The sequence below is a fragment of the Bacillus sp. JNUCC-22 genome, assembly GCF_018861275.1.
GTDB lineage: Bacteria > Bacillota > Bacilli > Bacillales > Bacillaceae > Bacillus > Bacillus velezensis.
In genome coordinates this window covers 3,872,360-3,929,226 of the sequence record NZ_CP076408.1, presented here as the reverse complement: position 1 = coordinate 3,929,226, position 56,867 = coordinate 3,872,360, and the positions used below count along the sequence as shown (strand labels likewise).

Genomic DNA, 56,867 nt, shown 5'->3' with positions numbered 1-56,867 from the left:
CGCACAGTGATGACGTGGCTGCCGGCTTGTACCAGTTTGCGAAAGAACAGAAATGGGACGCGGAGATCATCGGCGAGGGAAATCTGAGCGTCAGCCGGGCATTGAATATTCCATCCCTGGAACTTCATTTGGAACGGGTCGGAAAGGAAGCATTTTTATTGTTTTTTCACGAAGAAACAGCTAAAAAACAAATTATGCATCAATTTCAGCGGAAAAAGTCTTGAGCTGAAATGGGTTTCATGCTTTATAAATAGATTGAGAAAAAAAGGGAGGCGGACATATGCGAATTGAACATGCAGCGATATGGGTGAAAGATTTGGAACGGATGAAAGAGTTTTATGAGAAATACTTCGGCGCCAAGGCCAATGACCTTTATCATAATGAGAAAAAAGATTTCAAATCGTATTTTCTGACATTTGACTCCGGATGCAGGCTGGAACTTATGAAAAAAGGCGGCATTGATGAAGCTCCGGCACAGAATATGACCGGATGGGCGCATCTCGCATTTTCTACAGGCAGCAAGGAGCGGGTGAATGAATTGACGGAAACGTTTAAAAATGATGGATTTCAGGTTGTAAGCGGCCCGCGCGTGACGGGTGACGGATATTATGAGAGCGTGATAGAGGATGGGGAAGGCAATTTGATAGAAATCACAGTGTAACAGTGCGGAGTGATTCCGCACTGTTTTTTTGATTAAATTTGCTGTGCATTTGTTTTCGGGCCGAAGAGGATTAACAAAACGGAACACAGAAGCCAGCAGCCGCCGATGAACAAAAAGACGCTGATGTAGCCGAGCTTAACGGCAATAAATCCGACGAGCAGGGAGCCGAATATATTGGAAAAACGGCCGAGCCCGTACGCCAGCCCGCTCCCGGCCGAGCGATATTCCGTAGGATACGGTTCCGATGTGTAGGCGTATAGATTTGAGGTGAAGATCCGTTCCGTGACGTTAACGACAAAGCCAAACACAATAATCATGACGGGAATAAACGTCATGCCGTATAACAGTCCGGCAATGGCAGTCAGAAAGGCGCTTGCGGCCAGAATCCATTTTCTTTGGAACGTCTCGGATATCATGGAACCGAGCAATGCGCCAAGCGGCGCGCCGACAGAGTGAAGCACATTGTACCACAGCGTTTTTTCCATGGTGATGCCGTTGCTTTTCAGCAGGCTGGGCACCCATGAAGCAAAGCCGTAAAAGCCAAAGGTTTCAAGAATCCATACCGCTGACAGGATGATGGTGATCTTTAAATTCCTGCCCTGAAACAGCCCTAAGTAGCCTGCGTGCTTCACTGTATGTACTTCTGCCGCCTCTTTTGGCACGGGAAGCGGGCCTTTTTCTTTCTCTATACGTGCTTCAAGACGGTTCATAATGACGTTTGCCTGATCATATGCGCCCCGATTTTCGTGCCAGCGCGGCGATTCCTCAAGCCGGCGGATAAAAAAGAAATAAATGAGACCGGCCGCCCCCCATATGAATACGAGCCGCCACCCCCATGAGCCTAAAGGAATGACAAAAGCGGAAACAACGTTTGTGACGGGAACCCCGATTAGTCCGATCATGGCGCAAAGGGAGATGTATTTTCCCCGTACGGAGGATGGAAAAAATTCCGCCAAATAGCTGTTCGTCACAATCATGGCGGCCGCGACGCCGAGACCGGTCAAGAAGCGGAAAATCATTAAGGACGGAATGTCCCATGCCAGCGCATTCAGAAAAGATGAGATCGAAAAGACAAGGACAAAACAATTCAGCGCTTTTTTCCTGCCGATCCGATCGGACAGCCTTCCGCCGATGGACGCGCCTAAAAACATGCCCAGGAATGATGCGGCCGTGATGTCGGCAATGGTGGACAGCTTCACGCCCCAATGCTCAATCAGCGCCGGAGCCACGTTGCTGAGCGTAAACAGATCAGCGAGATCAAAAAAATAGATGATTCCGAGAGCGGTTAATACTTGATAATGCACACGCGAAATGGGGAGACGGTCTAATCGGTTCGCTACATTTGAGAATGCCTGATGTTTCATAAAAAACCCCCTGACTTTGCAATTGTAATCAGAAAATACTGTGAATTTATCTGACGACTACATTATAAAGGTCTTTTTTTGGCAAAAACAGAGTGTAAATAACCAGAGCCAAAGGAAACGGCATAGCGCTTTCTTCTTAAAACATATAACATTTCCTATATCTGTTTCTGTTTATATTGTAAAATGTTGAAGGAAAGGAAGTTGATGCATAAATATGAATACGTTTGTACGGCCCACAGAGGGAAAAAATAGTGTATCGAGATATATTCTTTCTCTGTTGGTCATTGTGGGTTTGTTCTTTTTCGGAAGCATACTGACCGTGTTTTATATGTTTCTCACGTCCGCTTTCAATCCTTCACTGACGATAAATTGGGATGAGGGGGCATTAAGTGACCCGCTGGCGGATATTTATTTACAGCATATCGTCTATTTCATAGCGATTCCGGGCATTTGGATAGCAGTTCGTTTCATTATGAAACGGCGGTTTTTATCCATCATCACACCGAATCAGTCGCTGAACTGGAAGAGGATTTTCTTTGGATTCGGCACATATGTTGTGCTGATGTTTGTCGCGGGGCTGATTGATTTTACAATTCATCCGGATCGTTTCATGCTTCAGGAATTCCATGCTTCACGTTTTCTGCTGCTGTTAGCGGCGGCCGTCTTGTTGGTGCCGATTCAAACCTCTGCGGAGGAATTTCTCTTTCGCGGTTTTCTGCTTCAGTTCGCCGGAAAATTGACGGCAAACGCGGTGGTTCTGACAGTCATTATCGGCGGATTATTCGGCGCACTTCATTTCGGAAATCCGGAAATGGAAAATGGAGCTCTCTGGGCGGGAATCGGATATGTCACCATTGGCATGATCTGGACCTTTATCACGATTAAAACGGGCAGTCTGGAGATGTCTCTTGGCGGTCACGCTGCCAATAATATGTTTTTATTTATCTTTCTCACAGAGGATCATTCGGTGTACGGCGGCATTCCGTCGATATTTACAACAGCAGCCGGCGGCTATGAAATATATGATTGCATATCGACTCTGGTGATCAATATCATCTTCGCATGGCTCGCATTCCGTTTTGTGAAAAAAGAAAAGCAGCAGGCCGCCTAGGCTCTGCTGCTGATTTGTAAGGTGTTCATCGCTTCATCAATATCCGTCGTCGGCCTCCGGCAGGCGAAATTCTCGCAAATGTAGACCGTTGTCTTCCCGTCGATCATTTGATAACCCGCGGCAAAGTCAGAAATGCCGGCAAGCTCATCCGGATGTTCTGCGGCGAGAATCGTATAGGCGGGAGTGAAATGCTCCTGAAGCGCCTCAATGAAACGTTTTCTGTCCGGGTCATCTTTCCTTCCGAAAACAACGATTTCCTTTTGGGGCATTGTATGTGCCAGTACGCTTTGCATGAAGAAAGCGTTGCTGCTCGGATAGGCCTCTATTTCCCGTTTGAACACGGAAAACATCGCTTCGGCTTTTTCAATCAGTGATATATCACCCGTCAGGCGGCCGAGACGAAGCAGCTGTACGGCAGCCGCGCTGTTTCCGGAAGGCACGGCCCCGTCATAAACCTCTTTTTCCCTGACAAGGAGGGTCTCGGCATCATTCCCCGTAAAGAAGAAACCTCCGTGCCGTTCATCCCAGAACAGCTCCAGCATGCTTGTACATAACGTTTTCGCTTTCTGCAGATAAGACGGATTAAAACCCGCTTCATACAGTTCAAGGTAAGCCCAGATGAGAAAAGCGTAATCATCGATAAACCCTTTATTTTTCACTTCGCCCTCGCGATAGCGGACCATGACGCGCCCGTCCGGCATGAGGTGCCGTTCGAGAAAGCGGATCGCTGTTTCCGCCATGCTGAGAAAGTCAGGCTCGTGAAATACCTTTGCGGCTTTTGCCAGCCCGGCAATCATGAGCGCGTTCCATGAGGTCAGCACTTTGTCATCTGTATGCGGATAGCTTCTGTTTTCACGGGCCTCCAGCAATTTAGTTCTTGCCTCTTCAAGGCGTTCGGCCAGCTCATGTCCTGTGAGGCCGGTCTCTTCGAGGATGGCCTCACGCCGCGTGAAAATGAGGTGCGGGATGTTTTCGCCTTCAAAATTGCCTTGATCTGTGATGTTATACACCTTGCAGTAAAGCGGGCCGAGTTCATCACCGAGAAGGTTCATGATTTCTTTTTTGGACCATATGTAATATTTCCCCTCACGGCCTTCGGTATCAGCGTCTAAAGCTGAGAAAAAGCTGCCGTCTTCATGCATCATTTCCCGCTGAATAAACGTGACGATCTGCATCGCAATCTGTTTGTAGCGCTCATTACCCGTGACTTGGTAGGCTTCCGTATATGCGGTCAGGAGAAGGGCGTTGTCATACAGCATTTTCTCAAAATGCGGCACGAGCCATTCATTATCAGTCGAGTAGCGGGCAAAGCCGAACCCGATATGGTCAAAAATTCCGCCGTTCGCCATGCCGTCGAGTGTCTTGGTTACGCCGGCCAAAGCCTGTTCCTTGCCCGTATAGCTGTAGTAGCGAAGCAGAAACATGAGCATATGCGGCATCGGAAATTTCGGAGCTTGGCCGAACCCGCCGTACACCGTGTCAAACCCGCCGGCCAGCTGGCGATACGTGTCATGAACCGCCTGTTCGCCAAGCATGCCCTCAGCCGGGTGAACCTTGACTTCAAGATGAGCGGCGGCGTTTTCGGCGATATCCTCGACATGCTGCCGGTCATTCGCAAACGTTTCGGACAGATGTTCAAGCACATCGATAAAACCCGGACGGTTAAATTTGCTCGTCTTCGGAAAATACGTCCCCGCATAAAACGGCTTCTGATCTGGTGTGACGAACACGTTCAGCGGCCACCCGCCCTGCCCCGTCATCAGCTGGCAGATTCTCATATACACGGAATCCACATCAGGCCGCTCCTCACGATCAACCTTGATGGCTATGAATTTATCGTTTAACATACCGGCGATCTCTTCGTCCTCAAAGGATTCGTGGGCCATTACATGGCACCAATGACATGTTCGCTAAGCTACCCGTACCCAATAGATAAGAGAACAGGCTTATTCTCTCGTTTCGCTTTTTCAAATGCTTCGTCACACCACGGATACCAATCCACGGGATTGTAAGCATGTTGGAGTAAGTACGGTGACTTCTCAGTGATTAATCTATTGGGTACTTTTTTGTTTGGCATGGGATCACCTTCTTTCTTGTTTTTTAAAAAAGACAATTATATGTTTTACCTTATCATATTTTTTATGAATAAATTTCTTTTTGGTTTAGAAATCGTATAAGTTAGTAACGAATTGGATATTTTATTACTAAATTAAATCGTCTTTCAAATAGTTAATATTTTAACTTGACGATTCTATAGGAGGAATTAAAACATTGTTATGGGATTATAATCCAATTGAATGGGGCAAAGAAGTACGTACGGAGAATGCTAGACTATTCAAAGGCGAATGTAAACTAGTAAAGATTGAAGGGGAGGATATTCGCGATATTTTTTGGCATTCAGATACAGGTGATCCTATATTTATTACAAGATTAAAGCAAAATGCTCTTTCGACAACAACAAGAAGGCGATTCTGGGAAGTAACTGTACATAACCCTTTCGGAAATGACGTTTATGTTGAAATATATGGACTTGACGAAATGAAAGGTATCTGGGTTGATGTTGATACCATTAATGACCACCCTGATCCTTTTATTCAATTATCAGGAAGGGCTGAACGACCGGGAACACTTGCGAAACGAGAATTTTGGAAGACTTTAGATAAACATGTAGAGCCTGTGAGCCACACTAATCCAATTGATTTGAGTCATTATAGCACAACAGACTTAATAACATTAAATCCATCTGGTTCTAATAGAAGATTAAAGGATATATATTGGATTACTCAATTTGACAAGGATTGTGTTCTTTTGGGATACAAAAAGCGAAATATTTCAGATGGATCTTTTGAAATTAAGTTGCATAATGCGACTAATAATAAGACCCAAGTGAGTGTTTATGGTATAGAGGAAGAATACATTGGAAAAATTGAAGGAGCAGAAAAATAACATGAAAAAAGAGGATTTTTGGAGAAGAAAAATACATCTAATTGAAGCGATTAATAGTCCAGTCAGACTTAAACCATTGGAACTTTCAAAAAAAATCATTATAAAACCAGCTTCTGAACCGACAGGTTACAATAGAAGAATAAGTAATGTTATGTGGACACAGAGACATAAAAGTAAACCAGGTGATACTGATGATGTATTTGTTTACTTAGCGAATAAAGTAATTAAAGATGGAGTTTGGGAAATTAATTTATATAATTCATCTTTAGAAGAAGTAACTATTGATGTGTATGGGGAACAAGAAGAAAACATAGGTACAGTTGAAGTATTCGTTAAATAATATTGAACTGTAAAAAGGGAAGGAGGATACTTCCCTTTTTAATCATTCTTTTATTTTATGTTAGTATAGCATAGCGTTTTAAACTTTTTTAACAACCTGTTTGTATTTCTTGTTTGTGCCTGATATAGCTTTAAACGGTTGAATCGTATTAATAAATTTAACCCAAACCTCATATTCCCATTCATAACGATCATCAAAATCTTTGCCGATATCAATGAGTGTTTTATATATACTCTTAATTAAAAATTGACGGGCTATCTTGTTTTTAACTTTTGCGTATTGTAGGTAGAGTCGCAAAACCCTCGTGAGATATTTATCTTTATTATCTATACTAGATATTGCACCAAAAAACCAAGGTAAAAAATCTACAAACACGATAGAACCACCAATTTCGGTGACCAGTGGTTCCAATCTGGTTAATAGCAAGGCTCCCTCAGTAGATTTTTCCATTCTTTTTGAGTATACACCGATATCTTTACTTAGGTTAATATAATCTGAAATAAATACACTACAAAAATATAATTGAGTCCCACAATGACCTTCATAGGTTTCATTTCTTTTGACAATCGATAATGTTTCTTGATGTTCTCTTATAAGGTCTAGACTTCCGTATTTTAAGTTCGAGCCAACAATTTCTAAAATTTTTTTGAATTCTATGCTTGGATTAGATAACTCATCATATTGGTATCGCTCATTAAACTCTATTTCGTCCAATTCCTTAATAAACATAATGTCTTGTTTTTCTTCTTCTAATTCTAAATAATTCAATATTTTGAAAATTACAGGGGAATAAAGATTTTGAAAACTCTCTTTCTTTTGTTTAATTTCTTCTCTTTTTTGAGAGTAACGATGAGAAAAAAATTGTCCTAAATAAGCGGCGGTGAGTGTTCCAACAACTGTAAAAACAGTTCCCCATTGAATACCCCAATCAAGACCAATAAGCCAGGTCATATTGTAATACACCCATTTCCTATTTTATGAATTGAGAGCTGTTAATTTGTTTTCGGTTAAATGCTTTTCTGGAGATAAAAGATTTAAGTTTTTTACTTTATGTTCTACAACAAACAAAGGAAGTTGAAAAATAGATGCTATTTGATTAAGTGACCAATTTTGTAAATTTGACTTTTCGTGAGTTAGAGCATGATCGGGCAGCAGTAGTTCAGTTGCGAAGATGTTGGCTTGGTATTCTAGTTTTTCTCCTAGAACTAGAGAACAATTTTCCATCGTAAATGTATTTAAATTCTTATGGAGAAAATAGTGACCTAGTTCATGAGCAATAATAATCTTGGTGAACTTCTGGCATTTTTGATTTACCTGTATTAAATAATGATGCTGTTTTTTGTAATACTGAAGAAAGCCTTTGATGCTCCCTAAATTACTTTTTAAGATAGTAATGTTGAGATTATCGCATATCTCGTAGACATCATTTGTTCCGTGTTCCTGAATCACTCTTTCTGCTTTATGTTTGATGTTTTTAGAAGTATAGATAAGAATCACTCTTTCTTTTTCATTGCGTCAACGTATTTCATTCCATTGATTAATGCTTGTTTAATTAAGCGAGCAGTTTCCTCATCAATATCCTCGTCTTTCATAAAAAGGAGAGTTTCTTCATTTTTTAATTCCTCAATAGCCTCATTTAATGTTTCATCGAGCTTGGACATATTCTTTGGTTTCCGTCCTAATAGATAATCCGTTGATACATCGTATAAATCACTTAGCTTTGAAAGAGTTACTGTATCAGGGTCTCTGTAATCTCTCTCATAATTAGAAATTGTTTTCTCAGTTGAATTAACTGCTTGAGCAACTTCTTTTTGGGAGAGTCCAGCCTTTTTGCGGGCTTGTTTTAATCTTTCGCCTAATGTCATTTAAAATCATCCATTCCACAAAGAGTTGAGTTACTAATATATTATCAGCAATTGCTGGGTTTTGATTAATTAAGAACAAAAAGTGTCCTTATTAATGATAACTCTCCGTTTTGTGCTGTTTATTACATTCTCCATTTTTGGAAAACAGAACAAATTTTCCATATCTTCTTAAAAAATCTCCAAAATGTTCATTTTTTTATTTACATCTCCTTAGTGGAGAGTTATAATGAAGTTAACCAATAAGGAGTGAGGGGGGCTTTAGTGAAAGAATTTTATACCGTAAAAGATATCGAAAAAATTTTAGGAGTAAGCAGAGCAAAAGCTTATAAAATCATCCGTAGTCTGAACCAAGAGTTGAGTGAGGAAGGTTATAAGACTTTAAAAGGACGGGTTAACAAAATCAAGTTTGATTCTAGGTATATTTATAAAGGGGAAAGAAATGAGGTGATTTGAATCAGAAGGATTGATACTCATTTGTTTATGAAAGAAGCAGTACTGTTGGCCAGACGGATGGAGGGCCATTGGTCGGTGAGAATGAAACTGGCGCTAAATCAAGTCATTATAAAACATCTTTTGAATAAGCCACCTTCACCTGATAACATTCAGGAGCTGCTTAAAAAAGGCGTTTCATATCGCAGGATTTGTAAAAGTTATAGTATCGGCAGAAAAGACATTTTTGCACTTCGACATAAAAGTATAGTGTGAAGTCATATACCACTATCAGTATTGTTGAAAAAAAGTGAAAGGGGGGATGCGATGAAAGTAAAAGTGAATGCAACGATTGTTATGGATATTGAAGCCTTAGAAGCTGATAAGAACTTTGAATATTTTGCTGATTATGCAATTTCTGAATCTTATGTAGTGGAAGCACCAACTTATGATTTAGCCAATGTGGAAGTGTCAAAACAGCTTAAAGGATGGCATTGGTGGTGCATATGGTCGGTTGAACCGACAGGTAAGAAAGATAGCCGAGTGTTCGTCTTGTACAATGATGAATTGTACGAAAAATGTCATTAGAAAGGATTGTGCTCTTTGAAAATTACATATAGACAAAGAAAGCGCCTTGATGATTACCATCAAGAACGCCCGCAATAAAAACTCGACACTTTTATTATAGGGCATTTTTGATGAAAAGTCATGCGTGAGTATTTGAGTGATGAACAGCAATCACTTTAAATGCTGTAGCAGGCTAGAATAAGCGTGCGGCATGGCTGTAATCAGCCTGATGGCTATAAATAGCCTACTAGGTTGCCATGAGGGCTAAAAAAGCCGTTAGCAACTGACAAGCGCCAAGATGGATACAGAACCGGAGCGAATTCAAAATATAAAATCGAAATTTAAATAACCGAATAAAAATAACAGAATGGAGACGTGAAAATAATGAAATTCAATTTTATCGTGCCGAATACTGAAATGACTTTTGGGAAACTGAAATTTATGGGGCTGAATCGTGAAAAATATGCTTATATGGACGGGAAAAGAACGGATAAATTAGAAGCAAGGGTCTATAACTTGGCTTCAAGTGTTCAGCAAGGTCAAATTGAGGTGACTGTTCCTGATTATGTAGACCTTAAAGAATTTGAAGCGTTTGCTGATGTAGAGCTAGTGAATCCGCAAATCAGTGCAATGGCAATGACTGCTGGAAATTTCGCCAATCTGAATTGGACAGTAAAGGTAGAAGATATTGTGCCTAAAGGTGCAGGGGCGGCAAAGACAAATTCGGCTCCTTCTCAGTCTGCAAATGACAAAAAATAAGGAAAGTGCGGCGCTGGTCGTGTGTCCTAATTGTGATGTAAATATGAAAGAGATCGAACAGGTTGACTATGCAACGCTTGAAACGGGAGAAGTTTATATATATCAAACTTTTGAATGTCCCGTATGTCGTTGTAAAGCGTATTTGTAATGTGAAAGGAGGCATAATCATTTCTAGGCTTAGGACAATGCTTTGGAAGTATAGGGGGGTTCGAATCCGGCCTAGAATGAGAAACAATGTAATAATGGCAGGTGCAATCATATTTGTACCTGTTTTTTTGTTATCTATGTTTCTCTTCTGGGCGGATCATTTGTTTCACTTGGATGTTGTGAAAACCGTAAAGCATTTTGAATGGAATGTCCCGTTGCTTATTGAAAGTGTGCTGTGTTCTCTTTTGGCCGCGGCGGGGGCTGTCATCTTAGCTTATTTTCTGTTTCATAATGCGTATAAAAAGCTATATCATAGGCAAAAGATTGCGAGGATGATCTTTTCGAATAAGTTTTATGAAAAGGAAAGCGTTCAGGTGAAAAAGCTGTTTTCGAATGACACGGCTACTAAAGAAAAAATCACTTACTTTCCAAGGATGTATTATCGAGTCAAAGACAATCACATTTATATCCGCATAGCTATGGATATGAGCCGTTTTCAGAATCGCTTCCTAGACCTGGGAAAGGATTTAGAAAACGGCTTATTTTGTGACCTGGTGGATAAAGAAATGGAAGAAGGGTTTGTCTGCTTCAAACTGCTTTATGATGTGAAGAAAAACCGAATTTCAATAGATGACGCAGTGGCGAAAAATGGTGTCTTGCCATTAATGAAACATGTGTCATGGAAGTTTGATAAGTTGCCGCATATGCTGATCTCCGGCGGTACAGGCGGAGGGAAAACGTATTTCATGTTAACGATCATAAAAGCGTGTGTGGGGCTTGGGGCAGATGTGAAAATCTTAGACCCGAAAAATGCCGATTTAGCCGACTTGGAAGAGGTGCTGCCAAAAAGAGTCTATTCGCAGAAAAATGGCATCCTTATGTGTTTGAGAAAGTCGGTTGATGGCATGATGGAGCGAATGGATGAAATGAAGAAAATGCCCAATTACAAGACGGGTGAAAACTATGCCTATTTAGGGCTAAAACCTGTATTTATCTTCTTTGATGAATACGTGGCGTTCATGGATTTGCTGGATATGTCGGAAAGGAATAAAGCCTTATCCTACATGAAACAATTGGTTATGTTGGGTCGACAAGCTGGTTATTTTCTTGTTTTGGGGGCACAGCGCCCAGACGCAAAGTATTTGGCGGATGGGATACGAGATCAGTTTAGTTTCCGTGTGTCGTTAGGTTTGATGTCTGATACAGGTTACGGAATGATGTTTGGTGATGTTGACAAAGCGTTTGTGAATAAAAAAGTGACAGGGCGTGGATATGCCAATGTCGGCACAGGATCAGTTTTAGAGTTTTACAGTCCGATTGTACCGAAGGGGTATGATTTCATGTCATCTATTAAAGAATCGCTGGTTGGAGTCGAGGGAGCGCAGGCGACGGCAGTCGCCAGCGGCAGCGTAAGCGACCAGACGGCCAGCGGTGAGCGAAGGAGCGAAGCGAGTGAGTGAACTACAAAAACCCCCCCACGCTAACAGGGGGGTAGTAATCGTAAAAGAAAAAGAAGAAAACGCTGAAAAGCCTTTAACATCAATGGTTGACTACATTCGTGTGACTTTCAAAACGCATGATGTTGATCACATTATCGAGAACATTCTTCACTTGAACAAAGATTTCATGACAGAAAAGCCAAACGGTTTTTACGGATATGTCGGAACGTTTGAACTGGACTTCATAAAGGTTTTTTACTCTCCGCCCGGAGATAATAGAGGTATTCTGGTCGAGTTATCGGGTCAAGGCTGTCGACAATTTGAGTCGTTCTTAGATTGCCGGAAGAAAACATGGTTTGATTTCTTTCAAGACTGTATACAGCATGGTGGGTCATTTACTCGTCTTGATCTGGCAATTGACGATAAAAAAACATACTTTTCAATCCCGGAATTGTTGAAAAAAGCCCAAAAGGGCGAATGTATTTCACGGTTTAGGAAATCTGATTTCAATGGCTCATTCGATTTATCGGATGGTGTAACAGGCGGAACGACAATTTATTTCGGCTCAAAAAAATCAGAAGCGTACCTCTGCTTTTATGAGAAAAATTATGAACAAGCTGAAAAATACAATATCCCGTTAGAAGAATTAGGCGATTGGAATCGCTATGAATTGCGCTTAAAAAGTGAACGAGCGCAAGCCGCAATTGATGCTTTGATGAAAACGAAAGACTTAACATTAGTCGCCATGCAGATCATTAACAATTATGTAAGGTTCGTTGATGCTGACGAGGAAGTCACTCGGGAGCATTGGAAAACGAGCCTTTTTTGGTCTGAATTTATTGGCGATGTAGGGAAACTGCAATTGTACATGAAGCCGCAAAAAGACTTTTATCAAAAAACAAGGAACTGGCTGAAAAACTCATGTTCCCCCACCATGAAAATGGTGCTGGAAGCTGACCAACATTTGGGACGCAATGACCTCTCGGACATGATTATGGAAGCCGAGCTGTCAGAGAAACAAGAAAAGATGCTTGATGTGTTTCTTTCTGAAGTGGCGGACATGGTCGTTTAAAGGTTTAAATAGACTGCTATCGCTCTTAAACACGGGTGATGCGATTAAACGTATGTGTCAACGGTACCGGAACGGAGTGAGGATAAGGAGTTGACATATTCAGCGCCACCAAAACCCTCTTGGCATTGAACAAACAACCGTTTGTTCCTGCCTACCGGCGAGGGAGTCCCCCGATGATTCGGGGGAATAGGGGGATAGATTATTAGCGATCCAACGGGCTTCCGTTGGTGGGTTTGGGTGAAACCCAAGATATTAAACAAGAAAGGTGTGCTGTCATGATAGTGCATCATCTAAAGATACTTCCGGAAGAGTTTGAAGCTATTTCTAAAGGGGCTGCTGAGGTTACAGTCAGCGAAAATATTTATAAGGCCAAAGATGTTTTGTGCCTTCATGAATGGAAGGGCGAGTGTACGAAGCGAGTCATAGAAGTCCTTGTTTTAGATAGGCGTCAGTCATTGACACCTGGTCTTATAGTATTAAAGATCGAAAAAATGAAGGAAGGAGAAAATAACAGCGATCTATTTAAATAATTTCAATAAGGAGGAATAAAGATGAATAGCTTTAATCTTCTCAATCGAGCATATTTAGAAAGTGAGTTAGAAAAGATCGGTTTATTGAAATTGGCTGAGGAATTCATTGAAAGATTGAATGAATTAGTCCCTTATTATGAGAAGGGTCAAAGGATTTTGCTTGAATCTGAGTATCCCTTAAAGGATGATTTTAAACGTTTTGTGTCTGCTGTCTTCTTCATTCCTGAAAGTGAAGATGAAGAGGAAGAAATAGAGGAAGTTGATGTTGAGTTTGAAATATTGAGGTCGTATGATAGCTCTCCAAAATGAGGAGGATTTTATGAATATGAAGCAACCTACTTGAAGAATGGAGGACGATGATAGAAGGAGTGGTTGTGTGTCTGCTGTTGACGATCAATTCAGGAGCTTGGGGTTTAATGTAGGCATCCCGTCGCTGGTTTTTGTAAGAAGTCTAAGCAGAGATTGTATGTTGATTGTGGAAGGTGAAAGGATCAAAGGTTTTTCTGAGTACAGATACACCTTTTATAAAACAAGGTATCTGCCAGATGGACGTATGACAAGTGTAAAAGTTTATATAGAGAATCAAGCCATAAAAAGGGTGTTACTTCGTGTAGCATCCTTTTTATCTTTCCTTGAGAGTACAAGGCAAATAGAAAGCGAGGTTTTAAGATGAGGGAAGTCTTGAAAAGTATTAATGGTAAGCCTGTAAAGTTCCTTGTGGGGGATGTAAATGAGCCGAATTATGAAAAAATCGCTCGTTCTATATTAAGGCTATCCCGAAAAATAAAACAGCCTGAAAGTGAGAAAGGCACAGCTTAAAGGGGTGAAAAGATGCTTCAAAAGGAAAATGAAAACGAGAAAAAAGAAGAATCATTTTTAAAAGCTGCTTTCCAAAAAATAAAACAAGTCCGTCGGCCTGAGAAAACAAATACAAAAGTGCCGCGAGATCGTACCCGACTGGTCGCAGGGACGTTGTGGACGTGTGTAGGAGCGTTACTTCTCTTTTGTATCCTGTCTGTTTTGTTGTCTGTTAATACCCGATCTGCTGTGAATGATATAAGGAATCAATCCAGTAAGCCTGCTGAAAGCGAAAAACAGAAAATGTCTACAACGGCGGCTGAAAATTTTCTGTCAGGCTTCATCAATGAATATATCAACGTGAAAAATGATCAAGACGCCATCGATGAACGAAAAAAGAATCTTGAAAGTTTCATGGTGAAACAGACACAAACGAGCTTTGAAGATGGCGAACGTTTTGATATGGATGGCTTTAAGGGTGATCGTCAGCTAAATGATTACAGCTTGTATAACGTGAAAGAAGGTGATAAAGGGAAGCTTTTTCAGTACAAAGTGACATATACGAATCTCTTTCCAGTGGAAAAAGAAGTCGAGAAAAAAGTAAAGGATGGGAAAAAGGAAAAGAAAGTGAAGGAGAAAGTCACAGAAAATGAAAAAGCTGAAAAACAAGTGCTGTTAAATATTCCTGTAGTCAATAAAGGCGATGCATTTGCCGTCTCTGCTGTCCCATACTTCACTGAGATATACGACTTAAAGGGCAATGTATCAGCTTCAGAGAAGGAAGAAACGAGGGATGAATACGCAGGAGATAAAAAGGAAGCGATTGAGTCATTTCTTACATCTTTCTTTGAAAAATATGCTTCTGAAAAACAAGAGGAAATGGTGTATATGATGAAAAAACCGGAAGCGCTTCAAGGAAGCCTTGCATTCGGTGAAGTGAAAAGCGCTAAAATCTTCGGGACGAAAAAAGGTTTCGAGGTTATTTGTGCTGTCCAATTTAAAGAAAAAGAAAATGAGATACCTGTCAATGAAAGCTTTACGCTCGAATTAACAGAGAACAGCGGTCAATTTTATGTGAGTGAATTAAAACACAATTAGAAAGGGGAAAACAAGATGGATTTATTCAATCATTTGGTTATGGGAGCTGGCCTTCCTACTCTTGGAGGGGTTAAAGGCTGGGTTTTGGACATTGTCTCGCAGTTTATTGTGATTGTTGTTATCGGTATGGCTGCTAAACACTTCACGAGAATGAAAATGGGCGGAATTGTGGCGGTTTGTGTTGTCGGAAGTGCTGTTACATGGACTATTCATCACTGGTCGCAGTTCTCCGGCTGGGTTGACGCGCTCATGAACAAATTGTAAGGAGTGGTATTGTGGGGCGTCTAGTTTTTAATTATCGGAAGGCAATGCGGGAGCCAAAAAAAATTCAACAGCTTACTGAAAAGTTTTCATTACCGTTTGCTATTGAGTTGATACCTGCAATCAACTACTTTATTTTTGTGGCTCTGTGCTTCGGTTTTTGGTATGGCGTGAGGATAATCTTTCCTCACGCTTTTGAAAATACATTCTTTATCGTGATTTTTGGTACTCCGTTATTTTTAACCATACTTGTAACGAAAATTAAACCGGAAGGAAAAAACATCTATCTGTATTTCTTTGACTTTGCGAAATACTATTTTCTGATTAAGCTTCCTGAAAAGAAGTTTTGTAATGACCGCAAGGTAGATTTAAGTAATGAAAAGCAAATTGAGTTTCGAAAATTAGTAGAGGTGGTGGGAAAACCGAATGAAATTAAGAACACCGATGAAAGCCATATACAACAACCTGTTATTGACAAGAACGGGAGACGTTTGGGCGTATTACCGCATAAAAAGCAGTTCCATCCCAATGCAGAATAAAGAAGAAGTCGAGAGTTATAAGCAAAAATGGAAACACTTATTTGAAGAAATTACATCATATGATGACTTTCATTTAATGATGTATCCAAGTGAATATGAATTGGAAAAACGATTTGAGGATTTAGAATCTGATCTTGCCGAAGATGCTTTGGATGTGGCTCGTTATTACAATGAGGAAACGGTAAGACTCTTGGAACAACGTTTAGGGCGGCTTACCAAGTATGATTATATCTTTGGCATCAAATTGAAAAACAGTCTTGTTAACATCAGCGTTGAAATGAAAGACAATGTACTATCATTGTTCGATACTGCCACTAATACAGTCGTCAAAATGTTGGGGTGGGAACAAAATGTTCCGACCTCCTTTTTTTATAAGTATGAAGAGGTAGAAGAAACATTAGCCAATGTGATGGCATCCATTTGGGGCGAACGGCTGACGGAGCAGGAAATGACGTATATGAATCGCTATCACTTTGTGCGTGGTTTAAACCACACAATCGAAGAAGAAAGCGAGATTAGAAACGTTCGATCAATCACGAACACGCTCATTGACCCTACACACCCTTCGGTATTATATCTCCATAGTGATCAAGATGAGGGCTTCACTTCTTTTGTTGTCGTTGATGAATTTTTGCACAACATGTCTGAAAGTGATTTGTTTTATGAAGCGCAGGCTCTTCCGTTTCCAGTAGAAGTACAGATCAAGGCACAGACAGAATCGAAGTCTATCACTAAACCAGCCTTAAATATTAAGAAACAACAATTGAAAGAGGAACAGCGTGAACAGCATAGCACAGGTGACCGCAGTGACGTTTCAACTGTGACCAGTGCGACGATGGTGCGGCATCTGCAAGATGAAATAAAAAAAGAAGAAGTGTACTTGATGAACTGGCTGGCCGTCATCGTGGTTCATGGCAAAGATAAAAAGGACTGTACCCAAAAGGCTACGATTGTTAGGCGTCATTTAAAAGGGGCAGGCATCACATGCAGGCTTCCTGTGGCGGATCAAATGAAACTTTTTTATAAGATGCTGCCCGGCGAAAAGTTAGATATGACGGATAAAAACTGGATTCAAAAAACAACACAAGACGGGCTGGCTGAGGGTTTGTTTGCGGTTAACTCTGATATTGGTTCGAAAATAGGGTTCTTTATCGGTTGGGTTGATCGCTTCTTAAAGCACACTGATTTGGAAAATGCCATTTTATCAAGTCGTGATTTTGTCTTGTTTCACCCATTCTTAGCTAACCAGCAGTTAAAAGGGTCGAAGACACGCTCCCCTCATTGTCTGATTTCAGGAGACACAGGGAACGGAAAGTCTTACCTCGCAAAGTTGCTTTTTAACTATATCAGCCTGCTGAACATTAAGGCGCTTTATATTGATCCGAAAAAAGAAATGCGAAAATGGATTCGCAAGGTTTTAAATGATGAAACTATCCGAGAAAACTTCCCTTTATATATCGCCCATTTAGAGAAATATAATTACATCACATTAGATCATGAAGATGAAAAGAACTGGGGAGCACTTGATCCTATTTCCTTCCTCCCTCCTATGAAAGCAAAGGAGCTAGTTCAAGTCATTTTTGAACAAGTTTATGATTTCAAAGGAAAGGATGACATAAACACAGCTTTCCTTCGTGCTACATCAGATGTAATCGAGGCAAAACAAAAAGGAAATCAGGTCGGCTCACTCCACATTATTCGAAAGATGCAGAACCACCCTGAAAAAGCTGTACAAAAAGCTGGTGACTACTTGAATGAAGTTGTGGCGGACTCCATCCTGAAATTATGTATTCATGATGGATCAAACCCGGCCCTATCACTTGAAGAGCGAATCACCATTTTAGAAGTTGAAAATATGGATTTGCCTGATTATTCTGAGCGGATTGAAAACTACACCATAACGCAATTAAAGTCTAGTGCCGTCATGTTTGCACTCGGTAAATTCTGTGAGCTGTTTGGAATGAATCCAGATGAACAGACTGTTGAATTTATAGATGAAGCATGGATATTTACAACGTCACAACAAGGGAAAAAAGTCGAACGTCAAATGCGGCGTATAGGTCGCTCTTATAATAACGCTGAGTATTTTATCTCACAGTCTACAAAAGACGCATTGAAAGAAGAGGACAACGGTAACTTTGGTGTTGCTTTCGCTTTTGATGAACCGAACGAACGTGAAGACGTGTTGAAGTGGATGAACATGGAGGTCACAAAAGAAAATCTGAAAATGATGGAATCCATGTTTCAGGGGCAATGTCTCTTTAAAGATTATTATGGCCGTACTGCAAAAATATCAATTGAATGTCTGTTTGAAGAATGGGAAGGCGCATTGAAAACAGTTGAGAAAAAAGCTGTCGCATACGCCGAGGAAAAATATTTATAAAGGGGATGGAGAAATGGAGGTTGCGCTCTTAAATTCTTTGGTTCTGACCAGCCCGGGCTGTTATAAGGCTGACAAAATTACGATACAGGAAGTTCATGATGTACTGAGGTATTACGGTTGGCGTTATAAAAGCTTTATCGGGCACAGGTCGACGGCTCTATTTATGCAAGCGCTGCTAGGAATTAGAGTGGAGCATAATCGTAAAATATTCAGGCACATGAGGTATCAAAAAGCAATTTGTTTTAAACTGTATGATCGGTTTCCTGAATGGAAGGTGCTGACCGAAAGGGATTTAGCGAATGCAAATTATCAGTTTTATTTACTGACAAGGCTGGATTAGGAGGAACGACATGAAAAAGAAAAAAATTCTTATAGTGTCAGCTGTCATTTTGCTGTTCATCACTATCATAACAGCAGTATCCACCATTTCGGCGGATGGAGATACAACCACACAGCCCAAAATTGAAAAGTCGGGAGGCGTTGAATTAGAATCGAAACGATTTCCGATCTCTCGGTATCAGGCGAACAATGAAGCATCTGACAAAATTCTTGAAGGACCATTTGTGGGGATGACAAATGTGACATTCTCATTTGCTGGAAACATCGTTCGTGTGGTAGATGCGGGAATGGATGTCATGTATAACCTTAAGCCGATAGATAAATTTGCAGACAGCATCACGAATGTATCAAAAACGGTATATAAGTCGCTGAAAAAGAATTTTGGGGAAGCGCTTTTTATCTTTGTGGGCGGTTATGTTGTGTACCTCTTCTTTGTAAGAGGAAGTGCAAAGGATGCTATGAGACGTAGCATTCTTTTTATCGTTGTGCTGGTCATTGGGGGATTATGGGTATCAAACTCCGGTTATTACATGAAGGGATTAAATGCCCTTTCTGTTGAGTTGCAAGGGAAGCTGTTGAAAGCAGGAAACGGGCTGATTGGAATAGTAGAAAATGAGGGCGTTTATGCTGATGCTTCAAAAATAGAGAAAGGCAAGGAAATGGAAGGAACAGTCGCTGTAATGCGTAATGTGTACTTTCAGATTGCTTTAAAAAAGCCTTATCTTATTGTGAATTATGATCAAACAAGTGCGGCTAAAATCAATGAGAAAGGAGACAGTAAAGATGATTTAAGCCGTGTAGATAGGCTGTTGTCCTATAAATTAACTGATGAAGGACAAGAGGAGAAAATGGAATATATAAAGAAAACTGAAAAGAAAAAATATAAAAATGACGCAATGACAACAGGAAATGTGTTTAATCAATTGGGAGAATCGTTTATAGCTGTTGCGGCGGCAATAGCGATTGGAATACCTTTTCTTGGTTTGGCATTCCTCAGTTTCTTGTTACAGATTATCGCCTTAGCGATAGTATTTTTTATTCCGTTTGCGTTTATTATTGCCTATGTCCCGCAACTTGCTATGTCGGGCTTTGTTGCTTTAGGACGTTTGGGAAGCGTTTATCTCTTAAAAGCAATGTTGGGCATTTTAATACTTTTTGTATATGTCCTCTGTTTCATGGTTGATACACTCATCCCCCCTAACAGTTTTGGAATGTACCTGTTAAATACGGTTGTGTTGGCGCTTATAATGTGGATTGCAATTAAGAAAAGAGATTCGATTGTTCAATTTGTGACCGCTGGAAAAGTTGTATCTGTTGATAATAACATGGTAGACAACATGAGAAAGGAATATGTACAGCCTTCTTGGGAAGCCGCAAAAAAAGGTGCAGGCAGACTATCTGGGGCAATTGGACAAATTGGAAAGGTATTTGGCAACAGAAAAGGAAAAGGCGGATTCGAAGATCAAGAATCGCCATCTTCTGAGGGAGCGAGTGCAGGCGGAAGCAGTCCGGGGATGGTGACTGGATTCAACAAGGGAGCTATTTCGAGGACGCCGCAACAAAATGAAAAAGCATCTGTAGCCCCGCCATCTGATCAAGCGAGAAAGGCACTTGAAAGAAAGCCGCAAAACATGAGAAAAGAACAGCCTAGATTAACGCCGAGTGAATTACAGAAAAAACAACAACTTAACTCTTCTGCAAGAGACTGGCGGCGAGAAGGTGTTAAAGCTCCTATGATGGATGATGTTTTGAAAGAAGAGCAGGAAGGCGCTTATAAGCGTGCACCAATGCTTCAAGAGAAGATGGATGAAAAAGATCGGTCTGACCAAAGGCAATTTGTTGAGAATTCCGATGCTGCTTCTTATGAGACGGACGGAAATCTTCATCAGCAGGAAGAAGATAAAATAAAAAGAGCACCTTTACATCAAGAAACGATGACGGAAGAAGAACGAACAGACCAACAACAATTTAGTGAAAGAGAGCACCGGGCAAAGGGTTATGACCATCAGGTAGCGCAAGTGAAACGGGAGAACATTTCTCCGGCTTATCAAGAGATTCAGAAGGAAACACAATATGTTCCCTATTCAACCGTTAAGCATGAGAATAAACAGCCAAATCAACCAGTTACAAGACCATCTGAGACACCTCCAAAAGTTCGGACAGATGGTTTTTCTATGGAGAAAAAACAATCTGTTTCTCCCGGCGGAGAAAGCCGATTTGTAAATCGGGAAGTTCCGAAAAAAGTCACTGAAAAGCCTGTGACCCTGAAACGTAAAAGTCCAAAAGTCGTGAACAAGGTGGAAACTCTTCCCCTGCATGATATTGTCGGTCGATCATCAGTAAAAGGTATAGATAGACTAAGAGAGGATGAAAGGACATGACAGTTTTAAGTAAGACGAAACCAAAAACAAAGCTTTGGATACTCATATGTTCAACTCCTGTCATCCTCTTCTTTCTTTTAGGGGTGGCTGCTGTCATGTTGATTTCGGGAGAACATGACATTGGTAACGATGAAATCGGGGGCGGAGATGGAGAGTTTGAGACGATCGGCATTGCCCCGGAGGTTGAACGTTTTCGATTTGCGTTTGAAAAATACGCTCGTCAAGAGGGTGTATATGATCAAGTGAATGTAATTATGGCGCTCACCATGCAGGAAAGTGGTGGGCGTTCTTTAGATATTATGCAAAGTTCTGAAAGCATAGGATTGCCGCCAAATACCATTACAGACCCGGAGTATTCTATTGAAGTCGGTATCAAACATTTTAAAAAAGTGTTTAAGGAAGCTGGAGGGGACGTCCGGCTGGCTTTACAATCGTATAACTTTGGCTTTGGTTTTATCGGATATGTAAAGAAGCACGGTGGCAAATACACGAAAAAACTAGCATTAGACTTTAGCCGACTTCAAGCCATTAAGATGGGTTGGAGAAGCTACGGTGACCCGAGCTATGTTGACCATGTGATGCGTTATCTCAAAGGTTCTAATAAGGATGTGAAGCCTGTTGACGGCGCAATAGATGGATATGAAAACATTATGAAAGAAGCTCTGAAATATGAAGGGCAACCGTATGTGTGGGGCGGTTCAAACCCGAAAAGTGGTTTCGACTGTTCAGGGCTTGTTCAATGGTCATATGCGAAGGCTGGCATCACTCTTCCAAGAACAGCACAGGAACAGCATGGAGCGACAAAAAAGATCAGTGAAAAACAGGCCGTACCGGGTGACCTCGTATTCTTTGGCGGCACATATGAAGGAAAGGCAATTACTCATGTTGGCATTTATGTCGGTGAAGGTCGGATGTTTAATTCAAATGACAGCGGTATTCAGTATTCTGATCTAAAATCCGGCTACTGGCGCAGTCATCTGGTTTCCTTTGGGAGAATATTTTAAGGAGTGGAAGCATGAAAACACATATTTCATGGATTTGTGTTTGTTTCTTTGTAGGTTTGGTGACAGCGTATTGGTTTCATGGGGCACAGCATTCTAAGATCGACCAACTCAATAAGAAAAATGATGTGTTAATAGAAAAAAACAAAGAATTGAGTCAGATTCAGTATGAGGGCAGCGCAAAAAAGAACAAGGCATTTTTTGAAGCGTTTCTGAATTACAGTGATATTTATAAGCGATACGATGCGGTAAAAAAATACACCACGGAAAAAGGCTTTGATTATGCCTTCCCTTCCCGATCTGACAAAAAGCATTCTATCAGTGTACAAAGCAAATTACGTTCGTTGGAAAGCTATTCAAAGCCGATTGATGATTCGACTGAATTGTTTTTGAACGTTGTAGAGGTATCAACGACCGCAAACTCTGTAACCAGTCATCAAGTGCTGATTGTCCAAACAAAGATGAAGAAGGAAAAGAACAAGTGGCTGGTAGATGATGTACAGGTAAAAGGAAATGGATGAAAAGTGGAAAAACATCTATATTTTGAGTATAATCAATATTGAAAAAATAGGGGGTGTATATTTTGAAGAACCTTTTTATTTTCCTTAATATATTCGCTGTGCTACTTCTGACTGCATGTGGTGGAAATAAATATGATGATGCAATTGATAATGTAATCAAAAAATATAAAAACTCTTTAATTGAGGATGGATATGATACTGCTGGAGTTGAAAGGGATAATGCGTTAATTCGCGTATATGATGGTGGTAAATATATTCAGTTTGTGTTTTATGATAACGGTTCCCTTAACTATTCCCCGTATGAATACTATGAAAAAAAGGGGAATAATTACGAAGAAATGGCACATATGCCTGCTGATGGAGATGGGGATCGGCTCGGTCTGTATAAGAAGACACCTGATTATGAAGAAGTTAAAGGTAAAGAGACAAAGCTAGAGGAGTAGACATGTGATACTCCTCTTTTTAGTTTAAATGAATTAAGTAACAGAGTTTTTTTAAAAGTTATTTCAAATTCTCATAAAAACTAGACTTTATCCTTTCCCACTTTTTAGGATCTAATGTGAGGTCATACATATGGAGTATCTTTTCTTTGAAGTCGTAAACTTCTAATGGTTCTTCTAAGGAGTATGCTTTTTTATTGTTATCAATTACTCCTTTTATTTCGCCTTCAAAACCGGGGAGTTTGAAAGTAGAACTGTTATTGCTATTTACCCAAGTAGCCCCCATTTCATTAAGGCAGTATACGCTATCATAATAATTATCGGATAACATATAACAGACATAAGCACCCTTGAAGAGATGCTTTCTTAAATATTCGAAAATATCGTTATCTCCAGGAATACCATGGTAAGGAGAAGAAGTGTATATTATATCTTCTGAAGGCACTCCTATACCTTCCAGTAAATCAACAAAAGCATCACATACAGCTTTGTCTTTTGAGGAGTGGCTAATAAATATCTTTTTCTCAAATTCTTTATTTTGATCAACTGAAAAAGTGATAGTGCTGTTTTTTTCAGTTTCTTTTAATGATGGAACTACTTCTAAATAAGGTAGTTCTTCTAGATATCTTATTATTTTTTTTTCTGTTTCTAAATGAACTGATTTATTATGAACAAATTCATTTCTAGTTATCGAATACAGATTTTGCGAATACCAAATTCTAAGCTGTTCCAATGAGTATAGAAGTGACTCAATATCATTATTCTCAAGAGATATTTTAAATTGATCTGTAAGATTGGTGAGCATAGGCTCATTAGAATAGTCGCGAAGAACGCCTATAATTCCATTTGCTTCGAATTTTAATCTTCTTAATGTGTCCATTACTTTTCCTCCGGCCTAATTTAATCCATTGCTTGTAAACATTTCATATCCAATTATATAACATAGGCTCCTCTTTTAACTAATGATTTCAAGGCGCTAATAAATATTAAGCTTTCACTCTTATTGAAGGCATAGTGATTGACTCCACTTTGGTAAGGTTTTTTAAGTAGACTTTATGTCTGCTCTTTTTTTATGCTTAAAATCTGTCAAGAAACAAAAGACTTACAATAACCGAAAGAAAGTCGAAAAGAATAATTTCTTCAATAGACAATTCGTACCTTTTTACATTTTAACTTTGTCAAGAAATATTCAATCTGCCATAATACAATTAATGTAAATTTTAAAAAATCTTTACGGGAGTGGGGGAATTTGCTTGCAACAAGTTTTCTTGAACAAAGGTAAAATTCCATATGAAATTGTTACGAAGAAACTAAATGACTGGTATACAGCGATAAAGAATAATCTTGATATGGAGGCTATTAGGTTAAAAAATGAAGTTGAGGAATTAATGGGGCGGATGGAGAAGAATCCAGATGTGATATTATACCACCAGCTATTAGACTTCCGACACGAAATGATGATTAGCTACCTTCAATCTAAAAACGAACAAGAGTTAAAAAATGCTTATGAAGCACTCCAAGAACATCAAGGCCAGATTAAAGGGATGTTGGATTATTACTTCTTTTTCTTTATGGGGATGTACGATTTCAAAAGAAAGGAATTGGTTTCTGCTATAAGCTCTTATAGAAGAGCTGAACAGTCACTAAATTATGTTGATGATGAGATCGAACATGCGGAGTTCTATTATAAAATGGCTGAGATTTATTACTATATGAAACAAACATATTTTTCGTTGAATTATGTTAAGAGAGCCATGCGTATTTATGGAAAGTATAAAAATTATGAAGATCGAATATTAAGGTGTAAATATATAACTGCCGGAAACTTGATTGATTCTTTAGATTATAATGGGGCGCTAGAAATATTTAAAGAGACATTAGAAATATCGAGGAAGATAAACAGACAGCTTCACGTATATACTTCCCTGTTGAATATGGGGATTGTATATAATCAGATAGGAGATTTTCAGAGAGCTTATGAGTGTTTAATTGATGCCTACAATTATTTTGAAAAAGAAAATCATGCATGTATTGAGAAGACCCTTTTTAATTTGGCTCATGTTCAAGCGAGAAGGGGCGATTTAAAGTCCGCTGGGTATTTTTATGAAAAGGGATATTCGGTTGCTAAAGAGAGGGATAATTCAGAATATAAAGCGAAATTTGATCTGTTGAAAGCAATTTACTTGACTGATGGGTGTTATAATCTAATTGATAATTCATTTTGTTTCTTTAGTACACATAAGATGTATGGTGACATTGAGGAATTTGGGTTTGAAGTTGCGGAAGTATTCAGAAAAAAGGGAGATGCGGAAAGGTCATCGAAGTACTACAGGCAAGTGATTTTAGCCAAAAATGAAATCCAAAAAGGAGAGATGATTAGTGAAACGCAAGTTGATAGCCTTGTCACTAGTAGTAATATTGGGATTGAGTATAGCGGGAGTAAATAAAGTTGGAGAAGTTTCAAATGCTAAAGTATATCAAGTAGCCGATAGAGTTGAAACATAATTAAATGAAAGTGAGCTTTCCCTTTGGGGGCTGCTCACTTTTTTGGGGTGGTTACACTCTCCACTCAAATTTTAATTGTGGAGGCAATTCACTATCTCTTGGGGCATACCAGATAATTTTATTTATGAATGACATAAGTTCATGATTTAAGTCTGCTCCATCTATTGTATGCCAATTTTCCAGAAAGGAATCTAATTTGTTAGCAAAGGACTTTTTTGACTTTAATGCGTCTTCTTTCGTTTCCTCCAATAATTCACTCAGTTCTTTTTCCAATTTATTTAATTCTATCTGGCGTACTTTTCTTCTTTCCTTAAAAGATGAAATATTGATGAGTTCCTCTTCTAATTGAATTTGTAAGATGTTGAGAGCCTTTTTCGATTTGTTGATTTGTTCTTGTAATTTGTTTATTTTAATCGGTTTAATATCATTAACTTCTGTGTCTTCTTCGAGTTTTATTAATTCTGATGAGATTTCATGATGTTTTTCATATATAGCTTCAATTACGAGGCATATCATAGTGTCATGTTTGATACCTCTATTATTACATTTATTTTTCCCTAAAGGATCTGTTTTATTGCATGGCTGAATGGCAAGAGCGTCATTTCTATCTCTCCTTCGAGAAACGGTTTGTGTTCTGCCGCATAAACCACATTTGATTAAGTTAGATAGAGGATGTTTTTTTTGTTTACCTCTAGGAGAGAGAAGTTTTCTTTGATCTAAAGCCTCATTAGCCATATTCCAAGTCTCTTCATCAATAATTGGGGGAGCTGCATTTTCAGCGATTATCCACTGATCTTTTGGGCGCAATTTTCCTTCATATAAATTTCGCCCCTTTACACGATTTGATATTATCACGCTTTTATATATCTCGGCACGTATCATCCTGGTTATTGCATTTCCTGAGAAGTAGCGGCCTCTATTAGTTTTATAGCCTAGTCTGTTCAATTCTTTAGCGACTTTATCAACGCCTAAACCATCTATGACAAGTTGAAAAGCAAGTTTTACAGCGTCGGCTTTTTGTTGGTCAATTTCGAGAGAACGATCAAAACGGTTGTAAACTAGTCCATAATTTGGAACACCGTTTGACCATCTTCCCATTTTTGCGCTATCTTTTTTTCCTTTTCTTAGCTGTGCTTTGATATTTTCGTATTCCCAGTTGTTAACGAAACCAGTAAACTTCAAGGCCTGCCAATCTTCTTGGACTTCTAAGTCGTATATTCGTTCACTGTCCGTTATGAAGAGGATATCTTCTTGTCTGAGAAGGCTCATAAATTTTGGTGTCTCAGCATCATCCCTAGTAACACGAGCTAGGTTGACAGAAAGGACTGCATCAAAAATACCTTCAGAAAGTTTTGATAATAACTTCTGGTATTCGGGTCGATTTTCATTCATAGAGTTTCCAACCTCTTGAAATAGTTCGTAATCCCATTTGTTTTTATTTGCTATGTCAATTAGTCGTTTTCTGTGTTTCCTCAATGTTTCTTCAGTTTCTTCGCCTTCCTTATTACGAGATTTCCTGAGGTAGATAGCTACACGTTGAATTCTATTTTGCAATTCCACCATTTAATCACTCCATATTCAGAAAAAAAGGTATAAGAAATTTATTCATAATATAACATATTTTGAGTGGTTAGTTTAGTGGACATGACACCAGTGGCAACAGCTGTATCCAATACTTACCAATATGGGTTTGTTTTCTTTTTTTGCTTTGTTGAAGGCTTCTTCTCCCCACGGGTGCCAGTCAACAGGATTGTGAGCGTGTTGAAGGAGATAAGGTGATTTCTCAGCGATTAATCTATTGGGTTTGTTGTTAGTTGGCATGGAATCACCTTCTATCTATACAAATTTTTATTCAGTATTTGTCTATACATTATTTAATATACCAAAAAACAAAAAGAAGAGATCTTTTGAGGTAACCTCTACTTTCTTTTTATTAGTGAATGTGGTTTACAGTTTACTGCTAATACTGCTTTTTTTGAAACTGTTGTATTCAAATAATCAATTTATCCTTGGAAGATAAAATGCCTGTAGAAACACGCCACATTATTGGTTATAAATTTTTCAGCCCGTATCATTCTAGTGATTGGATTCCCGAAAAGTGGCGGCCCCTGTTTGTTCTGTAACATAACTTGTTTAATTCAATTGAACGGTTATAAAATAGCGTATAGAGTTCCTTTTGATCATCTTCCCATTTTTACACTATCTTTTTCCTTTTCTTAGTTGAGCTTTGATATCTTCATATTCCCAATTATTAACGAAACCAGGGAACCCAAGGCTTGTCAATTCTCTTTGACTTCTTGGTCATATATTCGTTCACTGTCAGTTATGAAGATAATATCTTCTTATCTTAGCAGACTCATAAACCTTGGTGTCTCAGCGTCGTTTCTTGTAACACGAGCTAAGTTTACGGAAGGGATTGCATCAAATATAATTCCGAAATTATGGTTATTAATCTTTGATATTCGGAGTGATTTCGTTCATGGAGTAGCCGATCTCTTGGAAAAGTTCATAACTCCATATTTTAAGATGTAATTAATTGATAATATAACAAATTTCTTAGGTGGTTAGTTTAACACTAAGAAAGAAATTATAACAAAGCGTAGCTTTAAATTGATATAATATGGGAAGAATATTTCATTATTGTTGTTGTTTAAGAATGTGATTTTTGAAAGAAAATAGAAAATTTATATATAAGTAGATTTATATACAGGCTCTAGGATTTAAAGGAGGGGTGGCTAGTGAATATAAATTCTTATCCTAGCTTGAAAAATTACAAAGCACGTGAAAATACAGGTTCAAGGTCTTCAAATAGATTAGCCATGCAAATTAGCTTTGCTATGTGGAAGATTTTTGAATTATATCGAACCGAAGATTTTACTGTCGCCATGGATTGTATTGATGATGTTGTCATATTTAAAACGTCAAATAAAAATCGAACCATTGTGACTTATCAATTGAAAACAAAGGATTCTACTACTGGAAATTTCGAATTAAAAAAATTAATAAATGATAATGTATTTCTGAAAATGTATGACCATATTGAGAAAATAGATACGGATGTTGAAGAGATATATTTAATAACCAACAACCCATTAAAATTTAAAAAGAAAATGGTTCATGCAGAACGGATTCTATTTGATGACTTAGATACTGATATTAAGGAACTAATTAAAGAAAATATGTCTGGGAGCCCAGTTTTTGCTGATAAAGGGTTATCAACCAAGTTTATATATTCTTTGATAGACATGTCATTCCATAATCATAGAGAAATTAGCCAAAATAGATTAAATTCTTTATTGATGGAAGAAGGTATAGATATTAGCATAACAGCTGCCGATGCACTTTTTAATACTTTGCAAGATATTTTAACAAACAAACAAAATTATGAGTTCAGTTTACAAGATAAATTTAATACTATACTTAATAAAAAAAGTTTTTCGAAAACGGAATTTGCATCATTATTAGATAGCTCAAAAAAGATTAATGCTGATGTTCTATCTTTCGAGGATATTGTTAACAAATATAAAGACAGATCTCTAAGTTTAAAAGAAGAAAGTTTATACAGGAGAGCAATGGCTAGTGTTAAAGAAAAGTTGAATAAATCTCCAAATATATTACAAAACATAAATACAGACATTTATCAATTTGTTAAAGAACAAATTGATACTAATGAAGGATTAATGAGAAGTGAGCTAGTCATGCTTTTGCAAAGTATTTTTGATGACAAAGTAAATCTTGAATTATCTAAAGAGGAAAAAGAAATTCTTTATATGCAAAATATTGAATTGGCCCTAAGGGAGGGATAAAACTTATGAATAAAGTCATAATTAACAAGTTGTTTATATTTGATGTAATTGAAAAAAAATCAAAGAGTGTGAATTTTAAGGATGGTATTAATATTATTACGAGTAAAGGAAATCAGTTAGGTAAATCGACTATAATGAAGTCTATTTATTATACATTGGGTGCAGAAGTATTCTTTGCTGACAGATTAAATTTAAAAAGTAAAATCCACATCTTAGAGATAAAAGTGAATGATAAAAAAATTAATTTTATTAGACATGGCAAAGTTGTTGTGATACAAGACGATAAAAAAATTTTTAAGTCATCGAGTGCTTCAGACTTGTCACATAAGCTACATGATATATTTGGATTCAGTGTTTTTATAGAGGACAAACAAAAAAATTATGTAATAGCTCCGCCTGTTTTTCGTTATATTCCTTATTACATTGACCAAGACCATGGTTGGACATCAGAATTAAAATCTTTTGATAAATTAGGCCAATTTGATAAAAAAAGTAGGGATTTATTATTTTATTATCATTTAAACATTCTTGATGAGAACTATGGAATAAAGTTGAAAGAAAAAAAAGAACTAGATGTTTTGATAAGTGGTTTAAAAACAAAAAAGAAAGAAATTTTAGGTTTACTTGCATACATAAGAGAAAACATTACAGCTTTCAATTCGGAAATGGATATGACAGCACTGCAAATTCAAAAGAAAGAGATACTTCATAAGTATAAAAAATATTCATATGATTTGAATAATATCAGAAGGAAACTTATAGAGTATCAAGAAGAAATATATAAAATTGATAATATAATTGATAATTTAAGCAGTACTCTGAAAAAAAATGATAAAGTAAGAGCACATGTAAAACATCAGTTTGATATAGAATGTCCATATTGTAAGGAGCATTTTGAAATACAAGCTAATGACATATTAAAAATTAATTATAATATTGTAGATTTAGAAGCATCAAAATTAGAAATGCTAGATATAAAGGTGAAGTTGCAGGAAAAAATCAAAGAAGTTCAAAAAGAATATGAAGTTTATCAAGCTATGCTGAAAACTATTGAAGAAAAAAAAGTTGATTCAGAAAATACCCTTGAAGACATATTGAAATTTAAAGGATTACAAGAAACTAAAAAACAACTGAACACTGAGCTTGTAAAAAATGTGAGTGAAATAGAAGAAGAGTTGAAGAACTTAAAAGAAATAAAGCAAGATTTAAAAAAATGGGATGATGAAATTGATAAAGCGAATAATAGTTATAGAGATATCTTGAATTTAAATCTAATTAGATTTAATACAAATGAACACACATTACCTGAAAAATTTAATATTGGTAAAAACCTCAAAGCATCTGGGAGTGGGCAAGTTCGAGTTAATTTAGCTAGAATATATTCATTTATAAAACTTCTTGAAGATTATAACCCTGACGGATTAAAATACCCGTTAGTGATCGACTCTCCTAAAGGCGGAGAACAAAGTATTTCAAATAGTGAGTTGATTTTGAGATTGTTGACGGAGAAGGCGCAGATTTCAAACCAAATTATTTTGGCTACAATTGATTTTGAAAGCTTTTATAATGGAGATATTAAAAAATTCAACATAATTACTCTGGATAATGAGCCATATAATTTATTATCTGCTGAAGACTATCAAATTAATCAAGTAATAATCGATGACTTTGTTTCTTTATATTTTGAAGCAAATAGATAGTTAAAATAGCAAAAGGGGCGTTCTATTTTAGAACGTTCTTCATCATTCCTGTTTACGGAAAGGACTATATCAAATATTCATTTTGGGTATTTAACTGTTTATATTCTCGGCGATTTTCGTTCAAAGAATTGCTAACTTCTTGGAAAATTCATAACCCATTTGTTTTTATTTGCAGTGTTTCTTCATTTTCTTCGCTTTCTTTATTATGGGATCTTCTGAGTTAGATAGCTACACGGTTAATTTTTCTTTGCAGTTTCACCGATATATCATTCATAATTTAATGGTGACATAACGTATTTTAGGTGGTTAGTTTAACAAACATGACACCAACAACACGTTATTGAGCATATAAAAAAAGAAGCCACTACTTAGGCAGCTTCTTTTTATTTTTCTTCAAAACTTAATTACTCTAAATCTATACTTACTTCCTTTAAACTCTATTGGTAGATGTGCATATAAGTGAGCATTAGAGTGGGCTGAAAATCTTGTTTCACCTTTTTTCACATCATAAACAACAACTGTGTGGAACCAGTTTCCAGAGTTTCTATTATAGACTTGCACCACATCTCCAGTTGAAACTTTCTTTGATACTTGTGAGGCAGTTAAGTTAGAATAAACTTTATGTTTTTTAGTACCAACCCAGTATCCATAGAAATCTTTAACTCTGACCCAAGAAGTAGAGTAATTAATTGTAGATGTTCCCTGTACTCGATATTCCTTAACTGAAAACCAACCCTTTGTAGTCGAGGTATAATGACTGCCGTAATAACCTTTCAAGTTAGTAGGCATTCCACCTGCATGAACAACTTGAGATGCATAGTTTGTACAGTCTCCGCCTTTACCACCTAGGTAACCGTATAAGGAGTTGGATTTCTTATCCCAATTGTTTGTCATATATTTTTTGGCATTTGTTCTGTTATAACTCGAAAGAGCACTAAACTCTAGTGAAGATTGGGACTGCAAGTCTTTTACTTCATTATCAACTTCAGTATTTTCATCTTCATTTTTTTCTCTAATTTCTTTGATTTTTTTATTTAGTAAAGAATTGCTTAACACAAAAGGTTTTTCTTCAGTATCTTCAGTTTCCTTAGTAGCCTGTTCGAATTTATATTCTTCATTCTCGGCTAGGTAGATGCTGGCGTATGTTTGTATTAAGTCTTTATTATAGTTTTTAAAATCCAGTTTCGTTGCTGACTCTAAGAAATTAACAAATTGTTCTGATCCGATTTTGTAATTCTTTTTATTATTTTTAAGATACTTTAGGACTTCATTTTGAGCGTCTTTTAATGTATAAGTGTCCGTAGAAAATGTTTCAGTTTCTTTAGCTGATGTTACATTTGGTATGACAAATAAAGATAATATTAAAGACATTATGATGAAGCCAAAAAATCTTTTTTTCACTTTCTGCACCTCTGTTTTTCCATAAGCTAATTTGGTATAATCACTAGTGAAACCATTTTTACTATATCATCTTTTTGGATGATATTCAATTTTTTTCTATAAAAATATAGGAGTGGAGTATGTGAAAAAAAGAAAAATAATGAAAATAATCATTCCAGTAGTGATTTTATTGGGGATATTTGTTGTATTGTATTCGATTTACGATCAACAAGATCTTTATAAAGGAACAAGTAAGGATAATGAATGGAAAGTTTCAATTGAAAAGTCAGATAAGACATCAATTGGACCAAACTACTTTCTAAATCTATACTGGCAAGGTAGCGAAAGTAAAGAAAAAAAAATCACTATTAAACAAATTGAATTGATAGTGGATGGAAAAGTATACGAAGAGGGTGGCCCTTACCATCTATCTGAATATAATGGTGAACAATTAAAAGACGGTGGGAAAAAACCTAATCACGTTTCAACTTTTGATTATATGCCCGAGGAAGATATTAAGGGACACAAATTAGAGGTCAAGATAAAGTGGAATGAATCAAAAGAAAAAACAACAGTATTTAAATTAGAAGAGAAAAAGTTTTTGAATCTAGGTTTCTAAAAATTTGCAATAAAATTATTAAAAGGCAGCCGAAACTGGTTGCCTTTTGTGGTTATTTTAAGAGACATGACACCAATGGCAAGTCGAATAGCCGATGCTGACAAGAACCGGCTTGTTTTCGCGTTTCGCTTTTTCGAAGGCTTCTTCTCCCCAAGGGTGCCAGTTTACGGGGTTGTGGGCGTGTTGAAGTAAGTACGGTGACTTCTCTGTGATTAAGCTGTTGGGTTTGTTATTGTTTGGCATGGGATCACCTGCTTTCTCTTAAATTAATTAATCATAATTATATTTCTCAGTGTGTTGAGAAACATGTACCTAGCTTTATGATTGTGCTTTTTCAGTCATTTCTTATTTTTGTGTTTTATTTTATCTGGGCTAATTCTTTTATACAACTAGGTATAAAGGTCAAACCAGTTACTCCAAATTTTCCTCAAGGAAATGAATTAATTCTTGGCCTCCTATTAATTCCAACGTTGGCTTATCCCTTACGTATTCTAGAGCCCCCTTAGTGAAACCTTTATTAACAATCAAACTTGTTGCTTTTGCTAGAGCCTCCCCTAATGCTCTTGCCCTTTTTACATCTACATTCTTTTTGTGTCTTTTACATTCAATACTTATTCTGTGCTATGAACAAGTATAGAAGATATTATATTGTCTATTAGGATGATAGGGGGTTATTGACTTGGATGTGTTGCATGAATTGAGGGCGCAATATGGCAAAGACAGAATTTATGTCGAGATAAATGACCGTATTACAACAAGAGAAAAAAATCGAACCTGTAAAAGTTGATCTTCGACATTACCTTTCAGGCGATGAAAAACTTGGACATCGAGTCTATCTTCAAACTAATCCGCGGCGGAACAGACGGCTCCCAGCTGTATACATGGGGGGCCTTGCCACAAATATCTTAATACCTGCGGGCAAACTTCACGGCAAATACAAAATATATTTCCGCCGACAATATGGTGAAAGCTGTGAATGTTGTTGTGGAAAGTGCGAAGTTGTTTGAGAAAAGAGCATAGCATACTAAAGACAACGACAGCAAAAGATAGAGCTGTCGTTGTCTTTAGCCTAAAAACATCATACTGCTAACGAAACTAATAAACTTTTACAATAAACTTTTGTACTGACACTCCATTACTTCCAATAATATGAAGATCAACAGTCTGATATTTATTCTCACTATCGTTTAAAAATGTGAAAGTTACCGTTCCATTTAATAATTGATAGGGTTTTAAATCCGAAATTTTTTCCCCTGTCTTATTATCAATAAAGTCTATTGTCTCAGTTTCTTCCTCACCTCTCATCATTCTGTAAAATTCAGGGTGAAGTGTAAGCTTATCTTTTGTCGTATTTTTTAATTCGATTGGGATACGATACTCTGTTACTTTATTTCTCATTTCATCAATTGTATTAATTTTCTTTGCTTTTCTAAACGTATGAGATATTTTTAGAAACTCAAACGTTTCATTCGTGGTAACATTTTTTTCGGTTACTTTATAGTTGGAGTACTCCCCATTCACTTGTTGGTATCGAAATAAGCTGATCAAAATGAAAAAAATAAAAAAAACGACCGTTACTAAAATGATTTTTTTTCTAGTCATTTTTCTTTTCCTTATCGATCATAGTTTCTTTAACAATTTTCCCAGACTCAATATCATAAATAATATCAGAAATCTTTTGAAGCGTTTCTCTATCATGGCTTGCAACCAGAATTGTTTTTCCTTCATTTTTTAATGATAATAGCAATTGGTGTACTGTTTTAACCGCTTCTTCATCCAAAGCATTAGTCGGTTCGTCCAAAATAAGCAACTCCGGATTTTCCATGATCGCTTGAGCGATCCCCAAGCGCTGTTTCATGCCGAGTGAATACTTTCTGAACTTTCGCTTGTCATTTGGATCAAGACCCACACGAGAGATTACAGCAGAAACTTCATGATCATTGATTTTATTTTGAATCATAGATAGCAATTTCAAGTTTGCAAAACCAGTATATTCCGGAATAAACCCAGGGTACTCAATTAATATTCCGATACTTTCAGGAAAAGAAATATTTTTGTGTAATACCTTTCCATCAATAATTACTTTGCCTTCACTTGGTTTCACCAATCCCGATAACACACGAAACAACATTGTTTTTCCAGACCCATTAGGTCCACGAAATCCATATATCATTCCCTTTTTCAAAGATAAATTTATATTTTTAAGAACAATGTTCTTTTTGATAACTTTGTTTACACTTTCAACTTTAATATATTCTTCTGACACGAGTTTCACCTCAATCAAAGTTCTTTTTCATTATCGATGCTGTATTCATTAAAATAATCTTGGTTGATTAAACATATATATAGAACTACAGCAAATATTATCCCGAAACCGCCAATTAAATAAATCATTTCTGAAAATAATCCGGGTATCAACCAAGACGTCATTTCTAATGAAATCGGGTCATTAATTAAAGAAAACTCAAAGTAAGTATGAAGCATCTTATCAAGAATGACCACAGATGTGACAATGATAAAGCTGTATATGTACTTCTTAATAAACACATAACAAACGACTGCAAATAGTCCAATCATATGAAACAACAATAAGCTTGTAATGATATATCTAACCATCATCACATTCGATGAATAGTATTGATCCAAAGGTAATTTATTGCCATATAAAAAATAAGGAGCCCCTTCTGGCGATAGCCATACATTATCCCATCTTCCAGACAGAAAAACGCCGAGAAGGACTCCGCCAACGAGATACAGAATGGTAAACATTAAACAAATCCAAAAAACACGAGATAATAATGATAAAAATACTCTCTCTCGTTTTTGATAACGAATAAAACGGACTGAATCAAAAAAAGGCAGTACCCCGAAAGAAAGGAACATTAAAAACAGGGGCAACACTGGAAAGGCAAATGTATAGGAAGAGAAAAATAAATTAAGCGCCTGAGGCGGTCCCATTATCCCTTCTTTCGGAACACCTTCTTTTACCAGATATACTATACAAAGCAAAAAACACAAGAACCAAAAGCTTAAACGCCTTTTATGACGACACATATCTATTAAAACAAAACGAAGCTCGTTAACGAACAACATTTTTCTTAGCTCCTAGAATATATAGTAAAAGACCTAAGATGAACCCAACGATCAAGTGTAAAATAAGACTCTTCAAACTAACACCATCTGTAGCCTGTTCCTGCAAAAAGCTGGTTGAAATCATTTCTTGATGGCCAATCGTTGAAAGCAGCATGTTAATTATGTATAAACTTGCAAAGGGTATAAGTAAAACTATAAATGATCTTTTGATAAACATTCCCGCTCCCAAAGCTATACTTGCAAACATGCCGGAAAAAATGCCAATGATAATTACATATAACATCATATGAACAAAGGGATGTGTATAATATAATTCTGGAAAGAAGGTATTATCAGATGCCAAGGGCATCTCGTTGTTAATAGCTCTATCAGGCCTTATATTTGGAAGTTTCATAAAAGACAAATAGATATTTAACAATAGAGGAAAAATGGCAGTCACGACTCCAGCTAAGAAATTAATGAAAAATAAACTGAAAAAGTATTGTGTATGCTTGCCTCGGATCATTAAAAAACGAATAAACCCAGTTGAACGATCTCTTGCGTAAAGATCCGATAATGGAAGTGTTGCCAGAATTGGGAGCAAGAACATGTAAAGAGCCGGATAATCGGAGATTCCACCTATCCCCATCCATTTTGTATAGGGGGTAAAAGAAACCCCTCCAGTTAGTTCCAAATGTTCTGTTAATGGCATTTCCTCTGTCCAAAAATAGGCCGTGGCCAAAACTGCTCCAATTGCCAATGAGACATAAAAAGACGGTCGTTTTAGTAATCGAAATAGCAGTAAATAAAACATAAATTTCCTTCTCTCGCTTTTATTAAATATAGAAGCGACTCAGAAAAACCTGAGTCGCCGACTTTCATATGACTTTTTCATAATTTCAGTCTTCTGATCTCATCAAGGACTCTTTGGATCATAATCAGGACTCCACTTACCATATGCATGACCAGCTGCATTTTTCTTTGCACCTATTGTAACAGAAGGTGTTCCCAAGCCAAACCATGTGTTTTCAACAGCCAAGTTCCATAGTAGTTTTCTTCCATAGTAGTTTTTCTTTATTGTATAATAGTGCCCGCCTGAAACATCTTTTCCGCGAGATCTTGCCCAAGCTTCATAAGAAGTATTATTTTCTGTATTAAACATATAATAATAAGAATCAGTAAATTTTGTTCTGGATTTGGTTTCGTCATAAGGGTTTCCTTTTAGAAACCGAAAATTATAATCTGCATTCTTATAGTTTGCGGTTGGTTCTCCTGCATAAGCATGCATAATTCCTATAGTAGAAAGAGATAATCCCAGTACTAAAGTTAGTGTAGTTATTAGCTTCTTTATCATGTGTTTCTCCTTATTGTTTTTCTAAAATAAAAAATTTATCTGCAACGCCGATGCAATCACCATTTTTATTTAACCAAATCATTCTTAGCGCTATCTTTGCTTTTTTGCCTTTAAATTTAGGCAAATTGATTAAATAATCATGGTCTGCATCTTCTCTTTCGTAAGACTGTTTCCAACTATATGTATGTCCTTTATCATCTTTAACCTTTCCCAATATGGTTGACGGAAACGGCTCTTTCTGACTAAAGGTCATCGCCAGTTCATAATTCTTAGGAAGCGGTCCGACTTCTATTTTCTTGCCTTTAAAAACCCTATCAATTCTCACATCATTATTTTTTATTTGGCCTTGATAATAATGATTACCCTCCAACTTATTCCAAAATACAACCTCGAATAAACTTCGACCTTGTTCGGTATCAAAATAAAAAATATTCGGTCTTTCTTTATTGTTGTTATCCAAATCTTCAATCCTTATAGAAGGATCTGGGGTTTTTTCTTTTATTACGTTATTGTATTTGTTTGTTTGACATGCACTAAGCATAGTTATAGCAATTAGACTAAAATAAACCAAAAATATTTTTTTCACTTTCTTCTCCAAAAAACCCTTAATTTGTACCGGTACTAAATGATTATAACATATATTAAAAGAAAATAATACCTTTTAATTTATTTATTTCAAATGCTGTGTTATGCTAATACCTAGTTGATTTATAGGAAAGGAATTTATTTTATGAATAGTTTATTCTTGCTTTTTAAAAGGGACTTGGCCCTTGGAGTTAATAAAACCACCAGGGTTTTCATTATATTATTTATGATTGCGCTATTGAATTTTCTTTATCCTCTGTATTTTCTTCGTACTAACATACCTGACAGTTCTATTGCCTTTTGGGATCTCATTGGTAAAACCTTTTTAGGTGTCCCTTTTGAACTTGTCCAACAACATACATTTGAGTTTCCTTTTGGGTGGTTACTATTTCAGTTAAGCGGGGCAATATTGATCAACACATACATAAAGGATGATCTATTTGCTCACAGTGCTTTTGTCAGGATCAGAGCAAAATCAATATTCAAATTATGGGTAAGCAAGCTGTTTTTTTCTTGTACTGTAATCATTGTGTTTTACATATCATTATTGTCCTTAACTTGGGTTGTTTGGAAATTGAGTGGGGGTACAACATGGGAGTTGACAGTTTACGGCGAAAGCATTTTGAGATACTCATCATTTCAATTATCCTATAGTCAAATAATTATTTATTCTATTGTTTTAAATATAGGCGGAACATTTCTCATTACTTTTATTTTTGCATTTTTTTCGTTAATCTTTAGTACAATTTATAGCTTCGTAATTTGTAGCTGTATTTTGTTTTTCTCAATTTTTTCAGATAGCCCGATATTACTTGGAAATGAAAGCATGTTGATTAGACATCCTTTATTTGGTTTCTCTCCTGTTGTTTCTATTAGTATTTCATTAGTCACAATACTTACTGTTTGTATTACCCTCTTAATTGGAGGAGGTTTATATCTATCAAAGTGTGAATTGATATCTGATGCAAAAATGGAATAATATATCTTAAACACACTAATCTGGGGTCTAGAAATTTAAAGTAGCTTTTGAATTTATTATCAAACTTTTTTCCTTGGTTTAAAACTGGATCTTCGACTTGCTGAAATAAAAATTCAGCACATGCTGTGTATCTGGAGCCTTTTGTATCCCCCTTTTCTGAATCCGTCAGAACAATACTTACATTGGCGAATGACAAGCAACCCATGATTATACTCTTGTATGAAGTGTGAAATAAAAAAGCTATACCCTACAACGTCAATTCGAATAAGAAACCACGGATAAAAGTATCCCCCATGCCGTCTTCATCTTTTGGGACAATGACTTTGAAATAGTCGGTAAAAAGCGACGGAACTGTTAATTGCAAAAAAGGCTGCCGGCACATCATCTATATCAACGGGAAGTATATCCTCCCGCCGATGCATATTAAAACAATGGATAAGAATGGCCATGTTTTATATTTGGGAAATTTATTGAAAATTTTAACTCCGGGGTTAAGGATTGGATGGATAGTGGGGCCGAACCAGGATATTAAATGCAGATAGATTACGGATGCAGGTTCATTATCCCAAAGGTTGCAGCGGGAGTGGTTTATATCCGATCAATATCAGCAACACTTAGAACATGATAATAAGTTCCTACAAACCATTCAGCAGTTTTTATATCTTTTAAGTATATTTTTCCTTCTTTAATTATTAGATGATCTAAGAAATGATCAACTTCCTCCATTGTGATGTTTTCGTACCGATACATATCTCTTAAGGTATAATCGATTCTGTCAGCGCATAACTCAGGAGCTGGCTGTTCGAGCAAATTCCAATTAGAGGTGTCTAATAGAATGTCTTTGTAATTTAATCCATATGTACTGAGAATATGGGGGATTTCTGAATCAGTTATGATTTGATGATAAATGTTTTCGTGATAATCCTCATTTTTATTGTTAAATACAAAATCAATAACGTGTGAAAATGCAGTATGAGATACATCGTGAAGTAAACCTGCGATCTGTTCTTCTAAAGAGCCGCCCAATTTTTTTATGAGAAGCATTACGCCTATGGAATGTTCATACCTCGTGACATTCCACTTTTGATTCACAACATAACTTGCTCCTCCTTGGTAAACACCTTTTAGTCTTTGTACTGGATGACTGAAAATAAGCTCTTCAAGAATTCCATCTACAACATAATCGCCATAAATACTATCTGTTATCTTCATTTTCCTTACCCCCCTTTTATGCGCTAAGCATGGCAAAGAAGCTGCAACCTATCGCATCATGGATTTTCTTCCTTTTAATATTGATATACTTAACATATCACAATTCTGAAAAATTCAGTTGAGCCTGATTATATTTGCTTTCAAATAGATAAAACACACCCCGACGACTGTGACTGCTCCGCCCAAAAGAGAAATAAACGCAGGTACTTCACCTAACCACACCCAAGAAATGACCAAGGCTATAGCGGGTGTTAAATAAAGTGAAATGGTTGCTTCTGAAGCACCGACGAGTGAAGTTACATAAGCAAGTGCAAAGTAAGGCACAACCGTTGGTAATAAACCTAAGTAAACGATAGACAATGTTGAGTTCATTGAAGCGTTCAAAAACTCTTCCCCTAAGCCAGGCAGAAATACAAGCATAGGTACTGTCCCGCCCCAAATAGTGAATGTAACGAATGGAATAAATCCATATTTTTTTATATAGCGAGCTTGAAAAACGAAATAAATACTCTCCGAAAAAGCTGCCAGCAGGATTAACAAAATGCCGTTCACTGAATTTGTATAGTTTCCTGCCCCAAATGAAATGATCGACACACCCAATAAACTTATGATAGAGCCAATCCATTTATAAAGCCCAAAATGTTCACCAAAAAACAGACGGGATAACATTGCAGAAAAAATAGGTGTCATGGTCACGAGTAAGCTTGCTACCCCTGCGCTGACTGTTTTTTCTCCGATATTCAGCAAAATGTGATATAGTGCAAAACCTAAAAATCCTAACGATAAAATAGCAGGAACATCCTTCATGTCAGGTAAACGCATATGAGTCAAAATAGCAAAAACCACCAGCACCATTGACCCAATCAACAAGCGAAACAAAGCGAGGTGTTCCGGCGTGTAACTCTCCAAACCCGCGCGAATTCCCGGGAAAGCTGATGCCCACAACCCAATCATCAGACTGTAAGATATGCCGATTCGAACTGTTTTCTTTTGCATCTTTCTCACTCCTCTTTACAAAAACCAACCAGTTATTTAATGTGTTTCTATATTAATAAAGATTTGATGATATGACTTCAACCAGTTAAATAGATTTTGACCCAACCACTTTTAAGGAGGATCCTTTTTATGAGCGCTCCAGAAGAAAAAAAGATGAAAAAGCTTCCTAAGTACATACAAATCATTCAATTTATAAAAGAGAAAATAGGAAATGGAGAATGGCCGATTGGAAGTAAGATTCCAAGCCAGCGCACGCTTGCTAAACACTTTGAGGTGAACAGGAGCACAGTCATTACAGCTTTAGAGGAATTGACGGCGGATGGATTAATCGAAGGCAGAATGGGCAAAGGGACAGTTGTTACGAACAATACATGGACACTTTTGGCTAAGAATTCCGCTCCCGATTGGGATCAGTATGTAACCTCCGGAATCCAGCAGCCAAGCCAAAAAATCGTTCAAGAGATCAATAAATCAGAATCGAATTCTGATCTTATACAGCTCAGTAAAGGAGAACTTTCACATGAGATTTTTCCTTTAGCTGTTATGAAAGAGATCATGGGAAAGGTATCTCAAAACATAGAGGCATTCGGGTATGAGGAACCAAAAGGCTATTTGCCTTTGAGAGAGGCATTAAGCGGCTATTTAAGAACAATCGGCATTCAAGCGTCTCCTTCTTCCATTCTTATTGTTTCGGGCGCACTGCAAGCCTTGCAGCTTATATCAATGGGGCTTTTACAAAGGGGATCGACCGTATTTCTCGATCAGCCTTCCTATCTTTATTCATTACACGTATTTCAATCAGCCGGTATGAAGCTGACTGGAGTTCCTATGGATAATAATGGACTTTTGCCGGAACACATCCACATGGCAAGGGGGGAACGGGGGAGGGCTATCTTATATACAAATCCTTGTTTTCATAATCCGACAGGTATTTTAATGTCAAAAAAGAGACGAGAAGAAATCCTTGCGGCAAGTGAGAATGCACAGCTTCCCATTATTGAAGATGACATTTATCGTGAGTTATGGATAGATGAGATTCCTCCAGATCCTATTAAAACAATAGATAAAAATGGGCATGTGCTTTACATAGGCAGTTTATCGAAAACGTTAAGTCCGGGCTTGAGGATTGGATGGATCGTCGGTCCAGAACCAGTGATTGAACGTTTATCCGACATAAAAATGCAAACAGATTACGGCTCCAGTTCGTTATCTCAGAGAGTAGCGGCAGAGTGGTTTACATCCGGTGAATACCAGCAACATCTAGAACAGGTGAGAAGTCAATTAAAGGTGAGAAGGCAATTGGTCATGAGTCTCTTAGAAACCAATTTGAAGAATGTCGCTGCATGGAATATGCCGAAGGGAGGATTCTTTGTCTGGGTAAAAATATTGCCTTCACTATCTATGAAATTACTTTATACAAAAGCTTTGACAAAAGGGATACTTCTCAATCTCGGCAGTATCTATGCTCAAGAAAAAGGGAATTATATTCGCTTATCATATGCTTATGCATCTCTTGAAGACCTTCAAAAGGGAATTTATGAATTGGGTTTGATGATTAAGGAATTGGCAAGCAGATAAATATAATGATTACTAAAAGACAGGGACATGCTATCAATGACAAGAATCTGCTTGTTTTCGCGTTTCGCTTTTTCAAATGCTTCTTTTCCCCTCATGAAAACCAGTAAAAAAGCCGCCAACAAAGCGGCTTTTCTTAAGTTAAGATGCCGAATGTCAAAAAATGTTAATTTCTGCTCTCCTTGTTTTTATTCAAACTTCAATCTGTATGGCTATGTCTCTCCTAGAAGAACAGCGGCTTGGTTCTTGAAGAGTAAATCATTTAATCCAAAGCGCTATGACTCCTGCAGATGAAATTCAGATCATTGGGCCGTATAACCGCCATCCATTACGACTGCCTGCCCTGTAACGCCTTTCGCTTTGTCACTGGCGAGGAATACTGCGTAATCAGCGATTTCTTGCACGGCTAACAAACGTTTTTGAGGAACCAAGGGGTAAATGACTTCTTCAAACACCTTTTCTTTAGAAATGCCTCTAGTCTCTGCAATATCGTTTAACTGGTTTTGCACCAATGGAGTGTCGATATATCCCGGACACAAGGCGTTGACGGTAATTCCGTATTCCGCTCCTTCCAATGCTGATACTTTAGTTAAACCGATCAAACCGTGTTTAGCGCTGCAATAAGCTGCTTTCCCTGCAAAACCAATTAAACCATTTATGGAAGCCATATTGATGATGCGGCCAAATTTTTGTTTTTTCATCAAAGGGAATACTCTTTTTGTCGCACTAAAAGGAGCAGTAAGCATTAATTTCAGCATAAATTCAAACTTATCAGTCGGGAAGTTTTCTATATCCGACACATGCTGAATCCCCGCATTGTTTACCAGAATATCCAATCGTCCAAAGGTTTCAAGTGTCTTAGAGACACTTTTTTCTACTTGTTCTTCGTTTGTTACATCACAAACCGCAGAGAGGACTTCGTATCCTTGTTCCGTAAGTTCCTCAGCTGCATGTTGCACGGCTTTTTCGTTCAAATCGGAAATCACAACTTTTGCGCCTTCTTTAGCGAATTCACGTGCAATTTCTAAACCAATTCCACTCGCCGCGCCTGTAACAAGAGCAACTTTACTTTCCAATAATTTACTCATAGTAACCCCTCCAGGATTCATTTTGGTCTTCTAAAAGTTTACACCCAGCAGTTGTATAAGTAAAATGAATAAAAAGAATATAATGTATTCGTTAAACTTATGGAATGGAGATCATACGATGGATATACGCCAAATCACTTACTTTCTTGAAGTTGCTAAATCCAACAGTTTTACTAAGGCATCAGAAAATTTGCATTTGTCACAGCCTGCCTTAAGTAAGATGGTGAAAAGTTTGGAAGAGGAATTAAAGGTTGAGCTCATTGATCGATCAGCTAGACAAATCGCTTTGACAGATGCAGGCGAAATTGTATTTGAGCAAGGCCAAATGATTATGAAGTCAATAGATGACTTGTCGACGAACTTATACGATCTTTTACATTTAAAAAAAGGAAAAGTGAAAATTGGAATACCGCCGCTTATCGGTGTCTTGTTTTTTCCTAAAATCATTAGAGGATTTAAACAATTGTATCCTGATGTGAACATCAAGCTGATAGAACATGGGGGAAACAAGGTGAAACAGGAGGTTGAAGATGGGGTACTGGATCTTGGCGTGGTTATTGAACCAGTGGACGAAGAGCAGTTTGATATCATTCCATTGCTTAATGAAGAACTGATGCTCTTCGTTCATTCCGCTCACCCGCTTGTTCATAAAGAGATTGTGGAAATGCAAGACTTGAAAAATGAACCTTTCATCCTGTTTAGTGAAGACTTTTCTCTTCACGATCGGATTATTCAAGAGTGTATTAGAGCCGGTTTTCGTCCAAATATCGTTTATGAAAGTTCTCAATGGGATTTTATCAGCGAAATGATTGGAGAAGAACTAGGTATTTCCATTTTTCCTCAGTCTATAGTGAAAAAGACTGATCAAAGTTTAGTTAAGGCAATTTCTATTGTCAATCCATCCATTCCTTGGAAAGTGGCGATTATTTTAAAAAAAGGCAAATATGTTTCACACGCAGTACGCGAATTTATCCGGTATATTTCATTTTTTTGTAAGAGTAATTACGCAGATCAAGATAACTCATGAAAAAAATGAATGGTTTTTATAGTTTTTATGTATTTTACGGTTAGAGAGGGCTGCGATATATTATCTTATGTCAGAAAATAAGTACTTTTCAGGAGGAAATTCAAATGGATCAAAGCCGTTACCAACAAGGTTTAGACAAATTAATGGAGTACACTTTAACAAGCGATGATAAAATCTCTACGCATTTAAAGATTTCTGAAGACTTGAAAGATATCGCTCCAGATGTAAGTAAGTACATGATAGAATTTGCTTACGGAGATATATATTCACGACCGGGATTAACCAATCAACAACGTGCGCTTGTTACCATTTCATCCCTTGTAACGCAAGGAACCGAGCCGCAGCTTGAACTTCATATCAATACAGGGCTTACATCCGGATTAACACCGACTGAGATTGTAGAGAGTATCACCCAATTGGTTCCTTATACAGGATTCCCGCGTGTACTTAATGCTCTTTCAGTGGCTAAGAAGGTGTTTGCACAACGACATGTAGAAAACCATTGAGAAATAAAGAGCTTGTATGGAATGCGGGTTGAATTAGTATAAACTCATCAATAGAATATACACAAAACGACAGCCTATAAGGCTGTTTTTTAATAGTCTCGCTTATCATAAAAAAGTCTGTGCCAGGCCTATATATGGTCTCTTTTTTGTTTTCGGTTGATCATATGTAAAAGCGATTATATTAATCGCTTTTTGATACTTCGAAACATGCTAACCTTCGACCTCTTTATCAGTAAGCACTTTTAAAGCATTTCTTACTTTTAAGGCGAAGTTGACAGGTTTATCAATCGCTTCGAAATGAATATACATCAGTCTCGGTTTATCAAACAGCCAGTGATTGTGTAGAGACGTTACAATCAGATCATGTTTCCGAAGAACGCTGATAAATGGATTGATTTCTTTTTGCAGAATGACAGTTTCTCCGCTGCAAAGAGCACGGCCGTCTTTTGTCATTGATTCAAATGAAAACATTTGCGGAATGAGCAAGAATGATCTTCCGGGCCGTCCAAGCACTACAGGTTTTATATTCGTTCGTGATCTCATTACTGTACAAATTCCATTTTCAAACGTATGCATGGTTCCGCCTAGAATATCGTTGAACTCGTCACAAAGACCATGCCGTTCAATCATTTCCCCGTCAGTTTTTGGTACCGCACGCACAGTTTTAGTAGTTAGAACCCTCAGGGCCTCTCTCACTTTTCTTGCAAAATTGAGAGGTTTATCAATTGATTCAAAATGCATAAACATCAGGCGCGGTTTATCAAACAGCCAATGGTTATGAACGGCAGTTACGATGATACCGAATTTGCGCAGCTCACTCATTAACGGGTTCACTTCTTCTTGCAGTAAAACAGTCTCACCTAAACATAAAGCTCTGCCTTCCCGATCCATGCTTTCAAATGAAAAGGCCTGAGGAATAAAAGGAAATGCCTCGGCTCTTCTTCCGAGTACCACCGGATGAATGTTGCTTCGAAATCTTGTCGCCGTACATACGCCATTTACGACACTGGGCGTTGAATTGAGAATTCTAGCAAATTCTTTGCAGAGCCGTGATGGCTCCATACTCGTTTCTTCCACTTCATATCTCCTCCTGGAATCTATTTATAACGTACGTAGTATTAAAGATATGTGAAGATAGAAAAAATGTAACGCGTCAGCAGTCCCTATTAGAGAGAATCAGCCTTCCTAGTATAATTTGAGATTTTCTTCCCTTTTTATAATCTCTTTAACTGTTAATTTTTAATAGATTAAAAGCTTAAATTGGTAGTTTTATTCCAGCTTTGATTTTTTTGTGGCGGTCATTTGTGACAAGCACCGGCTGAGCACACATACCTTTTAGTTGTGAGTTTCAGAATATGAAAAAAAGCCTTTATACAAGGCTTTCGGTAAATAATTCATACAGCCGTTTGGCTGCTCATTAGTGACAGCTCACAGCTCTTTTGTCATCAAGACGTGCGGGATGCCGTCTTCCATAAATTCCGGTGAATCTGTCTGATAGCCCAGTTTGTGATAAAAGCCTTCCGCATGTGTTTGTCCATGCAGTTTACATTGGGTGATGCCTTTTTCTTTTACCATGTTTTCTAATTCGCTTATGATGACTTTGCCCAACCCGTATTTGCGGTAAGGCTTGAGGATGCAGATTCGTTCGAGCTTGCCTGTATGGTTTACAATGCGGACGCGTCCTGTGCCGGCAGGCTGATTTTCATGATAAACCAAGACATGCCCGCACTGTTCCTGAAGCGTATCGAACTGATCAAATTCATCGGATTCAGGTACTTGCTGTTCCTCAATGAATACTGCTTTTCTAATCTCAAGCGCTGCTTGCAAATCAATTTCCGTTGTTATTCTTTTTATCTTCATAATCAACCAATCCTTTTCACATGTTAGTCTGGACTGCACGGCTTGCTTGTGGTCTTATAGAAGTAACGATAAAACAATTATATTGCATATGCAACAAAAACATGAAGGGTTTGAAAAGATATGACTGATATTTTGCGGGAAATCGGCATGATCGCACGGGCACTGGATTCCATCAGCAATATTGAATTTAAAGAATTAGACTTAACAAAAGGGCAGTATCTCTACCTTGTGCGTATATGTGAAAACCCGGGAGTGATACAGGAAAAAGTGGCGGAAATGATTAAAGTCGACCGAACAACAGCGGCGAGGGCAATCAAAAAACTGGAAATACAGGGGTTTATTGAAAAGCGTCCTGATGATCAAAATAAAAAAATAAAAAAACTGTTTCCGACTGAAAAAGGGAGAAAGGTTTATCCGTTATTGCAAAGAGAAGGAGAGCATTCTGCGGAGGTGGCCCTGTCCGGCTTTACATTTGAGGAAAAAGAAACCATTTTCAGCCTTCTTCAGCGGGTGAGAAAAAATATAGAACATGATTGGGAATTTGTGAAGAAGGGGAATAAAAGAGATTATTAATGGTCATTAATTCCTTTTAGTGAATGATTGCGTTGTGAATGATTAAAGTCATAAATGGATACGTTATCTGTGACATCTCCTTCCTCGGTTCCTGCTTCAACATAGCCGATAGGCTTATTTTTAACGAAAAGTATCAATTATGGTATATTTAAATAAGAAAAAATAATTGAAGCGGGGAATGATATGAGTACAATCGAAAAACAAAGACGTAAGAAATTCAGAGTGAAATCAATCGTACGGGCCATCATGGTCATCATCGGCGGAATTATTGCCGCGTATGGACTGGAAACCGTATTGATTCCGAATAGTGTATCTGACGGCGGTGTAACCGGACTCAGCATTGTCGGTTCACAGCTGTTTCATTTGCCTCTTGGGATCTTAATTGCGGTGATCAATATACCGTTTGTCTGGTTAGGATATAAGCAAATCGGGAAAGGTTTTGCGTTTCTATCAATTATCGGTATTGTCTCACTTGCCGCGGGCACGAGTTTTTTCCACCACACACCGGCTATCATCGAGGGAGACACCCTGTTAATCACCGTTGTCGGCGGGATTATTCTCGGCTTTGGAATGGGATTGGCATTGCGCAACGGCGGCGCCTTAGATGGAATTGATATGCTGGCTGTGCTTCTGTCACGGAAATTGCCGTTTGGCACGAGCGACCTCATTTTATTTTTAAACATGTTTGTGTTTATTTTTGTTTCTTTTGTATTCGGGCTGCAAGGCGCATTGCTTTCCGTCATTGCTTACTACATTGCATCTAAGGTGATCCATGTGGTTGAGGAAGGCTTAAGCGGTTCTAAAACTTTTCAGATTATCACCAATGAGCCTGCATTAATGGTAGAGACCATTCGTGAAGAATTGGGCCGGAGCGCTACTTATAAAGAAGCATACGGCGGTTTTTCTCATGAAAAATTCCAAGAAATCACATGTGTCATCAACCGTTTGGAAGAAACCAAACTGAAAGAAATTATTAATGACATTGATAAACAAGCCTTTGTGACGGTATATGATGTCGCAGAAGTAAAAGGCAGTAATTTCAGAAAAGTCCATAATCATTAAGAAGCGAGCTGCCGTTAATCGGCAGCTTTTTTTAAAAAGGAGAAAAAACTTGCAAAAATAGAATGACGGCTGTATATTATTGATATATCAAATATTGACTAGTCAATTAATTGCGCAAAAGAAAGTGGGGATGGGTTTTGACAGCATGTTGTTCAGAGGAAGGCGAGATTTTATATCAGCTCCAATCACTGCATAAAGTGATCGGCACGAAGTTTGAAGCGTGCACCGGAATCAGCCAATCCCGCCTTGAGCTTCTCGCCGTGCTTTTTTACGTCGATGAGATCAGCCAAAGCGATCTTCAGAAAAAGGTGAATATTGATGGCGCAGCCGTGACAAGACACTTGAAACAGCTTGAAGCCAAAGAAATGGTCACAAGAAGGCGGAAGCCCGAGGACAACCGAATTATACTTGTCCGGCTTACTGAACAGGGGCGGGAGAGAATTGAGGCTTCCAAAAAGGAGAAGGAGCGTTTCATAAAGGAAATGCTTGCCGGTGTCAGCGCGGAAGAACGCAGTATGTTAAAAAACGTATTGTCACAGATGCAGAATAATATAGAAAATATGAAAGCATAGGAGTGTTTTACACATGAAAACAGAACTGAAAACAAACGACTTTATGGACATTATGAAAGGCCGCCGTTCCATTCGGAATTACGATCCGGCTGTTAAAATCAGCAAAGAAGAAATGACTCAAATCCTGGAAGAAGCAACGACAGCACCGTCTTCAGTCAACGCGCAGCCGTGGCGTTTTCTCGTCATTGACAGCCCTGAAGGAAAAGAAAAACTCGCGCCGCTTGCCAGCTTTAACCAAACACAAGTCAGCACATCATCTGCGGTGATCGCGGTTTTCGCAGATATGAACAGTGATGACTATTTAGAAGAAATTTATTCAAAAGCGGTCGAACTGGGCTACATGCCGCAGGAAGTAAAAGACAGACAAATCGCTGCGTTGACGGCGCATTTTGAAAAACTGCCGGAGCAAGTGAACCGTGAAACGATTCTGATTGACGGAGGACTCGTTTCCATGCAGCTGATGCTTACGGCGCGCGCGCACGGCTATGACACAAACCCGATCGGCGGCTACGATAAAGAAAAGATTGCCGAGGTTTTCGGAATGGATAAAGAGCGTTATGTACCGGTCATGCTGTTATCAATCGGAAAAGCGGCAGACGAAGGATATGCTTCCTACCGTCTTCCTATCGAAACAATCGCACAATGGAAATAAGGTTGAAGTGAAGCTGAGGGGAGAGGGACAGTGGAGATTATTGCAGCTGTTTTCGTCGGAATTGTAGCTTTAGAACATGTATTTATCATGATACTTGAAATGTTTTTTATCAATTCGAAGGCAGCTAAGCGGTCCTTCAAATTGCCGAAGCATTTAGAAGGTGATCGGAATGTAGCGGTCATGTTTGCAAATCAGGGTCTGTATAATGGATTTCTGGCTGCCGGCCTCATTTGGGGGCTGATCCTCGGAGCTGATCCGATTGGCCATATGATTCAAATGTTTTTCGTCATCTGCGTGGTCATCGCGGCCATTTTCGGAGGCTTTACTTCAAACAAATCAATTATCGTAAAACAAGGACTTCCGGCTGTTTTAGCGCTTATTTTTCTTTTATTGGCGTAGCAGACGGAAAGAGGGCTTCCGGAAAGGAAGCCCTCTTTTTTTATTCTGTTTTGAAAATCATTCCTTAGGCGGATCTTTTTTGAATTACAGATAAATGCTTACCGCAGAATAGATGAGCAGCAGACACATCACGATGCGAAACGCTTTATCGTGTTTCTCAAAGAGATGTTTAAAAACAGAGCCGAACGCCGACCACAGCAGTAAAGCCGCCCAGCCCAGGAGAATAGCCGACGCGAGCCAGAACGCAATCAATGGATACGTGTGCTGAAATGGCAATATAAAAGCGCTCATTAAGGTTAAAAAGAATAAAATACTCTTTATATTGATCATTTGAAACAGAAATCCCGATAGAAAAGACGATCGGGTTTTTTCAGAATCGCCTTTTGATGTTTTGGGCAGCGAGATCTGCCAAGCCAAATAGAGCAAATAGACGGCTCCGGCAATTTTAAAGTAAGGTTCCACGACGGGAATCCAATGATAAACACTCATGGTAAACAGACCGCTGAGAATGCCGAGCACTGCAAATCCCGTCAGGATGCCGCCGTTAAAACGCCATGAACCGATAAAGCCGGCTCTGCGCGCTTCATTCATCATTAAAATATTGCTCGGTCCGGGTGTAATAGATGTCATTAGGACATAAGAAAGAAAAGCTATGATACTCATTAAATCACCTTCATTTGCTAATGTGATGGAACCGTTTTTTATTGTATGATAAGAATAGTTATAAATAAAATTGAAAAATAAAATCGCATTATTGATTTTTTCGATACATCTTAGAGGTGAATTCATATGGAGATCAGACATCTTATTACATTTCAGGCCATTGTAGATAAGGGAAGCTATACAGGGGCCGCGGCGAAGCTGGGATATACGCAGTCGACGATTACGACTCATATTCAGGCGCTTGAACAGGAGATCGGCGGCGCATTATTTACGTACGAAAAAAGGCGTCTGAAACTGACGCCTTTAGGGAGAGAGCTGATACCGTTAGCCGAGGATTTACTTTCCGCCCATGACAAGATCAAAAATATGCAAAGCATTCACGAGGTGAAGGGCGTTTTAAAAATTGCGGCGCCGGAGTCTTTGACCATTTCCAGACTGGGGCCGATTATCAGAGAATATTCCATGAAGTATCCGAACGTCAATATCATATTGAGCAACGGAACATGCGGGCAGAATCAGGTGGAATTAGTAAGCGGCCGCGTGGATATCGCATTTATGGTGTATCCGGAGATACAAATGGAAAAATGCATACATCATTCTTTATTGGAGGAACGCATCGTCCTCGTGGCGGGCAGTGACGCACCGGAACATTTTGACGACTATCAACAAAGCGGCAAGCACTTTTTTATTACAAATGAAGAAGGATGCAGCTATCGGACTATGTTTGAACGATTTCTCGTCAAGCATGATATCAGTCATTTACAAACAATGGAATTGTGGAGTATAGAAGCAATTAAGCAGACGGTGATGAGCGGACTCGGTTTCTCCGTTTTACCTTATATTACGGTAAAAGAAGAGGTAAAAGCGGGGAAGCTGAAAATTCTTCAGCAGTCTGAGCCGTTCGAGCGGCTTTATTCTCATATGCTGGTCAAAAAGAAAAAATGGCAGCTTCCGGCCGCTGAAGCTTTTGTGTCGCTTGTTCTTGAGATGATAGGTTAATTTGAAAGCCGATGCCTGCGCGCATCGGCTTTTGTTTTTGTCCGGAATCTTAATGACATTTTCGATGTCAGCCAGCTTTGACTCCATACCTACCTTTTTTAAAAAAAGAGAGCTGATCAGCAAATATGGTATGATTTACATAATCAGGGAGTGAGAAGATGAATATGAAGAGAGCGTATTATGCTATTTTATACAGCCAGACCGCTATCAACTTGGGGTTCTCACTTTATACGATGGCTGTCATCTTGTTTTTGTTTACAAAAACCGGTTCGACGGCGATGGCCTCTCTTATGACGTTCGTCAGCATTGTATGTCGCGTATTGGGCAGCGCCATTTTGCCGCTGGTCACCGGCCGGTTCACGCTTCGGTCTTTGTTAATCGGTTCTCAATTGATACAGATCACACTGTTAGTCTGTTTGTTTTTTGTCATCCAAACCGGTTCATCCGCATTCTTTTTTCTGATGTTTTGTCTGATCGGAGGCATTTCTTTTTGCAACGGATGGTTTGCTCCGATAAAAAGCGCACTGATTGGGGAAATCATTCCTCCTGATCGAAGGGCGAAAGCGAACGGTTTATTATCTGCGGCGGATCAGACCGTTCAGTTTGCGGGGTGGTCTCTGGGCGGCGTCATCATAGCGTTCTTGGGAGAGAGCGATACAATGATCGTCACTGTCATGTTATTGGTTTCTTCGGTTTTGGGCATCATTCTGTTTCTTCAAGTACGCTTGTGTGCGCCGGCAGCAGTCAGGGAACGTTCCCTTTTTGCAGATGCGGCAAGCGGCTGGGTGTATTTATTTCAGCAAAAACAGCTCAGGGTTCTCATTGTGATGGATGTGATCGAATCGTGGGCAGGCATGATATGGATCGGGTCTGTGTCCTTGACTTATGTGCATGACGTCCTTCATAAAGGAGAGGCTTGGTGGGGGTATGTCAACGGAGTCTATTATGCAGGGACGATGATCGGCGGACTGATCATCTATAAGTTATCCGGTAAGTTTCAGCATCATCTCATTCCGCTTATGCTGACGGGAGCCTTGGCATATGGAATGTTCACGTTTATTTATGGGTTGATCACAAGCGCCGTTACTGCCCTTTTTCTGGTGCTGTGTATGGGGCCGGCTTGTGTATTACGAGATCTCACGCAGGAAACATTCCTTCAAAACATCACGACCGAAAAGACACGGGTCAATATATTAGCGGCGAGATCAGCTTTAGTTCAGTTCATTTTTATGTTTTCCATTATCGGAACGGGGGTTATCTCGGATGTATTCGGCGTGCGGTTTATTTATATTGGCGCAGGCCTCCTCTTATTAATTTCGGCTTTTATCGGATTTTCTCAGCTGCGAATGAAGAAGATGGTACAAAGTCGCATGTAGTGTAGTATAATGAGGAACGTACGTTCTATATCGAGAGAGGAGAGGGTAATGTGGGACATCTGGCACTGCAATTGTATGATTATCATCTTTGGGCAAATCAGCAAATATTCACCCGGCTTAAAGAGCTTCCGGAGGATGTGTATCGTAAGGAGATTCAAAGTGTCTTTCCGTCGATAGCCGGTGTATTGACTCATGTGTATCTGTCGGATAAGGGGTGGTTTGATGTGTTCTCCGGAGAGCGTCTGGAGGATACGCTGAAATCAGCTGAACAGCAAAAAGAGGACATCTTGTCTAAAGAGATAGAAGAGCTGGAAGATATGTTCTCGGAATTATCAGACCGGTATCAATTATTTTTGCAAAAGGAAGAAAATATCAGTCTCCCTCTTGAAATAGAGCATCCGTCAGGTGACATCATGAAAACCGCAGCGGCCGATATGATCCTCCATGTTGTGAACCACGGAACGTATCATCGCGGGAATATAACAGCCATGCTCAGACAGATGGGGTATGCTTCTGTGCCGACGGATTACGGTATGTATTTATATATAAACAATAAGTAAACAAGACAGCCAACGCGGCTGTCTTGTGATATCCGTAAAAAAGCCAAATCATATGAGTGATTTGGCTTTTTCATTTGCTATGCCATGTTCTGCAGCCGTTCTAAACTGTTTTTCCAATTCGCTTCAAGCGCTGTAAAAGCAGCGGCGGCATCTTGCTGTTCTAATGCGTGAATGATATCAGAGTGTTCATTATATGATCTGTTTAAAGCGCCGTTTTCACTGAAATAGCGGATTTCCATTCTCTGAATTTTGACTTTCAGGCTTACTAGCAATTTGTGAAGTTCGGCGTTGTCCGCAAGCAGAATGATGCGATGGTGAAATGCATTGTCCGCTTCCAGGATGGCCAGTTTATCGCCGTCTTTCATTGTTTGAAGAAGATTTTCATTCAGCTGTTTCAATTCCTGAATCACGGCATCGTCCACATGCGGGAGAGCTTGCTGCAATGCGAGTTTTTCAAGCGTCCAGACGATGGAATACAAGTTTTCCGCTTCTTTTAACTCAATCGGAGCGACAAGCGTCCATCTGTTCGCTTTTGTTATCACCAAGCCGTCATCTTCCAGCCGCAATAAGGCTTCCCGTATCGGGGTGCGGCTGATTCCCAATGTTTCCGACAAATCCTTGTCCTTTAACTTTGTTTCCGGTTTGAGCTTGCCCGTTATGATCCAGTTTCTGAGTGTGCGATACACTTCGTCCCGCATGATGGTTCTTTTCAGCACAGGTTCTTTGTTTTGATTATCCAATGGAACACCTCATGAATCGTAGTATACATATTTGCATTTTACCACAGTCCGGGCGCTGGTTAGAAATGAAGAGGGACGTCTAAGAATGAATCGAACCGAGATGCTTCATCTCAATATGCTGAAAGTCAGCGGAGCCGCCTTCAGAAAAGAGCGTGATTCCCTGATCTTCGTGTTTTGGGAACACTTCATTTGTCAAAACGGTTTTTCCGTCGTCTGCAAATACTTCAATACTTGTTTTATCCACGAGAATTTTCAGATGGACGCGCCCTTTGTTTCCGTCAAATGGGGCTTTGCTTTCGGCGTATGCACCGGTTTTATCAGGCTGGTCTGTAAACGATCTGTTCACATAGGCATAGCCGTCTTCTGCCGAAATACCGACATCAATATGCCGACTTTGGTCTGCTGATTCTCTGAGTCTGACGCCTGCATTTTTGATATCTGACCAAGCGATATCCATATCAAGCTGATATGTATCACCTTTGATCGGCAGTGTCTCTGAACCGTTCACCTGTTTGTGTTCTATGCTGTCAGTTGAAGAGGTTAATTGGTTCAATGCTTCAACCGGCTCTGACACAAGGCTGTATGTGCCGCCGTCCTGCTGCTGAAGGCGGATTTCACGGACGATAGAATCCGTACCGTTAAAGCCGTTTTTTAGTGTCGGTGTTTCATTCGGATAATCCCAATTGTTCATCCATGCCAGCGCATAGCGTTTTGTCAGCGGATCTTCGCTATTACCGTCCTCAAATGTGACGCCGCCGTACCAGTCAAAGCCGTAATCGAGCCATTGCGGTTCTTCTTGATCGGCGGAAAATTCCTTCCCGTCAAAGTTTCCGGTCCAATACGCGTACGTATTCGGTTTGCCTGCGGGTTTGCCGTTTGCGCTTGCGCCCAGAACCCACTTGGCTGTTCCGTCATCTGCACGCATCATATAAAGGTCGGGGCATTCGACGAGGCCGATCTGCTGAGTGATAAAACCGCCCGTGTATTTCCAATTTTTTAAATCGGGTGATTCATAAAAACCGATTTTTTCGCCTTCGGCCATGGCCATCACCCATTTGTCATCCTGTTCATCCCAGATCACTTTCGGGTCCCGGAAATCCTTAGTTCCCGGATTTTTCATCACGGGCTGATCACTATAGGAAGTAAACGTTTTTCCTTTGTCCGTGCTGTCCCATAAATATTGTTCCTGGGCTTTTGTTTTGGCTGTCGGCTGCGTTGTGACGGCGACCAGCGCGTTTTTGCCGAAGCCCGCGGTGTTGTGTTTATCAATGACGACAGAACCGGACCATATATCGCCGTTTTCGTTGGTGTATTTCGGAATAGCCGTGCCTTCGTCCGTCCAGTGCACCAAGTCCTCTGATACGGCGTGCCGCCATTCTGTGCCGTTGCCGTTCGGGTAATCCCGATTATAAAGATAGTAGTAATGATATTTCCCCTCGAAAAAAATGGGCTTTTGAGGGTCGTTTTTCCATTTGTCCGGGGTCGTAAAATGATACGCCGCACGGTAATCTTTCTTATGCTCCGTGTTTGTGTCAGAGGAATTGTGGCTTTTGTTCGGCAGTAAGCCGACAAACAGGAACGCACCCAAAAAGATCAATATTACAACGGGCCATTTTCGTGCCATGATTGAGTTCACCATCTTGTTGAGAAATAAAAGAAAATGCCAATGAAGTATCGGCATTTTCTTTTTGTTGTTATTAGTTGTTAACCGTAAGCTGTCCTTGTTCAAGGATGCTGTTTTTAACAACGGATGTTTTCTTGCCTTTGATGTTCATTAAGAAGCTTGGCGCAAATGTTGCCTTTTTATCCTCAAAGAAGCCTCTGTTTGTCATGTAGCTTGTGATCACGACATTGTTGCCTTTGGCTTGCGGCACTGCGAAATGAGAGTAAGTGAACGTTACATCGTTAGGATCAAGACCCATTTGCAGTACAAGACCAGTTTTGTTCAGCGGCTTGTAAGGACCTGTTAAAGAGTTTGATACATAACCAAGCATGTAGATATCGTTGGAGTTAATA

62 protein-coding genes and 6 pseudogenes (2 of these 68 running past the window's edge) are annotated in these 56,867 nt (G+C 38.6%); 41 read left to right on the top strand and 27 right to left on the bottom strand.

What is annotated here, in order from left to right; translation table 11 throughout:
* Both JNUCC22_RS19305 and JNUCC22_RS19300 read left to right on the top strand, forming a co-directional pair.
* Positions 1–224 carry the end of a LacI family DNA-binding transcriptional regulator gene (locus JNUCC22_RS19305; protein ID WP_012118935.1) on the top strand. The gene continues 715 nt to the left of window position 1, outside the view, so only the last 224 of its 939 coding nucleotides appear in the window; its start codon lies off the left edge, out of view; the stop codon is at positions 222–224.
* Between the two features lie 56 nt (positions 225–280).
* Entirely contained in the window at positions 281–661 is a 381-nt protein-coding gene (locus JNUCC22_RS19300; RefSeq protein WP_216062034.1) for a VOC family protein, read from the top strand.
* Positions 662–693: 32 nt separating this feature from the next.
* Here JNUCC22_RS19300 and JNUCC22_RS19295 read toward each other — a convergent pair whose 3' ends face one another.
* Positions 694–2,025, bottom strand: a complete 1,332-nt coding sequence (locus tag JNUCC22_RS19295) for an MFS transporter (protein WP_216062033.1) — start codon at positions 2,023–2,025, stop codon at positions 694–696.
* A 214-nt stretch (positions 2,026–2,239) separates the two neighbouring features.
* Here JNUCC22_RS19295 and JNUCC22_RS19290 point away from each other — a divergent pair, with 214 nt between their 5' ends.
* Positions 2,240–3,136 (top strand): CPBP family intramembrane glutamic endopeptidase, encoded by an 897-nt coding sequence (locus JNUCC22_RS19290; RefSeq protein ID WP_053573843.1) that lies wholly within the window; start codon positions 2,240–2,242, stop codon positions 3,134–3,136.
* Here JNUCC22_RS19290 and JNUCC22_RS19285 read toward each other — a convergent pair.
* Together JNUCC22_RS19285 and JNUCC22_RS19280 are read right to left on the bottom strand one after the other, a co-directional pair.
* Positions 3,133–5,022: a thioredoxin domain-containing protein gene (locus tag JNUCC22_RS19285; protein WP_216062032.1), complete on the bottom strand. Its 1,890-nt coding sequence runs from the start codon at positions 5,020–5,022 to the stop codon at positions 3,133–3,135. The two genes, JNUCC22_RS19290 and JNUCC22_RS19285, sit on opposite strands and share 4 nt — an antisense overlap.
* A gap of 35 nt (positions 5,023–5,057) precedes the next feature.
* A pseudogene (locus tag JNUCC22_RS19280) lies at positions 5,058–5,213 on the bottom strand (DUF255 domain-containing protein); the annotation flags it as partial.
* A gap of 194 nt (positions 5,214–5,407) precedes the next feature.
* Between JNUCC22_RS19280 and JNUCC22_RS19275 the strand changes: the two are divergent.
* Positions 5,408–6,082, top strand: a complete 675-nt coding sequence (locus JNUCC22_RS19275) for a hypothetical protein (protein ID WP_216062031.1) — start codon at positions 5,408–5,410, stop codon at positions 6,080–6,082.
* Entirely contained in the window at positions 6,054–6,422 is a 369-nt protein-coding gene (locus JNUCC22_RS19270; protein ID WP_216062030.1) for a hypothetical protein, read from the top strand. Before JNUCC22_RS19275 ends, JNUCC22_RS19270 begins: the two co-directional genes overlap by 29 nt.
* A 78-nt stretch (positions 6,423–6,500) precedes the next feature.
* On the opposite strand, the gene JNUCC22_RS19265 is transcribed toward JNUCC22_RS19270, so the two are convergent.
* The 3 genes from JNUCC22_RS19265 to JNUCC22_RS19255 are packed head-to-tail and all read right to left on the bottom strand — an operon-like array spanning position 6,501 to position 8,287.
* On the bottom strand, positions 6,501–7,373 hold the full coding sequence (locus JNUCC22_RS19265; RefSeq protein WP_216062029.1) for a hypothetical protein: 873 nt from the start codon (positions 7,371–7,373) through the stop codon (positions 6,501–6,503).
* A 24-nt stretch (positions 7,374–7,397) separates the two neighbouring features.
* The gene (locus JNUCC22_RS19260; RefSeq protein ID WP_216062028.1) at positions 7,398–7,919 is read right to left on the bottom strand and encodes an ImmA/IrrE family metallo-endopeptidase; all 522 of its coding nucleotides are present in this window, start codon (positions 7,917–7,919) and stop codon (positions 7,398–7,400) included.
* Entirely contained in the window at positions 7,916–8,287 is a 372-nt protein-coding gene (locus JNUCC22_RS19255; RefSeq protein WP_088680214.1) for a helix-turn-helix domain-containing protein, read from the bottom strand. Before JNUCC22_RS19255 ends, JNUCC22_RS19260 begins: the two co-directional genes overlap by 4 nt.
* A gap of 261 nt (positions 8,288–8,548) precedes the next feature.
* Between JNUCC22_RS19255 and JNUCC22_RS19250 the strand changes: the two genes are divergently transcribed.
* From JNUCC22_RS19250 to JNUCC22_RS19165, 19 genes and pseudogenes are all read left to right on the top strand, one after another.
* Positions 8,549–8,740, top strand: a complete 192-nt coding sequence (locus JNUCC22_RS19250; protein WP_216062027.1) for an ICEBs1 excisionase — start codon at positions 8,549–8,551, stop codon at positions 8,738–8,740.
* A 27-nt stretch (positions 8,741–8,767) separates the two neighbouring features.
* On the top strand, positions 8,768–8,992 hold the full coding sequence (locus JNUCC22_RS19590; protein ID WP_252729765.1) for a hypothetical protein: 225 nt from the start codon (positions 8,768–8,770) through the stop codon (positions 8,990–8,992).
* 51 nt (positions 8,993–9,043) lie between these two features.
* The gene (locus JNUCC22_RS19245) at positions 9,044–9,304 is read left to right on the top strand and encodes a hypothetical protein (RefSeq protein WP_216062026.1); all 261 of its coding nucleotides are present in this window, start codon (positions 9,044–9,046) and stop codon (positions 9,302–9,304) included.
* A 205-nt stretch (positions 9,305–9,509) separates the two neighbouring features.
* Positions 9,510–9,628 (top strand): annotated as a pseudogene (locus tag JNUCC22_RS19240) (hypothetical protein).
* A gap of 39 nt (positions 9,629–9,667) precedes the next feature.
* The gene (locus tag JNUCC22_RS19235; RefSeq protein WP_216062025.1) at positions 9,668–10,042 is read left to right on the top strand and encodes a YdcP family protein; all 375 of its coding nucleotides are present in this window, start codon (positions 9,668–9,670) and stop codon (positions 10,040–10,042) included.
* A gap of 185 nt (positions 10,043–10,227) precedes the next feature.
* Positions 10,228–11,649 (top strand): ATP-binding protein, encoded by a 1,422-nt coding sequence (locus tag JNUCC22_RS19230; protein WP_216062342.1) that lies wholly within the window; start codon positions 10,228–10,230, stop codon positions 11,647–11,649.
* A complete protein-coding gene (locus JNUCC22_RS19225) occupies positions 11,642–12,700 on the top strand; it encodes a replication initiation factor domain-containing protein (protein WP_216062024.1) in 1,059 nt (352 codons plus the stop codon). Before JNUCC22_RS19230 ends, JNUCC22_RS19225 begins: the two co-directional genes overlap by 8 nt.
* 275 nt (positions 12,701–12,975) lie before the next feature.
* Positions 12,976–13,230 carry a DUF3850 domain-containing protein gene (locus tag JNUCC22_RS19220; RefSeq protein ID WP_025649953.1) on the top strand — a complete coding sequence of 85 codons (255 nt, stop codon included), beginning with the start codon at positions 12,976–12,978 and terminating at the stop codon, positions 13,228–13,230.
* A gap of 21 nt (positions 13,231–13,251) precedes the next feature.
* Entirely contained in the window at positions 13,252–13,539 is a 288-nt protein-coding gene (locus JNUCC22_RS19215; RefSeq protein WP_039062656.1) for a hypothetical protein, read from the top strand.
* A gap of 67 nt (positions 13,540–13,606) precedes the next feature.
* Positions 13,607–13,903, top strand: a complete 297-nt coding sequence (locus JNUCC22_RS19210; RefSeq protein WP_099320108.1) for a hypothetical protein — start codon at positions 13,607–13,609, stop codon at positions 13,901–13,903.
* Positions 13,904–14,061: 158 nt separating this feature from the next.
* Positions 14,062–15,126, top strand: coding sequence for a conjugal transfer protein (locus JNUCC22_RS19205; protein ID WP_216062023.1), 1,065 nt, complete (start codon positions 14,062–14,064; stop codon positions 15,124–15,126).
* Between the two features lie 15 nt (positions 15,127–15,141).
* Positions 15,142–15,390, top strand: a complete 249-nt coding sequence (locus tag JNUCC22_RS19200) for a hypothetical protein (RefSeq protein ID WP_172869049.1) — start codon at positions 15,142–15,144, stop codon at positions 15,388–15,390.
* Between the two features lie 11 nt (positions 15,391–15,401).
* On the top strand, positions 15,402–15,926 hold the full coding sequence (locus tag JNUCC22_RS19195) for a conjugal transfer protein (protein ID WP_213404092.1): 525 nt from the start codon (positions 15,402–15,404) through the stop codon (positions 15,924–15,926).
* Positions 15,814–18,309, top strand: a complete 2,496-nt coding sequence (locus tag JNUCC22_RS19190) for an ATP-binding protein (RefSeq protein WP_216062022.1) — start codon at positions 15,814–15,816, stop codon at positions 18,307–18,309. The genes JNUCC22_RS19195 and JNUCC22_RS19190 overlap by 113 nt, the downstream gene beginning before the upstream one ends.
* A gap of 13 nt (positions 18,310–18,322) precedes the next feature.
* The gene (locus JNUCC22_RS19185; protein WP_216062021.1) at positions 18,323–18,649 is read left to right on the top strand and encodes a YddF family protein; all 327 of its coding nucleotides are present in this window, start codon (positions 18,323–18,325) and stop codon (positions 18,647–18,649) included.
* A 10-nt stretch (positions 18,650–18,659) separates the two neighbouring features.
* On the top strand, positions 18,660–21,029 hold the full coding sequence (locus JNUCC22_RS19180; protein ID WP_216062020.1) for a CD3337/EF1877 family mobilome membrane protein: 2,370 nt from the start codon (positions 18,660–18,662) through the stop codon (positions 21,027–21,029).
* Complete coding sequence (locus tag JNUCC22_RS19175) at positions 21,026–22,033, top strand: bifunctional lytic transglycosylase/C40 family peptidase (protein WP_216062019.1); 1,008 nt, start codon at positions 21,026–21,028, stop codon at positions 22,031–22,033. Before JNUCC22_RS19180 ends, JNUCC22_RS19175 begins: the two co-directional genes overlap by 4 nt.
* 11 nt (positions 22,034–22,044) lie before the next feature.
* A complete protein-coding gene (locus tag JNUCC22_RS19170; protein WP_216062018.1) occupies positions 22,045–22,551 on the top strand; it encodes a hypothetical protein in 507 nt (168 codons plus the stop codon).
* A gap of 62 nt (positions 22,552–22,613) precedes the next feature.
* Positions 22,614–22,994 (top strand): cystatin-like fold lipoprotein, encoded by a 381-nt coding sequence (locus tag JNUCC22_RS19165; RefSeq protein WP_216062017.1) that lies wholly within the window; start codon positions 22,614–22,616, stop codon positions 22,992–22,994.
* A 58-nt stretch (positions 22,995–23,052) separates the two neighbouring features.
* Here JNUCC22_RS19165 and JNUCC22_RS19160 read toward each other — a convergent pair whose 3' ends face one another.
* Positions 23,053–23,871, bottom strand: coding sequence for a TIR domain-containing protein (locus tag JNUCC22_RS19160; protein WP_216062016.1), 819 nt, complete (start codon positions 23,869–23,871; stop codon positions 23,053–23,055).
* Positions 23,872–24,244: 373 nt separating this feature from the next.
* On the opposite strand from JNUCC22_RS19160, the gene JNUCC22_RS19155 reads away from it, so the two are divergent.
* Positions 24,245–25,438 carry a Rap family tetratricopeptide repeat protein gene (locus JNUCC22_RS19155; RefSeq protein WP_216062015.1) on the top strand — a complete coding sequence of 398 codons (1,194 nt, stop codon included), beginning with the start codon at positions 24,245–24,247 and terminating at the stop codon, positions 25,436–25,438.
* A gap of 109 nt (positions 25,439–25,547) precedes the next feature.
* Here JNUCC22_RS19155 and JNUCC22_RS19150 read toward each other — a convergent pair whose 3' ends face one another.
* Together JNUCC22_RS19150 and JNUCC22_RS19145 are read right to left on the bottom strand one after the other, a co-directional pair.
* On the bottom strand, positions 25,548–27,059 hold the full coding sequence (locus JNUCC22_RS19150; protein WP_216062014.1) for a recombinase family protein: 1,512 nt from the start codon (positions 27,057–27,059) through the stop codon (positions 25,548–25,550).
* Between the two features lie 87 nt (positions 27,060–27,146).
* Positions 27,147–27,317, bottom strand: a pseudogene (locus tag JNUCC22_RS19145) (DUF255 domain-containing protein); the annotation flags it as partial.
* Positions 27,318–28,234: 917 nt separating this feature from the next.
* Between JNUCC22_RS19145 and lmuA the strand changes: the two are divergent.
* Together lmuA and lmuB are read left to right on the top strand one after the other, a co-directional pair.
* Entirely contained in the window at positions 28,235–29,302 is a 1,068-nt protein-coding gene (gene lmuA, locus JNUCC22_RS19140; RefSeq protein WP_216062012.1) for a Lamassu anti-phage system protein LmuA, read from the top strand.
* Positions 29,303–29,307: 5 nt separating this feature from the next.
* Positions 29,308–31,002: a Lamassu anti-phage system protein LmuB gene (gene lmuB, locus JNUCC22_RS19135; protein WP_216062011.1), complete on the top strand. Its 1,695-nt coding sequence runs from the start codon at positions 29,308–29,310 to the stop codon at positions 31,000–31,002.
* Positions 31,003–31,395: 393 nt separating this feature from the next.
* Here the strand turns inward: lmuB and JNUCC22_RS19130 are convergent, their stop codons facing one another.
* A complete protein-coding gene (locus JNUCC22_RS19130; protein WP_142389221.1) occupies positions 31,396–32,403 on the bottom strand; it encodes an amidase domain-containing protein in 1,008 nt (335 codons plus the stop codon).
* Positions 32,404–32,524: 121 nt separating this feature from the next.
* On the opposite strand from JNUCC22_RS19130, the gene JNUCC22_RS19125 reads away from it, so the two are divergent.
* Complete coding sequence (locus tag JNUCC22_RS19125; protein ID WP_216062010.1) at positions 32,525–33,001, top strand: DUF4944 domain-containing protein; 477 nt, start codon at positions 32,525–32,527, stop codon at positions 32,999–33,001.
* 72 nt (positions 33,002–33,073) lie between these two features.
* On the opposite strand, the pseudogene JNUCC22_RS19120 reads toward JNUCC22_RS19125, so the two are convergent.
* The 8 genes and pseudogenes from JNUCC22_RS19120 to JNUCC22_RS19085 form a co-directional block, all read right to left on the bottom strand.
* Positions 33,074–33,244: pseudogene (locus JNUCC22_RS19120) on the bottom strand (DUF255 domain-containing protein); the annotation flags it as partial.
* A 168-nt stretch (positions 33,245–33,412) separates the two neighbouring features.
* Complete coding sequence (locus tag JNUCC22_RS19725; protein ID WP_224181425.1) at positions 33,413–33,610, bottom strand: restriction endonuclease; 198 nt, start codon at positions 33,608–33,610, stop codon at positions 33,413–33,415.
* Positions 33,611–34,096: 486 nt separating this feature from the next.
* Complete coding sequence (locus JNUCC22_RS19110; RefSeq protein ID WP_032865466.1) at positions 34,097–34,603, bottom strand: hypothetical protein; 507 nt, start codon at positions 34,601–34,603, stop codon at positions 34,097–34,099.
* Positions 34,596–35,267, bottom strand: a complete 672-nt coding sequence (locus JNUCC22_RS19105; RefSeq protein ID WP_025650112.1) for an ATP-binding cassette domain-containing protein — start codon at positions 35,265–35,267, stop codon at positions 34,596–34,598. The genes JNUCC22_RS19110 and JNUCC22_RS19105 overlap by 8 nt, the downstream gene beginning before the upstream one ends.
* 14 nt (positions 35,268–35,281) lie before the next feature.
* Positions 35,282–36,094: a hypothetical protein gene (locus JNUCC22_RS19100; protein ID WP_025650111.1), complete on the bottom strand. Its 813-nt coding sequence runs from the start codon at positions 36,092–36,094 to the stop codon at positions 35,282–35,284.
* Entirely contained in the window at positions 36,081–36,887 is an 807-nt protein-coding gene (locus JNUCC22_RS19095) for a hypothetical protein (protein WP_025650110.1), read from the bottom strand. Before JNUCC22_RS19095 ends, JNUCC22_RS19100 begins: the two co-directional genes overlap by 14 nt.
* A gap of 102 nt (positions 36,888–36,989) precedes the next feature.
* Positions 36,990–37,427, bottom strand: coding sequence for a hypothetical protein (locus JNUCC22_RS19090; protein ID WP_025650109.1), 438 nt, complete (start codon positions 37,425–37,427; stop codon positions 36,990–36,992).
* Positions 37,428–37,437: 10 nt separating this feature from the next.
* Complete coding sequence (locus JNUCC22_RS19085) at positions 37,438–38,013, bottom strand: hypothetical protein (protein WP_076983302.1); 576 nt, start codon at positions 38,011–38,013, stop codon at positions 37,438–37,440.
* A 144-nt stretch (positions 38,014–38,157) separates the two neighbouring features.
* Here JNUCC22_RS19085 and JNUCC22_RS19080 point away from each other — a divergent pair, with 144 nt between their 5' ends.
* Positions 38,158–38,991 carry a hypothetical protein gene (locus JNUCC22_RS19080; RefSeq protein WP_025650107.1) on the top strand — a complete coding sequence of 278 codons (834 nt, stop codon included), beginning with the start codon at positions 38,158–38,160 and terminating at the stop codon, positions 38,989–38,991.
* Between the two features lie 385 nt (positions 38,992–39,376).
* A pseudogene (locus tag JNUCC22_RS19585) lies at positions 39,377–39,611 on the top strand (hypothetical protein); the annotation flags it as partial.
* 4 nt (positions 39,612–39,615) lie between these two features.
* Here JNUCC22_RS19585 and JNUCC22_RS19075 read toward each other — a convergent pair.
* Positions 39,616–40,203: pseudogene (locus JNUCC22_RS19075) on the bottom strand (HD domain-containing protein); the annotation flags it as partial.
* A gap of 114 nt (positions 40,204–40,317) precedes the next feature.
* The gene (locus tag JNUCC22_RS19070; RefSeq protein ID WP_216062008.1) at positions 40,318–41,199 is read right to left on the bottom strand and encodes a DMT family transporter; all 882 of its coding nucleotides are present in this window, start codon (positions 41,197–41,199) and stop codon (positions 40,318–40,320) included.
* Positions 41,200–41,328: 129 nt separating this feature from the next.
* On the opposite strand from JNUCC22_RS19070, the gene JNUCC22_RS19065 reads away from it, so the two are divergent.
* Positions 41,329–42,777, top strand: coding sequence for an aminotransferase-like domain-containing protein (locus tag JNUCC22_RS19065; protein ID WP_007409885.1), 1,449 nt, complete (start codon positions 41,329–41,331; stop codon positions 42,775–42,777).
* 299 nt (positions 42,778–43,076) lie between these two features.
* Here the strand turns inward: JNUCC22_RS19065 and JNUCC22_RS19060 are convergent, their stop codons facing one another.
* The gene (locus JNUCC22_RS19060) at positions 43,077–43,862 is read right to left on the bottom strand and encodes a 3-hydroxybutyrate dehydrogenase (protein ID WP_007409884.1); all 786 of its coding nucleotides are present in this window, start codon (positions 43,860–43,862) and stop codon (positions 43,077–43,079) included.
* Between the two features lie 118 nt (positions 43,863–43,980).
* Here JNUCC22_RS19060 and JNUCC22_RS19055 point away from each other — a divergent pair, with 118 nt between their 5' ends.
* Together JNUCC22_RS19055 and JNUCC22_RS19050 are read left to right on the top strand one after the other, a co-directional pair.
* Entirely contained in the window at positions 43,981–44,889 is a 909-nt protein-coding gene (locus tag JNUCC22_RS19055; protein WP_007409883.1) for a LysR family transcriptional regulator, read from the top strand.
* 104 nt (positions 44,890–44,993) lie between these two features.
* Positions 44,994–45,395: a carboxymuconolactone decarboxylase family protein gene (locus tag JNUCC22_RS19050; protein WP_007409882.1), complete on the top strand. Its 402-nt coding sequence runs from the start codon at positions 44,994–44,996 to the stop codon at positions 45,393–45,395.
* Positions 45,396–45,605: 210 nt separating this feature from the next.
* Here the strand turns inward: JNUCC22_RS19050 and JNUCC22_RS19045 are convergent, their stop codons facing one another.
* The gene (locus JNUCC22_RS19045; protein ID WP_191973981.1) at positions 45,606–46,472 is read right to left on the bottom strand and encodes a DUF1259 domain-containing protein; all 867 of its coding nucleotides are present in this window, start codon (positions 46,470–46,472) and stop codon (positions 45,606–45,608) included.
* Between the two features lie 351 nt (positions 46,473–46,823).
* A complete protein-coding gene (locus JNUCC22_RS19040; RefSeq protein WP_072589783.1) occupies positions 46,824–47,255 on the bottom strand; it encodes a GNAT family N-acetyltransferase in 432 nt (143 codons plus the stop codon).
* A gap of 120 nt (positions 47,256–47,375) precedes the next feature.
* Between JNUCC22_RS19040 and JNUCC22_RS19035 the strand changes: the two genes are divergently transcribed.
* The 5 genes from JNUCC22_RS19035 to JNUCC22_RS19015 all read left to right on the top strand — a co-directional run bounded on the left by JNUCC22_RS19035 (position 47,376) and on the right by JNUCC22_RS19015 (position 50,513).
* Positions 47,376–47,828, top strand: a complete 453-nt coding sequence (locus JNUCC22_RS19035; protein ID WP_191973982.1) for a MarR family winged helix-turn-helix transcriptional regulator — start codon at positions 47,376–47,378, stop codon at positions 47,826–47,828.
* 183 nt (positions 47,829–48,011) lie between these two features.
* Entirely contained in the window at positions 48,012–48,890 is an 879-nt protein-coding gene (locus JNUCC22_RS19030) for a YitT family protein (RefSeq protein ID WP_012118921.1), read from the top strand.
* A gap of 110 nt (positions 48,891–49,000) precedes the next feature.
* Complete coding sequence (locus JNUCC22_RS19025; protein ID WP_172437936.1) at positions 49,001–49,462, top strand: MarR family winged helix-turn-helix transcriptional regulator; 462 nt, start codon at positions 49,001–49,003, stop codon at positions 49,460–49,462.
* Positions 49,463–49,475: 13 nt separating this feature from the next.
* Positions 49,476–50,114 (top strand): nitroreductase family protein, encoded by a 639-nt coding sequence (locus tag JNUCC22_RS19020; protein ID WP_004393039.1) that lies wholly within the window; start codon positions 49,476–49,478, stop codon positions 50,112–50,114.
* Positions 50,115–50,144: 30 nt separating this feature from the next.
* Entirely contained in the window at positions 50,145–50,513 is a 369-nt protein-coding gene (locus JNUCC22_RS19015) for a DUF1304 domain-containing protein (RefSeq protein WP_015240972.1), read from the top strand.
* 84 nt (positions 50,514–50,597) lie between these two features.
* On the opposite strand, the gene JNUCC22_RS19010 is transcribed toward JNUCC22_RS19015, so the two are convergent.
* Positions 50,598–51,176 carry a LysE family translocator gene (locus JNUCC22_RS19010; RefSeq protein WP_012118916.1) on the bottom strand — a complete coding sequence of 193 codons (579 nt, stop codon included), beginning with the start codon at positions 51,174–51,176 and terminating at the stop codon, positions 50,598–50,600.
* A gap of 126 nt (positions 51,177–51,302) precedes the next feature.
* On the opposite strand from JNUCC22_RS19010, the gene JNUCC22_RS19005 reads away from it, so the two are divergent.
* From JNUCC22_RS19005 to JNUCC22_RS18995, 3 genes are all read left to right on the top strand, one after another.
* Positions 51,303–52,175, top strand: coding sequence for a LysR family transcriptional regulator (locus JNUCC22_RS19005; RefSeq protein ID WP_007409874.1), 873 nt, complete (start codon positions 51,303–51,305; stop codon positions 52,173–52,175).
* A gap of 158 nt (positions 52,176–52,333) precedes the next feature.
* The gene (locus JNUCC22_RS19000; RefSeq protein ID WP_020958111.1) at positions 52,334–53,551 is read left to right on the top strand and encodes an MFS transporter; all 1,218 of its coding nucleotides are present in this window, start codon (positions 52,334–52,336) and stop codon (positions 53,549–53,551) included.
* Between the two features lie 50 nt (positions 53,552–53,601).
* A complete protein-coding gene (locus tag JNUCC22_RS18995; protein WP_015240966.1) occupies positions 53,602–54,111 on the top strand; it encodes a DinB family protein in 510 nt (169 codons plus the stop codon).
* A 77-nt stretch (positions 54,112–54,188) separates the two neighbouring features.
* On the opposite strand, the gene JNUCC22_RS18990 is transcribed toward JNUCC22_RS18995, so the two are convergent.
* From JNUCC22_RS18990 to JNUCC22_RS18980, 3 genes are all read right to left on the bottom strand, one after another.
* A complete protein-coding gene (locus tag JNUCC22_RS18990; RefSeq protein ID WP_007409865.1) occupies positions 54,189–54,851 on the bottom strand; it encodes a GntR family transcriptional regulator in 663 nt (220 codons plus the stop codon).
* A gap of 79 nt (positions 54,852–54,930) precedes the next feature.
* On the bottom strand, positions 54,931–56,487 hold the full coding sequence (locus JNUCC22_RS18985; RefSeq protein WP_216062007.1) for a glycoside hydrolase family 32 protein: 1,557 nt from the start codon (positions 56,485–56,487) through the stop codon (positions 54,931–54,933).
* Between the two features lie 61 nt (positions 56,488–56,548).
* Positions 56,549–56,867, bottom strand: the 3' portion of a protein-coding gene (locus tag JNUCC22_RS18980) for a glycoside hydrolase family 68 protein (protein WP_015240964.1). The gene runs 1,103 nt beyond the window's last position; the window shows 319 of its 1,422 coding nt (coding positions 1,104–1,422); the start codon falls outside the window, past its right edge; its stop codon occupies positions 56,549–56,551.

Excerpts from the sequence above, each read along its gene's own strand:
- JNUCC22_RS19300 (WP_216062034.1), top strand. The coding sequence starts at position 281 with ATGCGAATTGAACATGCAGCGATATGGGTGAAAGATTTGGAACGGATG.
- JNUCC22_RS19295 (WP_216062033.1), bottom strand. The coding sequence starts at position 2,025 with ATGAAACATCAGGCATTCTCAAATGTAGCGAACCGATTAGACCGTCTC.
- JNUCC22_RS19290 (WP_053573843.1), top strand. The coding sequence starts at position 2,240 with ATGAATACGTTTGTACGGCCCACAGAGGGAAAAAATAGTGTATCGAGA.
- JNUCC22_RS19285 (WP_216062032.1), bottom strand. The coding sequence starts at position 5,022 with ATGGCCCACGAATCCTTTGAGGACGAAGAGATCGCCGGTATGTTAAAC.
- JNUCC22_RS19265 (WP_216062029.1), bottom strand. The coding sequence starts at position 7,373 with ATGACCTGGCTTATTGGTCTTGATTGGGGTATTCAATGGGGAACTGTT.
- JNUCC22_RS19255 (WP_088680214.1), bottom strand. The coding sequence starts at position 8,287 with ATGACATTAGGCGAAAGATTAAAACAAGCCCGCAAAAAGGCTGGACTC.
- JNUCC22_RS19590 (WP_252729765.1), top strand. The coding sequence starts at position 8,768 with ATGAAAGAAGCAGTACTGTTGGCCAGACGGATGGAGGGCCATTGGTCG.
- JNUCC22_RS19245 (WP_216062026.1), top strand. The coding sequence starts at position 9,044 with ATGAAAGTAAAAGTGAATGCAACGATTGTTATGGATATTGAAGCCTTA.
- JNUCC22_RS19235 (WP_216062025.1), top strand. The coding sequence starts at position 9,668 with ATGAAATTCAATTTTATCGTGCCGAATACTGAAATGACTTTTGGGAAA.
- JNUCC22_RS19230 (WP_216062342.1), top strand. The coding sequence starts at position 10,228 with ATGCTTTGGAAGTATAGGGGGGTTCGAATCCGGCCTAGAATGAGAAAC.
- JNUCC22_RS19220 (WP_025649953.1), top strand. The coding sequence starts at position 12,976 with ATGATAGTGCATCATCTAAAGATACTTCCGGAAGAGTTTGAAGCTATT.
- JNUCC22_RS19215 (WP_039062656.1), top strand. The coding sequence starts at position 13,252 with ATGAATAGCTTTAATCTTCTCAATCGAGCATATTTAGAAAGTGAGTTA.
- JNUCC22_RS19205 (WP_216062023.1), top strand. The coding sequence starts at position 14,062 with ATGCTTCAAAAGGAAAATGAAAACGAGAAAAAAGAAGAATCATTTTTA.
- JNUCC22_RS19200 (WP_172869049.1), top strand. The coding sequence starts at position 15,142 with ATGGATTTATTCAATCATTTGGTTATGGGAGCTGGCCTTCCTACTCTT.
- JNUCC22_RS19190 (WP_216062022.1), top strand. The coding sequence starts at position 15,814 with ATGAAATTAAGAACACCGATGAAAGCCATATACAACAACCTGTTATTG.
- JNUCC22_RS19185 (WP_216062021.1), top strand. The coding sequence starts at position 18,323 with ATGGAGGTTGCGCTCTTAAATTCTTTGGTTCTGACCAGCCCGGGCTGT.
- JNUCC22_RS19180 (WP_216062020.1), top strand. The coding sequence starts at position 18,660 with ATGAAAAAGAAAAAAATTCTTATAGTGTCAGCTGTCATTTTGCTGTTC.
- JNUCC22_RS19175 (WP_216062019.1), top strand. The coding sequence starts at position 21,026 with ATGACAGTTTTAAGTAAGACGAAACCAAAAACAAAGCTTTGGATACTC.
- JNUCC22_RS19170 (WP_216062018.1), top strand. The coding sequence starts at position 22,045 with ATGAAAACACATATTTCATGGATTTGTGTTTGTTTCTTTGTAGGTTTG.
- JNUCC22_RS19160 (WP_216062016.1), bottom strand. The coding sequence starts at position 23,871 with ATGGACACATTAAGAAGATTAAAATTCGAAGCAAATGGAATTATAGGC.
- JNUCC22_RS19150 (WP_216062014.1), bottom strand. The coding sequence starts at position 27,059 with ATGGTGGAATTGCAAAATAGAATTCAACGTGTAGCTATCTACCTCAGG.
- lmuB (WP_216062011.1), top strand. The coding sequence starts at position 29,308 with ATGAATAAAGTCATAATTAACAAGTTGTTTATATTTGATGTAATTGAA.
- JNUCC22_RS19110 (WP_032865466.1), bottom strand. The coding sequence starts at position 34,603 with ATGACTAGAAAAAAAATCATTTTAGTAACGGTCGTTTTTTTTATTTTT.
- JNUCC22_RS19100 (WP_025650111.1), bottom strand. The coding sequence starts at position 36,094 with ATGTTGTTCGTTAACGAGCTTCGTTTTGTTTTAATAGATATGTGTCGT.
- JNUCC22_RS19095 (WP_025650110.1), bottom strand. The coding sequence starts at position 36,887 with ATGTTTTATTTACTGCTATTTCGATTACTAAAACGACCGTCTTTTTAT.
- JNUCC22_RS19090 (WP_025650109.1), bottom strand. The coding sequence starts at position 37,427 with ATGATAAAGAAGCTAATAACTACACTAACTTTAGTACTGGGATTATCT.
- JNUCC22_RS19080 (WP_025650107.1), top strand. The coding sequence starts at position 38,158 with ATGAATAGTTTATTCTTGCTTTTTAAAAGGGACTTGGCCCTTGGAGTT.
- JNUCC22_RS19070 (WP_216062008.1), bottom strand. The coding sequence starts at position 41,199 with ATGCAAAAGAAAACAGTTCGAATCGGCATATCTTACAGTCTGATGATT.
- JNUCC22_RS19065 (WP_007409885.1), top strand. The coding sequence starts at position 41,329 with ATGAGCGCTCCAGAAGAAAAAAAGATGAAAAAGCTTCCTAAGTACATA.
- JNUCC22_RS19060 (WP_007409884.1), bottom strand. The coding sequence starts at position 43,862 with ATGAGTAAATTATTGGAAAGTAAAGTTGCTCTTGTTACAGGCGCGGCG.
- JNUCC22_RS19055 (WP_007409883.1), top strand. The coding sequence starts at position 43,981 with ATGGATATACGCCAAATCACTTACTTTCTTGAAGTTGCTAAATCCAAC.
- JNUCC22_RS19050 (WP_007409882.1), top strand. The coding sequence starts at position 44,994 with ATGGATCAAAGCCGTTACCAACAAGGTTTAGACAAATTAATGGAGTAC.
- JNUCC22_RS19040 (WP_072589783.1), bottom strand. The coding sequence starts at position 47,255 with ATGAAGATAAAAAGAATAACAACGGAAATTGATTTGCAAGCAGCGCTT.
- JNUCC22_RS19035 (WP_191973982.1), top strand. The coding sequence starts at position 47,376 with ATGACTGATATTTTGCGGGAAATCGGCATGATCGCACGGGCACTGGAT.
- JNUCC22_RS19030 (WP_012118921.1), top strand. The coding sequence starts at position 48,012 with ATGAGTACAATCGAAAAACAAAGACGTAAGAAATTCAGAGTGAAATCA.
- JNUCC22_RS19020 (WP_004393039.1), top strand. The coding sequence starts at position 49,476 with ATGAAAACAGAACTGAAAACAAACGACTTTATGGACATTATGAAAGGC.
- JNUCC22_RS19010 (WP_012118916.1), bottom strand. The coding sequence starts at position 51,176 with ATGAGTATCATAGCTTTTCTTTCTTATGTCCTAATGACATCTATTACA.
- JNUCC22_RS19005 (WP_007409874.1), top strand. The coding sequence starts at position 51,303 with ATGGAGATCAGACATCTTATTACATTTCAGGCCATTGTAGATAAGGGA.
- JNUCC22_RS19000 (WP_020958111.1), top strand. The coding sequence starts at position 52,334 with ATGAATATGAAGAGAGCGTATTATGCTATTTTATACAGCCAGACCGCT.